Annotated in this window: 31 protein-coding genes and 4 pseudogenes (1 of these 35 cut by a window edge); 15 read left to right on the top strand and 20 right to left on the bottom strand. The window is 65.8% G+C overall.

The genetic code is table 11. The annotated features are described in order from the left end of the window. The 3 genes and pseudogenes from ACTJKY_RS20505 to ACTJKY_RS20495 all read right to left on the bottom strand — a co-directional run. Positions 1-1,266 (bottom strand): annotated as a pseudogene (locus tag ACTJKY_RS20505) (TIM-barrel domain-containing protein); the annotation flags it as partial. A 172-nt stretch (positions 1,267-1,438) separates the two neighbouring features. After that, positions 1,439-3,061 (bottom strand): DUF5597 domain-containing protein, encoded by a 1,623-nt coding sequence (locus ACTJKY_RS20500; RefSeq protein ID WP_440847936.1) that lies wholly within the window; start codon positions 3,059-3,061, stop codon positions 1,439-1,441. Next, complete coding sequence (locus ACTJKY_RS20495) at positions 3,058-5,253, bottom strand: WD40/YVTN/BNR-like repeat-containing protein (RefSeq protein ID WP_440847935.1); 2,196 nt, start codon at positions 5,251-5,253, stop codon at positions 3,058-3,060. The genes ACTJKY_RS20500 and ACTJKY_RS20495 overlap by 4 nt, the downstream gene beginning before the upstream one ends. Positions 5,254-5,777: 524 nt before the next feature. Here ACTJKY_RS20495 and ACTJKY_RS20490 point away from each other — a divergent pair. The 4 genes from ACTJKY_RS20490 (at position 5,778) to ACTJKY_RS20475 (ending at position 13,077) form a co-directional block, all read left to right on the top strand. Then, positions 5,778-8,816, top strand: coding sequence for a TonB-dependent receptor (locus ACTJKY_RS20490; protein ID WP_440847934.1), 3,039 nt, complete (start codon positions 5,778-5,780; stop codon positions 8,814-8,816). 101 nt (positions 8,817-8,917) lie between these two features. After that, complete coding sequence (locus ACTJKY_RS20485) at positions 8,918-10,417, top strand: tryptophan halogenase family protein (protein ID WP_440847933.1); 1,500 nt, start codon at positions 8,918-8,920, stop codon at positions 10,415-10,417. 43 nt (positions 10,418-10,460) lie between these two features. Next, entirely contained in the window at positions 10,461-12,032 is a 1,572-nt protein-coding gene (locus ACTJKY_RS20480; protein ID WP_440847932.1) for a GH39 family glycosyl hydrolase, read from the top strand. 109 nt (positions 12,033-12,141) lie between these two features. Continuing rightward, on the top strand, positions 12,142-13,077 hold the full coding sequence (locus tag ACTJKY_RS20475; protein ID WP_440847931.1) for a 3-keto-disaccharide hydrolase: 936 nt from the start codon (positions 12,142-12,144) through the stop codon (positions 13,075-13,077). Positions 13,078-13,592: 515 nt separating this feature from the next. Here the strand turns inward: ACTJKY_RS20475 and ACTJKY_RS20470 are convergent. Next, positions 13,593-14,338: pseudogene (locus ACTJKY_RS20470) on the bottom strand (IS5 family transposase). Between the two features lie 357 nt (positions 14,339-14,695). Here ACTJKY_RS20470 and ACTJKY_RS20465 point away from each other — a divergent pair. The 4 genes from ACTJKY_RS20465 (at position 14,696) to ACTJKY_RS20450 (ending at position 20,847) form a co-directional block, all read left to right on the top strand. Then, entirely contained in the window at positions 14,696-15,232 is a 537-nt protein-coding gene (locus tag ACTJKY_RS20465; protein ID WP_440847938.1) for an RNA polymerase sigma factor, read from the top strand. Further along, on the top strand, positions 15,216-16,160 hold the full coding sequence (locus ACTJKY_RS20460) for a FecR family protein (RefSeq protein ID WP_440847930.1): 945 nt from the start codon (positions 15,216-15,218) through the stop codon (positions 16,158-16,160). The genes ACTJKY_RS20465 and ACTJKY_RS20460 overlap by 17 nt, the downstream gene beginning before the upstream one ends. 131 nt (positions 16,161-16,291) lie before the next feature. Further along, entirely contained in the window at positions 16,292-19,204 is a 2,913-nt protein-coding gene (locus ACTJKY_RS20455; protein ID WP_440847929.1) for a TonB-dependent receptor, read from the top strand. Positions 19,205-19,215: 11 nt separating this feature from the next. Then, positions 19,216-20,847 carry an FAD-dependent oxidoreductase gene (locus ACTJKY_RS20450; RefSeq protein WP_440847928.1) on the top strand — a complete coding sequence of 544 codons (1,632 nt, stop codon included), beginning with the start codon at positions 19,216-19,218 and terminating at the stop codon, positions 20,845-20,847. Positions 20,848-21,030: 183 nt separating this feature from the next. Here ACTJKY_RS20450 and ACTJKY_RS20445 read toward each other — a convergent pair whose 3' ends face one another. Continuing rightward, positions 21,031-23,919 (bottom strand): TonB-dependent receptor, encoded by a 2,889-nt coding sequence (locus ACTJKY_RS20445; protein ID WP_440847927.1) that lies wholly within the window; start codon positions 23,917-23,919, stop codon positions 21,031-21,033. Between the two features lie 1,548 nt (positions 23,920-25,467). Between ACTJKY_RS20445 and ACTJKY_RS20440 the strand changes: the two genes are divergently transcribed. The 3 genes and pseudogenes from ACTJKY_RS20440 to ACTJKY_RS20430 form a co-directional block, all read left to right on the top strand. After that, a complete protein-coding gene (locus ACTJKY_RS20440; RefSeq protein ID WP_440847926.1) occupies positions 25,468-25,620 on the top strand; it encodes a hypothetical protein in 153 nt (50 codons plus the stop codon). Continuing rightward, a pseudogene (locus tag ACTJKY_RS20435) lies at positions 25,617-26,033 on the top strand (transposase). The gene ACTJKY_RS20440 and the pseudogene ACTJKY_RS20435 overlap by 4 nt, the downstream one beginning before the upstream one ends. Then, positions 26,026-26,352 (top strand): annotated as a pseudogene (locus tag ACTJKY_RS20430) (IS5 family transposase); the annotation flags it as partial. The pseudogenes ACTJKY_RS20435 and ACTJKY_RS20430, both read left to right, overlap by 8 nt. On the opposite strand, the gene ACTJKY_RS20425 reads toward ACTJKY_RS20430, so the two are convergent. The 13 genes from ACTJKY_RS20425 to ACTJKY_RS20365 form a co-directional block, all read right to left on the bottom strand. Then, positions 26,239-27,141: a tyrosine-type recombinase/integrase gene (locus ACTJKY_RS20425; RefSeq protein ID WP_440847925.1), complete on the bottom strand. Its 903-nt coding sequence runs from the start codon at positions 27,139-27,141 to the stop codon at positions 26,239-26,241. The pseudogene ACTJKY_RS20430 and the gene ACTJKY_RS20425 sit on opposite strands and share 114 nt — an antisense overlap. Before the next feature lie 245 nt (positions 27,142-27,386). Beyond that, the gene (gene speD, locus ACTJKY_RS20420; protein WP_440847924.1) at positions 27,387-27,728 is read right to left on the bottom strand and encodes an adenosylmethionine decarboxylase; all 342 of its coding nucleotides are present in this window, start codon (positions 27,726-27,728) and stop codon (positions 27,387-27,389) included. Continuing rightward, positions 27,725-29,335 carry a flavin monoamine oxidase family protein gene (locus tag ACTJKY_RS20415; RefSeq protein WP_440847923.1) on the bottom strand — a complete coding sequence of 537 codons (1,611 nt, stop codon included), beginning with the start codon at positions 29,333-29,335 and terminating at the stop codon, positions 27,725-27,727. Before ACTJKY_RS20415 ends, speD begins: the two co-directional genes overlap by 4 nt. Further along, complete coding sequence (locus ACTJKY_RS20410) at positions 29,325-30,872, bottom strand: polyamine aminopropyltransferase (RefSeq protein ID WP_440847922.1); 1,548 nt, start codon at positions 30,870-30,872, stop codon at positions 29,325-29,327. Before ACTJKY_RS20410 ends, ACTJKY_RS20415 begins: the two co-directional genes overlap by 11 nt. Further along, entirely contained in the window at positions 30,865-31,077 is a 213-nt protein-coding gene (locus ACTJKY_RS20405) for a DUF350 domain-containing protein (protein WP_440847921.1), read from the bottom strand. The genes ACTJKY_RS20410 and ACTJKY_RS20405 overlap by 8 nt, the downstream gene beginning before the upstream one ends. 11 nt (positions 31,078-31,088) lie before the next feature. Beyond that, complete coding sequence (locus tag ACTJKY_RS20400) at positions 31,089-31,268, bottom strand: hypothetical protein (RefSeq protein WP_440847920.1); 180 nt, start codon at positions 31,266-31,268, stop codon at positions 31,089-31,091. Continuing rightward, positions 31,268-32,599, bottom strand: coding sequence for a DUF4178 domain-containing protein (locus tag ACTJKY_RS20395; RefSeq protein WP_440847919.1), 1,332 nt, complete (start codon positions 32,597-32,599; stop codon positions 31,268-31,270). Before ACTJKY_RS20395 ends, ACTJKY_RS20400 begins: the two co-directional genes overlap by 1 nt. After that, entirely contained in the window at positions 32,589-33,263 is a 675-nt protein-coding gene (locus ACTJKY_RS20390; RefSeq protein WP_440847918.1) for a DUF4178 domain-containing protein, read from the bottom strand. Before ACTJKY_RS20390 ends, ACTJKY_RS20395 begins: the two co-directional genes overlap by 11 nt. A 7-nt stretch (positions 33,264-33,270) precedes the next feature. Continuing rightward, positions 33,271-34,080 carry an SPFH domain-containing protein gene (locus ACTJKY_RS20385; protein ID WP_440847917.1) on the bottom strand — a complete coding sequence of 270 codons (810 nt, stop codon included), beginning with the start codon at positions 34,078-34,080 and terminating at the stop codon, positions 33,271-33,273. A 305-nt stretch (positions 34,081-34,385) separates the two neighbouring features. Continuing rightward, positions 34,386-35,684 (bottom strand): MFS transporter, encoded by a 1,299-nt coding sequence (locus tag ACTJKY_RS20380; RefSeq protein ID WP_440847937.1) that lies wholly within the window; start codon positions 35,682-35,684, stop codon positions 34,386-34,388. Between the two features lie 155 nt (positions 35,685-35,839). Next, on the bottom strand, positions 35,840-36,673 hold the full coding sequence (gene aroE, locus ACTJKY_RS20375; protein ID WP_440847916.1) for a shikimate dehydrogenase: 834 nt from the start codon (positions 36,671-36,673) through the stop codon (positions 35,840-35,842). A gap of 51 nt (positions 36,674-36,724) precedes the next feature. Beyond that, on the bottom strand, positions 36,725-39,658 hold the full coding sequence (locus ACTJKY_RS20370; protein ID WP_440847915.1) for a TonB-dependent receptor domain-containing protein: 2,934 nt from the start codon (positions 39,656-39,658) through the stop codon (positions 36,725-36,727). Positions 39,659-39,742: 84 nt separating this feature from the next. After that, entirely contained in the window at positions 39,743-40,435 is a 693-nt protein-coding gene (locus tag ACTJKY_RS20365; RefSeq protein WP_440847914.1) for a TetR/AcrR family transcriptional regulator, read from the bottom strand. A gap of 161 nt (positions 40,436-40,596) precedes the next feature. On the opposite strand from ACTJKY_RS20365, the gene ACTJKY_RS20360 reads away from it, so the two are divergent. Genes ACTJKY_RS20360 through ACTJKY_RS20345 form a run of 4 tightly spaced genes read left to right on the top strand, consistent with a single transcriptional unit; the run spans position 40,597 to position 46,080 of the window. Further along, on the top strand, positions 40,597-41,574 hold the full coding sequence (locus ACTJKY_RS20360) for an alpha/beta fold hydrolase (protein WP_440847913.1): 978 nt from the start codon (positions 40,597-40,599) through the stop codon (positions 41,572-41,574). Beyond that, the gene (locus ACTJKY_RS20355) at positions 41,571-43,154 is read left to right on the top strand and encodes a carboxylesterase/lipase family protein (protein WP_440847912.1); all 1,584 of its coding nucleotides are present in this window, start codon (positions 41,571-41,573) and stop codon (positions 43,152-43,154) included. Before ACTJKY_RS20360 ends, ACTJKY_RS20355 begins: the two co-directional genes overlap by 4 nt. Then, positions 43,151-44,221 (top strand): hypothetical protein, encoded by a 1,071-nt coding sequence (locus ACTJKY_RS20350; protein WP_440847911.1) that lies wholly within the window; start codon positions 43,151-43,153, stop codon positions 44,219-44,221. Before ACTJKY_RS20355 ends, ACTJKY_RS20350 begins: the two co-directional genes overlap by 4 nt. After that, the gene (locus ACTJKY_RS20345) at positions 44,218-46,080 is read left to right on the top strand and encodes a bifunctional sugar phosphate isomerase/epimerase/4-hydroxyphenylpyruvate dioxygenase family protein (RefSeq protein ID WP_440847910.1); all 1,863 of its coding nucleotides are present in this window, start codon (positions 44,218-44,220) and stop codon (positions 46,078-46,080) included. The genes ACTJKY_RS20350 and ACTJKY_RS20345 overlap by 4 nt, the downstream gene beginning before the upstream one ends. A gap of 4 nt (positions 46,081-46,084) precedes the next feature. Here the strand turns inward: ACTJKY_RS20345 and ACTJKY_RS20340 are convergent, their stop codons facing one another. Beyond that, positions 46,085-47,320, bottom strand: a complete 1,236-nt coding sequence (locus ACTJKY_RS20340; protein ID WP_440847909.1) for an MFS transporter — start codon at positions 47,318-47,320, stop codon at positions 46,085-46,087. A 345-nt stretch (positions 47,321-47,665) separates the two neighbouring features. Beyond that, positions 47,666-47,925, bottom strand: the final stretch of a protein-coding gene (locus ACTJKY_RS20335) for a LysR substrate-binding domain-containing protein (protein ID WP_440847908.1). Its footprint extends 637 nt past the window's final position; only the last 260 of its 897 coding nucleotides appear in the window; its start codon lies off the right edge, out of view; it ends in the stop codon at positions 47,666-47,668.

Below are 47,925 nucleotides of genomic sequence, written 5' to 3'. Positions count from 1 at the left end.
TGGCCGTCCGGCACCAGATCCGGTTCGGTTTCGTCGAGCCAGAACCAGTCGAACCCCTGCGAGGCGATATTGTCGCGGATCTTGCCCCAGAACCCGCGCGGGCCTCGGGAGCGGTAGAATCGAGCAGCGCGCCGGCGCGGTCGGCGCGAACGGGCAGGCCGTCGACGACGCTGCCGTGCTTGTCGTGCAGCAACCAGCCCTTGGCAGCGAGGAAGTCGTAATAGCGCGATTCCCGCTCGAACCGCGGCCACACGCTGATGATCGAACGCATGCCCAGGCCGCGCAGCGTGTCGTTCATGCCCTTCGGGTCGGGGAAGTAGGTGCGGTCGATGTCGAGCCGCCCCATCCGGGTCCAGTAGAACCAGTCGAGGACCATCACGTCGAGCGGCAGGTTGCGCTTGCGATAGCCCTCCGCGATGCCGAGCAGCTCGGCCTGGCTTTCGTAGCGGGCCTTGGACTGGATCAGGCCGAACGCCGCCTTGGGGGCAGGGGTGTGCTGCCGGTCAGCTTGGCATAGCCCGCATAGAGCTGGTCAGTCGTGTCGCCGGTGATGATGAAGAACGACACGCGCTCCCCGACCTTGGACTGCCAGTGCGTGCTGTTGTTGAGGCCCGGCGACACGGTTGTGGCGGACGGATTGTCCCACACGATGCCATAGCCCTTGTTCGTCACCATGAAGGGAACGCACACGCTTTCGCCCGCGGGCGCATCATAATTGTGCCGGCAGTCAATGGTGCGGCCCTTCAGGTCGAGCACACCCTCCTGATTCTGGCCCAGCCCATAATAATGCTCGCCTGGCTGCACGGCGAAGCTCGCGCCGACGCGGAAGGTACGTTCACCGTTGACTTGCACCGGCGCCATTTCCCACCCGGTCATTTCGGTGATGACGCGGCCGTCGCGTCCGCGAACGGTAAGGCCGACATGCGGCAGCGACGGCGCGAAATAGCGCTGCATCTGCGTTGGGGCATTGGGCCATGGTTCGGCGTTGACCGTGAGCGAGACCGCGGAGGACGTGAAGACATCCCCGGCGGCGCTGACGACGTGGCTCCAGCCGGAAAGATCGGGCTTCGCGTTTGGACCGTCACCGGGCGGGGCATCGGCGAGCGCCGGATCCATCGCAATGGTCACCCGGACGATATTGGGCGCATAGGGCTCGATCGACACGCGTGCACCATGGCGATCGAGCGAGGCCAGCGGTGCTGCGAAGGCCGGCGCGGCGACAAGCGCGAACAGAGAGGCTCCGGCAGCGAAGCCGGCTCGAATCATTCCGCGGGTCTGCAGCATCATTGTCATTTCTCTCTTCCCAACTAGCTTAACTATGTACCAGTGATCTCGCCCAGCCATGCAAGAAGATCCAACTACATGGCGAGCCCGGATGGCAGTCGCACGCGCTTCTTGTGCGTAATGGATTGCGCACAGCTCCCCCGCGCGCCTCCTTTCAGCGATAGCGGCCCATCGTGACCTTGAGGACCTGCGGCCTGTCGATCAGGTTGAGCCCGTAATCAGTCTGGTCGCCGTTCCACACGCGCGCCGTCTTCCATTTGCCGTCGACGAAACTGCCTTCCTCGGCGCGGAGCATGATCCCGTTGGGTGGGCTGCCTTCCGCGGGCGCGAAGGTCACGCGCACATGGTCGCCCACCACCAGGAACTCGTTCTCGGAGAGCTGCGCGACCGCGACGCCGCCGATCTTCTCCGCGCCCCAGGGCGCCGGATCGGACTTGAGGAAGGTCCATTCCTTCATCCCGAACTGCCATTCGCCCCAGCTGGCGGTGATCTGCCAGCCGCCGAGCGTGGTGCTGCGCGGCTTGTTGTCGTCGGGCTTGGCGACGCCCCAGGTCGGGCGGGTATAGGCGATCCGCGCCCAGTCGCGCGCGATGCCGCCCAGCGTCTGATAGGGCAGCGCGAAGGCATCCAGCGTCGCGGAATCGAGATCGCGCGCGCCGAGCGGGAAGTTGAAATAGCCGGTGCTGTCCATGCCGAACGGCGCGAAGCCGATCGCGCCGTGGCCCAGCGCCTCGTAGAAGAAGCGCGCGAACTCGCGCGCATTGCCGATCTCCGGCACCATCAGCGCATTGTCGGCCCGGGCGTATTTCTGCAGGTAAAGCGAGACATTATCGCTGCTGCGATCATAGAGATCGGGCGCCGCGAAATCGAGCGAGGGCGCAGCCGCCTTCCAGATGTCGAGCACGTCCTGCTGCGGACCGCCGCTCGCCACGCCGTCCGGATCGGGAACGTTCGAGGCGCCGGCAAGGGCGGCGTTGACGTACATCGGCAGCGGCTTCACCGCCTTGCCCGCCGCCGCGATCGCGTTGACGTAGCGCGCGACATACCAGCTGTTGAACGCACGATCGGCCTGCGCGCCGAACGCCTCCGCCCAGGTGCCGCGCTTGCCCGTCTTCTTGGCGAGTTCGGACGGGATGGCCTGTGCGAACAGCCGGTTGCCCTCGCCCGAATAGTCACGGGGGTTGCGATAGCTGCCGGTCTCGTTCTCGGGCTGGACCAGGATCACCGTGTTTTGCGGATCATGGTCGCGGAGATATTCCATCACCTTCACGAAGGCGCGCATGTCGGCCTTCAGCGTCTCGGCGCCGTGCGCGCTGAGCACGCCGTGATCCTTGCCGTCGCGCGTCTTCATCCGCGGGAAGCGCGTCGAATCCAGCTTCACCCAATCGGGCGTGTAGCTGTAGCTCGTGTTCTTCCAGGTGCCGAACCACAGCAGCACGACGCGCTTGTCGTGCGCGCGGGCCTGGTCGAGCAGCGTCTGGAGGAAGCTGAGGTCGAACTGGCCCTCGCGCGGCTCCACCTGCTGCCAGGCGATCGGCACTTCCACCGTGTTGGCGTGCATCCGATCGAGCACCGGCCAGGCGGTGGCCAAGGGCTCGGCATAGTTGCTAGAGTTGTTGACCTGCGCCCCCAGCATCAGGAACGGCGCGCCGTCGACGATCAGCGCGTGGCGGCCGTTCTTCGTCTCGATATGCGGCACCGGTGTCGCGGTCTGCGCTGCCGCCGTACCGGCCGACAGCAGCGCGAGCGCCGCGCTCCCAAGCAAATGCAATTTCATTTTATCTCCCCTGCCGGATCGCCATAGAACAGCCCGCGCCCATCCGTGCCGAGATACACCCGCCCGGCAATGCGCGGATCGCCCGAAACCACGCGGAACCGCAGGCCCCATTGGTGCCCGTCGTCGTTGATCCGCTGCCAATGTTTCCCCAGATCGTCCGAGCGCCACACCGCGCGCAGTCCGTCCAGCGTGCCCACGGCATAGAGACCGGGTTCACGCCCCCTCCCCTTGCCCAGCCCGAACAGCTCCACCTGCAGCGCGCCGCTGGACGGTTGGAACGAGGCACCGCCGTCCGTGCTGCGCCACAGCTGACCGCCCAACTTCAGCCAAAGCTCGCCCGCCGCGACGGGCGAGGCGACCAGGGTCGATTGCTGCTCGCGGTTGCGGATGCGCGCCGCCGAAAGGTCCCTCGGCAGCCCCCGTCCGGCGAGCGGCGCGAAATGCGCCCCGCCGTCGCGCGAGCCCAGCACATGGGTGTCGCTCACCGCGTAGAAGCGCGTGGGGTCGACCTTGTCCGCGGTGGCGCGGGTGCTGCCTGGCAGCCCCTCCACCCGCAGCCAGGTCTTGCCGCCGTCGCGCGTGCGCAGCGGCTCGGGCGTTGCCACCAGCATCGTGCCGCCATCGGCGGAGACGCTGATCGCCGCCTCGCCGTTCAGGTCGGCACGGGCGGGCGGGTTGCCCATCGCCGGCACCCTCACCGGCGCCCAGCTGCGCCCGCCGTCGTCCGAACGCCCGAGCGAAGCGTCGCGCGGGCGGTTGGCATAGAGGCTGCCGCTGCGCACGATCACGCTCGGCTTGCGGCCGGCATAGTCCAGCGTGTTGGTGTTGGAGAGATAGGGATTGGTGAAGCTCGGCTGCGGCGAGACCGCGAAATCGTCGTGCACGAAACCGGCGAGGTCGCCGAAGCCGGAGACGAGATGCGCGCCGCCGGTCGGCGAGGTGAGCGTGATGATCGCGGTCTGCTCGATGCCGCGCACCCAGGGGGCCCAGTCGACCCGCGCCTGCTCCGCCTTGACCGTCGCATAGACCGTCGCCCCGGTGGTGTAGGCGATGTGCCCGGCATCGAAGGGATCGATCGCAAGGCCGGTGATCCAATGTCCGAAATCCGCGCCCTTGCCCTCGTGGAGCAGGAAGGGCGAGGCGGCGATGTCGCGCCGGCTGCGCGGGCCGAGATCGTCCCAGTGCGCGCCGCCGTCGTGCGACAGCCACAGCGTATCGCCCAGCGTGTAGCGGTCGAGCGTGCTGATCCCCACGGTGCCCGGCGCCGACGCAGCCACCGCCACGCCCAAAATGCCCCCTTCTCGGTGATCGGGTGGCGTGATCGCCTGGCCCTTGCCGTCCGGCGCGAAGCGCCACACCGCACCGTCCCGCGCATCGCTCTGGCCGATGCCGGTGGCATAGCCGACATAGAGCGTGCCGTCCGCCGCGATCGCCGCCTTCACCGCCAGCATCTCCGGCCCCGGCCCAGCGACCGACAGCCAGGACGCGCCGCCATCCTCTGAACGATAGAGGTGGACGGCGCCGGGATCGGCGACCCCCGCCCAGATACGCCGCGAGCCGGTGCCGCGCGCGCCGCTGCTCGGATCGAACAGCACGAACGCCACGCCGCCATGCGTCTGGCGCGGTGCGGGCCTGCCCAGCCCCGCCACGGGAAAGGCGGCGAGCTTGCTCCAGTGCGCGCCCGAATCGTCGCTGCGCCACAGGCCGTCATGCCGCGTGCCGAGGAACAAGGTGCTGGTGCGGTTGGGATCCACCGCCAGCCGCTCGCCCAGGCCGCGGCCCGCCTCGTTGCCGCCCATCGCGAACGGCACCGGGATCACTGCCCAGGTCGCTCCGCGATCGGTCGATCGCAGGATCGCCGCAGGGGCGTTCGCGCCCATGCCCGCAGCCATATATACCACCGCCGGATCGTGCGGGTCGGGGGCGATGCTCTCGATGCCCATATAGCTTGAGACAACGTTGCCATCCTGCAGCGGCACCCAGCGCGCCGCGGCAGCGTCCCAGCGATAGGCTCCACCCATATCGGTGCGCAGATAGGCGAGCCCGCGCTCGGCCGGACTGAATGCGATACCCGGCGCATAGCCGCCGGCACCCACCGTCACATTGATCCAGCGATAGGGAATTTGCGCGCGGGCTGCACCGCCCACCGGCACGGCGAGGATGGCAAGCGCCGCAAACATGCCAAGCGACATGGAACGCCGCATTCCTCTCCCCTCCCGCGCATTAGCCGCCGCGTCTCTCACGATCGCGTGCCAACAGGTTAGCGCTACCAGACCACAAAGGAAACCGCTGTTTAGAAATTTACTTTTACAGATGAATGAAATTTGCACCTGACTGGTAGCGGACTTTCCCGTCAAAGCCTCACAAAGGGCGCCGTGTCTTGACCCATCTGCATCAAACTCCTGCCGAGCAGGACGCAGGACTTTGGCTTACGCTGCCTCCACGACACTCGCGTACCTAAGAAGCTGATTCAATGGAAAATTTATGTCGTTAACGTGAACAGGTTTCATTGGCAAACCTTTGTTTCACATTATTGTTGCGATCAATCTGAGCAAATGGTAGCGCGAACACTCGGATGCCGGGACCACACCGGCACCGCGTGCGCGGCATGCGATGCGATGCGATGCGCCGCCACACCATCTGCGACCGGCGCCGGTGGCGCCCAGGGAGGGGACTCATGATCAACCGTTTCTCGTCATCTTTTCATGCTGCTTCGTTGACCGCCGCGCTGCGCGCTGGCGCCTCGCTGGCAACGCTGTCATTGCTCGGGCTGTCGGGCACCGCCCTCGCCCAGACCGCGGCCGCCGCGCCGCAGGGCAGCGAAGCCGCGACCCAGGATGCTACCGCGACGGATCGCCCCGCGGCCGACGGCGCCCAGGAAATCGTTGTTACCGGCATCCGCGCCTCGCTGCAGAGTGCGCGCAACCGCAAGCGCGACGCCGAACAGGTAGTCGATTCGATCACCGCGCAGGATATCGGCGCCCTGCCCGATCGCTCGGTCTCGGAAGCGCTGCAGCGCGTGCCGGGCATCACGCTCCAGCGCACCAACGAAAATCGCGACCCGGCACGCCTGTCGTCCGAAGGCGGCGGCGTGTTCGTCCGCGGCCTGTCCTGGGTCCGCTCGGAGCTCAACGGCCGCGACGTCTTCTCGGCGAACAACGGCCGCGGCCTGTCGTTCGAGGACGTCTCCTCGGACCTGCTGGTCGGCGTCGACGTGTTCAAGAACCCCTCGGCCGACCTGGTCGAAGGCGGCATCGGCGGCATTGTCAACCTGCGCACCCGCAAGCCGTTCGACGCGCCGGGCTATGTCTTCGCGCTCTCGGGCGACGTGAACTATGCCGATCTGCGCAAGAAGGCCTATTGGTCGGGCAACGGGCTGGCCAGCGGCCGCTGGAACACGCCGCTCGGCGAGATGGGCCTGCTGCTCAGCTACTCGATTAACAATATCGGCAACCGCACCGACAGCATCTCCAACGGCCGCTATGACCGCGGAACGCTGACAGCCGCGCAGGGCGGGCTGGCTGCCGGCAGCAACGTCTACATCCCCGCCAACATGGGCCTGCGCCGCATCGACTGGCAGCAGAAGCGCACCGCGTTCGACGGCTCGTTCCAGTGGAAGCCGAGCGACACGCTGGTCTTCACCGCTGAGGCGCTGATCGCCCAGGCGACGCCGCGCGACATCGAATATGCGATCGGCGACAACGGCACCCCGCCGACCGACGACGCCTCGTACAAGTTCGGCCCGAACCACGAGCTCGTCTCCGGCGTCATTGCCAACCGTCAGCTCAGCCTCGATACGCGTTCCGGCTATCAGCGCAAGCGCACCCAGGATTTCTCGGGCAACCTGCGCTGGACGCCCGACACGCACTGGACCGTCACCGGCGACCTGCAATATGTGAAGTCGACGGCGCAGGTGAGCAGCATGACCGCGTTCACCCAGACCAACACGCCGGCCACCTTCGACTTCAACTTCAGCGGCGACGATCCCAAGCTGGTCATCACGCCAACGCCGGCAGGCGGCTCGCTGACCAAGCAGAGCGACTATTGGTGGGCCGCGGCGATGGACCATCTCGAAGACAATGAAGCGCATGAATGGTCGGGCCGTGCCGACGTCGAATACAAGTTCGACGAGGGCTTCCTGCGCTCGCTCAAGGTCGGCGGCCGTTATACCGATCGGAACGCGATCACGCGTCAGACCGGCTACAACTGGGCCGAGCTGTCGGCGCAGTATTGGGATCCCGGCACGCCGGTCTATCTGAACCAGACCGGCTTTGCGGCGACCACGCCGCCGACCGGTTTCGCGGGCGGTGCCCAGAATCCGGGGCTGCCGAACCAGTCGCAGCTGATCAACTACAACAATTTCTTCCGCGGCAAGGTCGCGTCTCCGGGCGCCGGCTTCTGGTTCCCGGCGGCCAGCCTGGTGCAGCGCAGCCCGTCGGCTGCCTATGCCGACTATCTGCAATATGTCAGCAAGGGCTGGAAGCCGTACAACAGCGACGTCAGCGTCTCCGGCCTGTCGGGCGGCGGCGTCAACGACCAGACCGAGCGGACCTATGCCGGCTATCTGGTCGCCCGCTTCGGCATGGACACGAGCCCGATCGGCCATTTCGACGGCAATATCGGCGTCCGCGTGATCCGCACCGAGATCTCGGCGGTCGGCTCCGGCGCGTCGCTGCCCGCCTTCCCGAGCGGCACCTGCGTTCCCGGCACCCCGATCGTCGGCGGCCCGCGCGACGGCCAGCTGACCACCGCTGCCGACTGCACGCAGTTCACCGCGGCACAGGCCTTCGCCCAGGGCTCGCTGGGCTTGGCGACCAGCGCCCGCAACGACTATACCGACGTGCTGCCGACGCTGAACCTTCGCTTCTTCGTGAAGGACAATCTCCAGCTCCGCTTCGCGGCGGGCAAGGCGATCTCGCGTCCGACGTTCGCGCAGCTCAACCCCTATGTGCAGTTGGGCTACAGTTTCGCGAGCACGCCGAACGCGGCGGTCGCAACTGGCGTCGGCATCAACGGTCGCCTGACGCCGTTCACCGGCACTGCGGGCAACCCCAACCTGAAGCCTACCCGCTCCAACCAGTTCGACGCGAGCCTCGAATGGTATTTCGGGCGCGCGAACAGCATTACGGTCGCTGGCTTTTACAAGGACATCAGCAACTATATCTTCGCCGGCACCAGTGAGCGGCAGTTCACCAGCAACGGCCAGACGCTCACGTTTGACGTGACGCAGCTGACCAACGGCTCCAGCGGCAAGATCAAGGGCGTCGAGTTCAGCTATACGCAGTTCTTCGACATGCTGCCCGGTGCTCTGTCGGGTCTGGGCTTCCAGGGCAACTACACCATCGTCGACTCCTCGGGCGGCAAGAACACGGCGATCAACGTGTTCGACTCCAACCAGACCGCCGGCGCCGGCAAGGAACTGCCGCTGGAAGGCCTGTCGAAGTACTCGTACAACGCAGCCCTGATCTACGAGAAGTACGGCATCTCGGCACGCGCCGCGTATAACTGGCGCTCGCACTATCTGCTGACGACCTCGGCCGCGAACATCAACTTCCCGGTCTGGTCGGAGTCCTACGGGCAGCTGGATGCGTCGATCCTCTACTCGATCAACAAGCATGTGAAGATCGGCGTGCAGGGCACCAACCTGCTCAACTCGCGGACCTTCCTCGACGTTGGCGATCCGGATCTCAAGCCGCGCTACAGCTGGACGGATACCGACCGGCGCTTCGCCTTCCTGGTCCGCTCGGTCTTCTAACTTCCTCCACCTCCGCCCCCGGACGCCGCAAGGTTTCCGGGGGCGCATTTCATCTGCCGGCCGGAGTAGCCGGCACAGGGCAGCTCGGGACGGACGCAGGCGTGGCGCAGCACATCATCATCGCAGGCGGCGGGAGCGCGGGCTGGATGGCCGCGGCCCTGTTCGCGCGGCTGCGGCCTGTACCCGATACGCGGATCACCCTGGTCGAATCGCAAGCGATCGGCACCATCGGGGTCGGCGAAGCGACCGTGCCGATCCTCCGCGATTTCAACCGCCTGCTCGGGCTGCATGAGCCCGATTTCGTCGCCGCGACGCAGGGCAGCTTCAAGCTCGGCATCGAGTTCGTCGGCTGGGGCGAGGCCGGCAACCGCCACTTTCACGGCTTTGGTGATTTCGGCGCGCCGATTGAAGGCCTCGCGCCTCATCATCACTGGCTGCGGCTGCGGGCTGCGGGGCGCATCGCCGATCCGATCGACGGCTGGTCGATGCCCGCCCTCGCCGCCGCACAGGACCGGTTCGCGCCCCCTGAGGCGCTACGCGGCGAGGCGGCCGAATATCGCTACGCCTATCATTTCGACGCCGGGCTCTACGCGCAGCTGCTGCGTAGCTATGCCGAGGCGCGCGGCGTCACCCGCATCGAAGGGCGCATCCTCGCCGCCGAGCGCGATCCCAGCACCGGCGATCTGGCCGCGCTGCGGCTCGAAGGCCAGCGGCGGATCGCAGGCGACCTGTTCATCGACTGCACCGGCTTCGCCAGCCGCCTGCTGGGCGAGGCGCTGGGTACCCCCTTTGTCGACTGGTCGCGCTGGCTGCCCGCCGATCGCGCGCTGGCGCAGGGCTGCACGCGCGCCGGCCGGTTCACGCCATTCACCCGCTCCACCGCCCATGCCGTGGGCTGGCAGTGGCGCATCCCGCTCCAGCACCGCACCGGCAACGGGCTGGTCTATAGCAGCGCCTATCTCTCGGACGACGAAGCGGCGGCATGGCTCGCGGCGAACCTCGATGGCGACGCGATCGGCGATCCGCGCCCCTTGCGCTTCACCACCGGTCGGCGCGAGCGCTTCTGGGCGCACAATGTCGTCGCGATCGGGCTCGCCGCGGGGTTCATGGAGCCGCTGGAATCGACCAGCCTCCAGCTCGTCCAGACCGGCCTCGTCCGCCTCGCCGAACTGCTGCCCAGCATCGGTGCCGCCGACCCCGCGGTGATCGCCGAATATAATCGCGAGACGATCGGCGAATATGAGCGGATCCGCGACTTCCTCATCGCCCACTACTGCATCAGCCGCCGCCCCGAACCCTTCTGGCGTGACATGGCGGCAATGGCGCTACCCGACACGCTAGCGCACAAGCTAGCGCTTTGGGACGCGATCGGGCGGGTGCCGCTCTACGATCGGGAATCGCACGCCGAGGCGAGCTGGGTGGCGGTGCTGCTGGGCCAGGGACGGTTCCCGCGCGGCCATGAACCGACCGCCGACCGGCCGCCGCTCGACGCGCTCGACCGGCTGTTCGCGCAGCGCCGTGCCGAGCTGGAGGGCGCGCTGCCGCGGCTGCCGGCGCATGACCATTTGGTCGCGAAGACCTGCCGGGCGGATGACGCGTGACCTCCGCGCCACCGCACCGGCACGCGCTCCAGGAGAAGATGCCTTGACCAAGAACGCCCTGCCGCTTGCACTCGGCGGCCTGCTGCTCGGCCTCGCGCCGCTGCCGGCCCTCGCCCAGCCCCACGCCCGCACCGTCCAGGTCGATATCGCCACCGCTAAGGCGCCGGTCGATCGCTTCTTCGATCTGTCGATCGGCTCCGATTATCCCGGCACGCTGCGCCGCGACGATTCCATGGCCCAGCTGAAGACCGCACATGACGAGCTCGGCTTCCGCTATGTCCGCTTCCACGCGATCTTCCACGACGTGCTGGGCACCGTGAAGCGCGAGAACGGCAGGATCACCTATGACTGGTCGGGTATCGACGCGCTGTACGACAAGCTGCGCGCGCGGGGACTGAGGCCCTTCGTCGAACTCGGCTTCACGCCCGACGCGCTGAAGACCTCCGACAATTCGATCTTCTACTGGAAGGGCAATACGTCGCATCCGGAACTGGGAGCGTGGCGCGACCTGCTCACCGCCTTTGTCCGCCACGCGCAGGAGCGCTATGGCCGGGAGGAGGTGCACAGCTGGTTCTTCGAGGTGTGGAACGAGCCCAATCTCGACGGCTTCTGGGAAAAGGCCGACAAGGCGGCCTATTTCGACATCTATGACGCCAGCGCGCGTGCCATCAAGGCAGTCGATCCGGCGCTGCGCGTAGGTGGCCCCTCCACTGCCGGCGCAGCTTGGGTGCCCGAGTTCTTGGCGGATATGCACAAGCGCGGCACGCCGGTCGATTTCGTAACTACCCACACCTACGGCGTAGAGGGCGGCTTCCTCGACGAGCAGGGAAAGCAGGATACCAAGCTATCGTCCTCACCGGACGCGATCGTCGGCGATGTGCGCAACGTCCGCCAGCAGATCGCTGCCTCGCCCTATCCAAATCTGCCGCTCTACTTCACCGAATGGAGCACCAGCTACACGCCCCGCGACTTCGTCCATGATTCCTATGTGAGCGCAGCCTACATCCTCACCAAGCTCAAGGCGGTGCAGGGTATCGCGCAGAGCATGAGCTACTGGACCTTCAGCGACCTGTTCGAGGAGCCAGGCCCGCCGACGGCCCCCTTTGAGGGCGGCTTCGGGCTGATGAACCCGCAAGGCATCCGCAAGCCAGCCTGGTTCGCCTACAAATATCTCAACGCGCTGCACGGGCGCGAGGTGCCGACCGGCGACCCGCATAGCATCGCCGCGGTCGATGGCGCGAAGCTGGCGGTGGTGCTTTGGGACTGGCATCAGCCCGAGCAGCCGGTGAGCAATCGCTCCTTCTACGGCAAGCTCGTCCCTGCCAAGCCGGCGCCGCCTGCGTCCGTCCAGCTGGCCCATCTGCGCCCCGGCAAGTACAAGCTGCGCTTGTTCCGAACCGGCTATCGTCACAACGACGCGTTCTCGGCCTATATCGACCTCGACAGGCCGAAAGCACTGACCGAGACGCAGGTCGCCGCACTTCAGCGCCTGACCCGCGACCTGCCCGAACGCGACGCGACGGTAATCGTACCCGGCTCCGGTACGCTTAGCGTCCCGATCGCACTGCAGACCAATGACGTGCTGTTGCTTCAACTGGAGCCGCTGGCACGCTGATACCCATCCGCGCTTCGCACTGCGCGGGCGCGCAACGCCTTGCCCGCGCCTTGCGACGCGTTACGCTCGGCACGCCGTCGATTCACCCCGCCCACGAAGGATGCCCAAGATGCTCCGTACGCTCGCCCTTCTGCTTTCGCTGCCATTGGCGGGCGGTGACCAGGACTCCAAGGAACTCGCCCGCGCGCTCGCCGGACCGACCAGCGCGGCACCGCAGCATCTCACGCTCGTCGATCTGCCCAAGCCGACCGGGGGATCGATCGCCCTGTTCGACGGCAAGTCGCTGGACGGCTGGCAGCCCTGGCTCGGCTATGCGGATCCCGCGATCACCTATCGCGGCGATCGGGCTGCGGCTCCGATCGGCACGTCACGGGACACCAGCGGTGACTTCGCCGTGCGCACCATCGATGGCGAGCCCGCGATCTGGGCAAAGGGCGAGACCTGGGGCAGTCTGGTACACCGCGCCGATCTGCGCGATTACCACCTGCGGCTCGAGTTCAAATGGGGCCCCAAACGCTGGGCGCCGCGCGCGACGCTGCCGCCGAACAACGGCCTGCTCTATCACACCCATGGCAGGCCGGGTGAGGTGTTCGGCACGTGGCAACCGTCCGTGGAGTTCGAGATTATGCAGGGTTCGACCGGCATGCTGGTGATGGTGGGCAAGGCGCTCCGCGCGCGAACCAATATCGCCTTCGATGACTCGCTGGTCGCCCCGCACTTGCGGTTCCACACCGACGGACGCGTGGTCGACATGATCAACGGGACCGCGACCTGGAATGTCGAGGCCGCGGTCGATGCCGAGAAGCCCGAAGGCGAATGGAACGTGCTGGATCTCTACGTGCTGGGCGATCGGGCGGTACATGTTGTCAACGGGGTGCCGGTTGCCGAAGCAAAGGACCTCGCGGTAATCGGCTCCGACGGAAAGCGAACGGCGCTGACCCATGGGCGTATCCAACTGCAATCCGAAGGTGCCGAGACCTGGTTCCGACACATCACTGTGGAACCAATCCGCAGCCTGCCGAGGATCGTGGCAACGCCGGGTTGAGGAAAAGAGATCGTGCCGCTCTGTGGCTGGCGAGGGCTAGATATGGTCTAACGCTCTGTCTCCTCGAGAAGGGTCTTAAGGCGAACTCCCGGAAGAGAGTACGTCCCGAGCTGACGCGATACCATCCTCGGTGCTGCATGAGGAATGCGCCGCCCGCATTATGATGATAGCCGGAGACCTCCGTGCTGCGATCGAATCACCGTCAGCTTTGCCCCTCGTCGCCGATGGTCGAGAGCGATACGACCTGCGGCGGTTCATCTTGAAATTGCACGTCCTTCCAAGCTCTCGCGCCTCGAATCTTCGGAAATCGGCGGCCCATACGGCAACGCGCTTCCGAAACGTTCGATCGTACGCCTCCTGAGGCACTCGCTTGTCGAGAAGGGCGTCGTCGATCACCGTTTGCCCGCGCAGCAGGCACTCTTCCGTCGTTCCGGTGATGGAGCTTTGTAAAGCCCTTCCAGCGTATGTGATCGGCCGGGATTGGAAAGAACGTTGCTAGGGTCAGGACTTGTTGATCACAGCCAGAAGATGACGGTGGCAGCGAGGGCAACGGGAGAAGAAAGCCGTTGGGCAGCGGTCGTAGCGGGTCGCGACGCGGCGCCAGTCCTTGAGGCGTCCGAACATAATCTCGATACGGCTTCGACGCCGATAGCGGCGTTTGTCATACCTGATGGGTTTGTTGCGGGATCGCCGGCCCGGGATGCACGGCTGAATTCCCTTGGCCTAGAGCGCGTCCCTGAACCAGTCAGCGTCGTCGCCACGATCGCCAAGCAGCCACTGCGCCTTGGGCATATCATCGAGCAGCGCAGCCGCACCGGTGTAGTCGCTGACCTGGCCTGCTGTCATGAAGACGCTCAAAAGGCGCCCATTCGCATCGGCGACGGCATGGAGCTTGGTGTTCATGCCGCCCTTGGTGCGGCCGATCAGGCGGCCGAGATCCCCTTTTTTACCCACAGGCTCGAGGCCGCGCGGTGCGCCTTCAGGTAGGTTGCATCGATCATGACTGTCTTCGGCTCGGCACCAGTTGCAGCGAGACCTTCCAACATTCGCGTGAATACAACGGCTCGCCCCAACGCTTCCACCGGTTGTACAGCGTCTTGTGCGGCCCGTATTCGCTCGACGCATCTCGCCAGCGCAGCCCATTGCGGTTTACGAACACGATGCCGCTCAGCACCCGCCTGTCATCTACCCTCGGACGGCCATGGCTCTTCGGTCGAAGCCGCTCGATCTGCTCATCCGTTAGCCAAAACAAGTCGCTCATCCCGGTCTCCTTCCAGAGCCTGAATCAGATTGCGACGCTCACATCAATGGGTCCTGACCCTGAGCCATTCCACCGAACAATTGCAATATAGCGGTGATTTATCTTGGCTGCCAAAACGAGAGTTGTCGCCCGACAACTCTCTCGACTTGAGGATGGGCGTGAAAGGACAGAATGAACAACGGCTTGAAGAGAGCGCCACGCGTGGCCGGACATCACGTTGCGCCGCGTTTACTTCCGCGCTGCGGAGCGGTGTTCGCCTCTGAAACTGTTATTTCGCCCTGACGGAAAATGCGATCTCATGTCTCGAAGGAAGCGAAGAGGAGAGCAGCCACGGAACGGACGGCACTGGCGGCATGGGTGGGACGCGAGATTCTGCCCCACGAACGCGACCTTCGCGGTTGGTTGCGGTCGCGCGTCGTGGCGGCTGAGGACGTGGAGGACATCGTGCAGGAATGCTATTGCCGGCTCTCGCAGCTCTCCGACTTATCCCACATCGCCGAGCCGCGCGCCTACTTGTTCAGCATGGCGCGAAACCTGGCCCATCGGCAGCGGCAGCGCGCCCGCGTCGTTCGGATTGAGCCCATCGCCGAAGCCGAGGGCAACGAACTGGCGAGCGACCTGCCACTACCCGATCGAATTGCGGTGGGGCGTCAGGAACTCGACCGGGTGCGTGCCGCGCTGGCCACCCTGTCCGATCGCGCGCGAAGGATCTTCCTGCTCCGCCGCGTCGACGGGCTGAGCCAGAAGGAAATTGCAGCACGGCTCGGCGTGACAGAGATGGTGGTGGAGAATGATGCCAGCCGCAGCCTTCGTGCGATTCTGCGGATGCTGACCGAAGCAGACGAGACCATCCCCGCGTCGGAGAAGGAAAGAACGCATGTCCGATCGCGTTGAGCAGGCCGCCGCCGAGTGGGCGCTGCGCCACCCGCTCGATAGGGCGGGCGAGGCCGAAATCAAGGCATGGTTGGCGGAAGATCCCCGCCATGCAGGAGCATTGCTGCGAGCGATGGCCGGGCTGAGCCTCGTTGACCAGGCGGTCGCAGCGCCCGCGGATCGCGCGGCACTGGCGCATTCTTCACCACCTGCGCGTCGCCGGTTCCTCGCCGGCGCGGGCGCCGCGCTCGCCGCCAGCGTAACCGGGCTGTTTGGATGGCAATATTGGCGTGCGCAGCATGTCGAGACGGCACGCGGCGAAATCCGCCGCCTGCCGCTCGCCGACGGATCGGTCGCGATGATCAACACCGACAGCGCACTCAGCGTCGCATTGGAGCGGAACATCCGCCGTGTCTCGCTCGATCATGGTCAGGCCTGGTTCCAGGTCGCCAAGGATCGCGCCCGTCCCTTCGTGGTCGATGCCGGTATTGCGCTCGTGCGGGCGGTGGGAACCGCCTTTTCCGTGGAGCGGCGCGATCAGGGCGTGGAAATCGCCGTGACCGAGGGCACGGTGGCAGTATGGGCGGCGGACGCCAGCGGCGCGATGACGATCATTGAGGCAGGCCAGTTCGCGCGCTTTCATGCTGGTGCGGCCGCGCCCGTCGTCGGCACCGCACCTGCCGCGATCACGCGCGCCCTGGCCTGGCGCAGCGGCGAGATCGCGCTGGAGAACGAAACAGTCTCCAACGCGGTCGGCCAGTTCAACCGCTATAACCGGCAGCAGCTCGTGATCGAGGATCAGGATCTGGCGCGGGAGCGGCTGATCGGCCTCTTCCAGATCGACAAGCCCGGTGATTTCGCCGCCACGCTTGCCACCTCATTCGGCGCCCAGGTGACCATAACGCCTCAGGAAATCCGCATCGCGCGGAAAAAGCCGGAGCAGCGCTGACGGAATTGCCGGCCCGCCGGCTCGTACGGGGTGAGCGCTTCGGAACAGAAAGCGCCGACACAGGGAGAGGTTCACCCATGGTTTCCGTGCGTTCTCAAATCCTCGGCTCGGCCGCGCTTTTGGTTGCGTCCGTGGCGCCGATCGCGACCGCGACGGCCCAGACGCGCCAGTTCGACGTCTCCGCGCAGCCAGCGCGCACCGGCATCCCCCAATTCGCCCATCAGGCTGGTATCCAGATCCTCGTACCGGGGCCCCTCGCGGACAATCTCCGGGTCAACCCCGTAAAGGGATCGCTCGACGTCGCCGCGGCGCTGCGCCGGTTGCTTGACGGCACGGATCTGGTGCCGGTGCGCGCGGGCGGCGCGATCGTCCTGCGCCGCCGAGCGGCGAACGAACGGGCGTCGCTCACGCCCGCCGTCGCGGAGGCGGAACCGGCGTCGATGCAGGTGACGGCGGAGCCCGAACCGCAGGAGGCACCGGGCGCGGGCGAGGAGATCGTCGTCACCGGCATCCGCGCCTCGCTGCAGCAATCGATCAATGTGAAGCGCGCCGCCGGCAATATCGTCGACGTCATCACCGCGCAGGACATCGGCAAGCTGCCGGACCAGAATGTCGCCGAGTCGATGAGCCGGATCACCGGCGTGCAGATCACCCGCCGCGAAGGCGACGGATCGAACTTCACGGTGCGCGGCATTTCGCAGAACCGGCTCGAGATCAACGGCCGTACCTTTCTGGGCCCCGGTGCCGGGGGCAGCGCCTCGCTGGAGTCGGTGAGCCCGGAGATCATCTCCAGCATCGTCGTATCGAAATCGCCGACCGCCGACATGCCCGAAGGCGCGCTGGGGGCGACCGTCAACCTCAAGACCAAGCGGCCGCTGGAGCTCGCCGATTTCGTTGTCAGTGGCCGGCTGCAGGGGGCCTATACCGACCAGGCGGATCATCTCGGCTATCGCGGATCGGCCTTAGTGTCGAAGACGTTCGCCGAGAATTTCGGGATTCTCGCCAGCGCGGCCTATTCCAACACGCACACCCGCGGCTATTCGTTCGACACCGGCGGCTGGACGCGCACGAATAATATCGACGGCAATGGCGACGGGGTGAACGATCCCGGTCTGTACCGCCCCAATCGCTATATGGCGCGGATCTACGATCGTGCTGAGGAGCGGCTGACGCTCAACAGCTCGGTCCAGTATCGGCCGGGGGAACGCTGGGAGATGATCCTCGACGGCACCTATACGCGGCTCAAGCGCAACCGGCAGAGCGCGAACTACCAGATCCTGTTCAACGACAACGACGTCGGTGCGGTCGCCGACGCCAACGGCACGGTGGTACGCTCCACCTATACCGGGGTGACCGTCCGCCCGCTGGTCTATGACGAGCCGACCGAGTTCAAGTCCACCAACATTGGCTTCTCGACCAAATATGAGGGCGAAATCGTCACGGTGAAGGCCGATGCGTCCTACGCCAAGGGCATCGGCACGGATGGGGGACCCGGCGCGTCCTTCACCTATGTGGTGGTGCCGCGCGCTGGCCGCACCGCCAACGCCACGATCGACTTCTCGCGCGGCGGCACCGTGCCTGACCTGTCGCTCGCGTCCAACTTCAACCCGAACGATCCGGCGCAGTACCAGCTCGCGTCGATCTTCGAGAACGACTTCCGTACCAACAATAAAGGCTATGACGGCCGAGTGGACTTCACCATCCGCACCGATGCCGGCCCGCTCAAGACGGTCGAGGTCGGCAGCCGCTACGAGTCGATCCAATTCTATTCCGAAGCGCCACAGAACATCCCGACGGCGGCCAGCCTGCTGTCGCGCGGGGACAAGAATGGCAACGGGATCCTGACTGTCGATGAGCTTCCCGGGCTGGTCTACAATAACGAACAGGGTAGCTTCTACCCGGGCGTGCCCGGCAATTTCCCGCACGACATCCTCGGCGGCACCACGAGCAAGCAGGCCGCGCGCGACGCCTTCGGCCTGCCCGTGCCGCGCGCCGACACGATCCCGTTCGGGCGCGTCTCGATCAAGGACGTCCGCCAGGATACGCTGGCCTTCTATGCCAAGGGCAATTTCGAAGGCACAATCGGATCGCTGCCGCTCACCGGCAATGCCGGCGTCCGCTACATCACTTTCGAGCGGATCTCCTCGGGCTATCTTTCGGACACCCAGCCGACGGCGTCCAAGTCGCGCTTCGGCTATTGGCTGCCGAGCGCCAACGCCGCCCTCAGCCTCCGCCGCGACCTCACCTTCCGGGTCGCCGCCGCGAAGGTCGTCGCGCGGCCCAGCCTCAGCGACGTGGGCGTGAGCTTCGTGCCGCTCTTCGTGTCGCGGACGGGTTCGCGCGGCAATCCCGGCCTGCGCCCGTTCGAGGCGACCCAGTACGACGCGACACTCGAATGGTATTTCGCGCCCTCCAGCGCGCTGACGGTCGCCGGCTTCTACAAGAACGTCGACTCCTTCACGCTCAACCGTACCCAAAGCGAATTCATCCCTGGCCTGTCGGACCAGGTAGACCCGAGCACCGGCCAGACTTATGGCGCGTTCCAGATCACCCAGCCGGTCAACGGCGCGTCGGGTAGGATCAAGGGCGTGGAGGTCGCCTATCAGCAGTCGCTGCGTTTCCTGCCCGGCCTGCTCGGCAACCTCGGCGTGCAGGCGAACTACACCTATGTCGACAGCGAGACGCCGCTGATCGACGAGGCGACGCGCGCTAGCCTGCCGCTGCCGGGGCTGTCCAAGCACAGCTACAATCTGATCGGCTTCTATGAGGACAAGACGCTCTCCGCCCGCGTCGCCTATATCTATCGTTCCAGCTATCTGCTCGGCCAGGGGAGCGCCGCCGCCGGCGGCAGTTCCTATGCGGCGGGGCGCGGCCAGCTCGACGCATCGGCGCAGCTCAACCTCACCCGCAGCCTGCGGCTGACCGTGGAGGCGATCAACCTCACCCGCTCGATCGATCGGCAATATCTGCAGGACTCGCTGCGGCTGCTGACGAGCGCGCGGGAAGATCGGCGCATCTTCTTCGGCCTGGCAGCGACGTTTTGAGGAGCACGGGCATGCGATCGCTTCTCCTCGCTTCGGCGGCGCTGCTCGCCGCGTCTGCTCCGGCCGTGGCGCGCAAGGCCCCGCTCCCCGCCGACATCGTCATCTATGGCTGCACCGCCGGGGGCGTGATGGCCGCGATTGAGGGCCGACGCCTCGGACGCAGCGTCACGCTGGTCTGCCGGGACGCCTATCTCGGTGGGATGACCACCAATGGTCTCAGCTGGTCCGACACCGGCAACCATCGTGCGATCGGCGGGCTGGCGCTCGAATTCTACCGCCGCGTGAAACGGCATTATGACGACCCGAGCGCCTGGATCCATGCGCCGCGACCGGCACGCGCCGAGAACTTCATCGACGATGGCGCGATGTGGCAATTCGAACCCAAAGTCGCCGAGCGCATCCTGGAGGACTGGGTGCGCAGCGCCGGCGTCCGTGTCGAGCGGCGCCAGCCGCTCGACCGCAGCCGCCAAGGGGTCGAACGACGCGGCGCGACGCTGGTCGCCTTCCGATCCAAGACGGGGCGGCGGTTCGCCGGGCGCATGTTTATCGATGCTAGCTACGAGGGCGACCTGATGGCGGCCGCGGGGGTCTCGTTCACGGTCGGGCGCGAGGCGAATGCCACCTATGGCGAGACGCTGAACGGGGTCCAACTCGGCAAGACGACCAACCATCAGTTCACGCTCGATATCGACCCGTACAGAATACTCGGGGACCCCGGCAGCGGCCTGCTGCCGCGGATCAGTGCCGAGAAGCCTGCACCTGACGGCAGCGCCGATACCAAGATCCAGGCCTATACCTATCGATTGTGCCTGACGGACGTGGCGTCCAACCGTCTGCCGCTGCCCAAGCCGGCGGGATACGACGCCAGCCAATATGCGCTGCTGCAGCGCTACATGGACGCGGGCTATCGCAACTTCTTCCAGAAGTTCGATCGCATTCCGAACGGCAAGGCGGACGTGAACAATTTCGGCGCGTTCTCCACGGACAATATCGGCAGGAATTATCGCTACCCGGAAGGCAGCGACACCGAACGCCAGGCGATAGCGCGCGCGCATGTCCGGTATCAGCAGGGCCTGTTGTGGTTCATGGCGCACGACCGGCATGTGCCGGCCGAGACCCGCGCGGAGATGGGGCGCTGGGGCCTGTGCCGCGACGAATTCACTGCCAGCGCCGGTTGGCCGCGGGAGATGTATGTCCGCGAGGCGCGGCGAATGGTGTCCGATTTCGTGATGGCGGAGCCGCAGGTACGCGGCCTCCAGCCGACGCCGCGGCCGATCGGCATGGGCTCGTACCAAATGGATTCGCACAACACCCAGCGCATCGTCGATGCCAAGGGTCATGTGCGCAACGAGGGCAATATCGAGGTGCCCGTCGGCCACGCCTACCCGATCAGCTACGACGCCATCGTGCCGAAGCGCGCGGAGGCCCAGAACCTTTTGGTTCCGGTCGCCCTGTCGGCGTCGCACATCGCCTATGGCACGATCCGGATGGAACCGGTCTTCATGATCCTCGGCCAATCTGCGGCGGCCGCCGCGGATCTGGCGATCCAGGGCAAGCTGCCCGTGCAGGCGGTTCCCTATCCGCAGCTGCGCGAGCGGTTGATCTCGGAGGGACAAATCTTGGCGCTTGACGAAGGATCATAGGGCTATCGCCGAAAAACACCGACAGATTTGGAGTTGGCAAGTAACGGCCAGCAGACATAGACCACCGCGTCCGCAGCGGGTACGGGTGCCCTGAACCCCGATAGGCTGGGCTCACCCAGATCCCGAACGAACAGTGCAGCGGCGGTTATGAGCGGCGGCGCGGAGGGCGCCGCCGCCGCAGTCTCAAAGCTTTATGCGAACGCCGAAATTGTAGCGCGCGCCAGTTTCCTGCCGGAGCAGGTATCGCTCCTCGATGGCCGACCACTCGTCGATCTTTGTATTCGTCACGTTGACGCCCTGGAGATAAAGCTGGAAGTTGGGCGTGAGGTCATACGACAGGTTGAAATCGAGCTGTCCGTAGGCCGAGCGATTGCGCGGTCGCGATTGGCTGTCGCGGCAGTTGCGCAGATAGTCCGAACGCCAGTTGTAGGATACGCGCGCCGAGATCCCGTATTTCTCGTAGAACACGCTGCCGTTCGCCGAGTGGGGCGACAAGCCGTTATAGCCGCAGGAGAAATCGCTCAGCGTCTGGTCGCGCTTCGCGCTGCTGGCGACATAGGTGTAGTTGCCGGTCACTCCGAACCCGCCGACGAAGCCGCCCAGCGCATCAAGTGAATATTGCGCGCCGACCTCGATTCCCTTGATTGTCCCGGTCTGACCGTTGCGGGTGCGTGTGTCCTGGTAGATGCGGCCGAAGCGGTCGACCGGCAGCGTCTGCAGCTCGAGGAAGTCGGACAGGTCCTTATAGAAGCCGCCCACGCTGATATAGCTGACGCGCGACAGGTACCATTCGACCGATAGATCGTAATTGGTCGAGCGAAACGGCAGCAAGCTGGGATTGCCGCCAGAGGACAGCGGCACGGCGATGCGGCCGCCATAGTCGTTGTTGACGCCAAGATCGGTCAGCGTCGGGCGCGTGATCGTCTGGGAAAAGGCGGCGCGGGCGATCAGCTTGTCCGTCAGGCTGTATTTGATGTTGGCTGAGGGAAGCGCGTTGAGGTAGCTGCTGCGCACTGCGATCGCCGTGGCGGGGCCATAGGTATATTGGAGCGTGTCGTCGCCGGGCGTGTTGTTGATGCTCGTCACCGGCGTGTCGAAGCCAGAGGACAGCACCTCGGTGCGGATCACGCGGACCCCGGCATTGCCGGTCCAGCGATCGTTGCCGAACTGCATGCTGATATAGCCCGCGGTGAGCCGCTCGCGCACGTTGACGGTGCCGCGCAGCTGCTCGCGGACGCCGAAGGGGCCGCCGTCCAGCGCCTGCACCTGTGCCGCGAACGCCGCCTGCTGCTGCGGGGTGCGCCCGTTGGAGGGAATAGCGAGGGTTGCGGGATTGTTCAGATAGGCGAGGAAGGCCTGCGGATCGACCTCGAATACCGAGGGCGGGATGTTCTGGCCGCCGCCGAGCAGGTCGCCCCATTGATAGGGCTTCAGCAGCCCCTGCGCGATCGGCACCTGATAGCCGCAATAGGTGCAGCTGGTGTCGCTGTTGTTGAACGAGCGGTTGACCTTTCTCCGCTCGGTATAGGACAGGCCGACCATGACGTTGCGCAGGATCGAGCGGTCGACGTCGAACTTGGTGTCGAAATGATATTCCGAGCCGCGATCGCGCGAGCGGTTGGCGTCGATCCCCATATAGTGAAGACGCATCAGATCGGGATTGTTGATGATGTTGTTGTCGAAAGAGATCGACGGGATGCCGTTGCCGCCGTCAAGCTTGAACTGGTAATTGTACGGCAGCAGCGCACCATAGACGAGATAGGCGTTGGGCGAGCTGCGATTGGCGCCGGTGGTGGAGGCGTCGAAGCGCAGCTCTATGTTTTCCGCCGGATTCCATTTTAGATTGGCGCCGATTTGATAGCTGTCGGACTTGCGGTTGGTCGTGTTGTAGACGTGATCGACCTTAGCGTTGACGCCGTTGTTCGTCAGATCGGGGTTGGCGGCCAGGAATTGCGGGTTCTGGGCAATGAAGTCGCGCCCGAGCATGGTGAGGCCGGTCGCCGTGTTGGTGCCGTCGAACGTCGGCTGAAAATAAGGTGCAGCCATGAAGTTGTCGAGGCGACGGGTCACGCCGGAGATGTTGAAGCGCGAGTAGATGCCGTCGACGGTGATCTCGAGATTGTCGCTCGGTTTGAGCTGAACCGCGCCGGAGACGTTGATCCGCTCGCGTTCCTCCTGTGCGCGCTGGTAGTAGAGGCTCTGCGGCAGGTTGGCGTTGCCGGTGACCGGATAGCGTGGATCGGTGCCGGTGATCATCGTCGGCACGCCGCCGATCAACTGCACGATGTTCGGGCGGCCATTGATCCAGCCGTCGATCGCGATCGTGTCGGTCTGGCTTTGGCGCTTAGTGTAGGAGCCGGCCAGCAACACCCCGAAGGTCTTGTCCGGATTGGCATAGGAGACGGTGGCCGAGAGATCGGGCGACACCTTCTTGCGCGAGCGATCATAGATGCCGCCGATCTGCGCCGCCGCCTGCAAGCCGCCGGGGCCCTTGAGCGGGCGCGCGGTCACGATGTTGACCGTTGCGCCGATGCCGCCTTCCTGCAGCTCGGGCACGCTCGATTTGAAGACGTCGGTGCGCTGGATCATGTTCGACGAGAGGACGTCGAAAGAAAATTCGCGGCCGGCATTGTCGGTCGCCATGACGCGGCCATTGACCAGCACCGTGTTGAACTCGGGGCCGAGGCCGCGAACCGTGATGAACTGGCCTTCGCCGCCCGAACGGTCGATCGCGACGCCGGTGATGCGCTGGAGCGATTCGGCGATATTCGCGTCGGGGAACTTGCCGACATCTACCGCACTGATGGAGTCGACGATCTGGTTGGCCTCGCGCTTCACCTGCGCCGAGGAGCTGAGGCTGGCGCGGATGCCGGTGACGACGATCTCATCGCGAGCAGCGGTCGTGTCGTCCGGCGCGGGAGCCGAGCTATCCTGCCCCATGGCGGCCGCCGTCGGCGTCTGGTCCTGTGGGCTGGGCGCGGCGAGATCGGGGGAAGATCCGGTTTGCGCAAACGCGGGTGCACCCGACAGCACGCTGCCGAGCAGCAAGCATAGTTTTAGCGACGTTGACATGACGCGTTCCTCTCCCATTTGAAACATAATTACCGCTCGTTGGCGGAAAATATCTTGTTTTTTCAATCTATGAGAAAAACAAGTTGAGATATCAAGGCGAGAATGTAACCGGTTAACCTGTGATCGCTAACATCCGGAGAGGCGGACGATCGCTCCAGTTCTGGAAGAAGCCTGGCAGCGATGACACCGCGCGCCTTGGTACAGTTGCCCGCTTGTGCGGATCCCTTCTGGGATCGCACGCCATCCACCACGCTGCATCGTATCTTCGGGAGCGCGGGCACACGCTCGCTCCCGAACTTGCAAGCGGGCGGCGCTTCCTGCTTGCACTGCGGAGGTGTCGCCATGCCGATGCAATTTGTTCCGGGGGAAGTGTGGCGGCGCTACTGTCGTTTCTTCGCCCGACCATTTCCGCCGCCGGCCGGTAGGGCCGCCGACCAAAGCGGCCGTGCCATGGTCGCGAACGCCTCCGGCGGCGCGTTCGCGACGGCGCGATCATAGGTCAGCAACCCGTTGATCTGGCCCTCCACGTTGGCCGTCTGGGGTGTAGACCGAGGCGCTGAGACCATGGACCCGGGCCTGGCAGACGATCTCCTCGAACTTGCGCCGGTATCGGTCGAGATAGTCCGTGGAGTCGTTGTAGACCTGATAGCTCCCAGAGCTTGTCGTTCCGCCACAGATGCCCCTCGATCGGCTGGCCGACCCCGCCACATTCGCCGATCACGATCGCACGGTCGCTCTGTCGGGTGGGGACATGGGGCACGTCCTCATAGGTTTGGATGTCGAACACGTCGGAAGCTCCAGGCCCGACATTAAGCCAACTGCTGTCGGGCATTGACCGGCCGGCTCGGGTCAATGGTCTTCACGAAGCGGGCAAGGGTGGCTGAGTCATACTGGCCCAGCCTTCATTGTTTACCAGCCACAGCATGATCGAGGGAAGGTGCGAAGACGGTGCAACTCCGATGTCGCGAAGCTCGTAACGATCCGAGCCGAGGCTCAGGCGCTGATGGATACACATCCGCCCGAACCGCCAAGCAAGTGGAGGCAAGTCCCCAAGGCCCGATGGCCCCGGACCCTCGCCTGCCTCAGCCCCGAAAATGTTACGGTTCACACTTGGGGCGTCGATATCACCACCAAATCATATCTCGATGAGGGCTACGGGTACGAGGTGCCGCGCCGCAAAGCGGGACCTCCCGATGCTCGCAGCTTGCTATTGGGAGCCAAGCCAAGGTGTGTACTGGCACGCCCCATGCTGAACGGCAACTTCCCACCATTTTTCGCCATGGCGGCTCGCGGCCCACTTGCGGGCAATCCGCCGAGCGGTAAGCGTATGGTGATGCCGCGGGATAACTCGAGACTAGGCGGCGTGGACAAATTCGGGGCAGGCTGGATGCCTATCTGGGTTGATCGCCCGTTACGAATTGCACGACAAAGAACAGCACTGCGCATCCGCACCAGAAGATCGCCCATGCCGTGAAGGCCCGACGGAACGCCGTCGGGTATTCTGGTTTCTTAATGAACCAGACGAAAATATACGGGCACCAGAGGGTCATGAGCCCCATCAGCGCCAGTTTCAGTGTCGATGCCTTCGGCGCGGCGTCGTTTATTGGCACGGCTGTCATGGATGAACTTATTTCCCAAAGGGCGGCTTTCGCAATCGAGCTGCTGAAGGAAACGCGCGGCGAGATTGACGTGAAGCGATGAGGTTGATTCAAGGCTGCCTTTTGGAGGTAGGCTTGAGCCGCGGTGATCTGACTGAAACGGAATGGCGCGTTATGAAAGGCTTGCTGCCGATCGAGCCTCAGAACCGTGGTCGAGGCCGTCCGCCCGAGCAAAACCGTTCGATCATCAACGGCATACTCTGGCGGCTCCGTTGCGGCGCTCCGTGACGCGATGTCCCGCCCAAATACGGCAGTTGGAACACCATTTATCGCCGGTTCCGACGTTGGAGCGAAGCGGGAGTCTGGGAGACCATCGCCGTGACATTGGCCGAGTGGCGGATAGCGACCATTACAGCATCGACAGCACCACCGTTCGCGCCCACGTCTCGGCAGCGGGCGGAAAAGGGGAACTCATCGACGCGCTCTTGGCCTCTCGCCGGGCGGGTTCACCAGTAAGCTTCACTGTCTGGCAGATACCCTCGGGCGACCACTCGCCTTCCATCTGACGATCGGCGAGGCGGCAGATTGCAAAGCCTATGACGCCCTGATCGGCCTGTCCGAGCGTCCACCTAAGGCTTTGCTCGCCGACAAGGGCTACGACGCTGACGCGATCCGTGCCGACCTTGCCGAACGGAATATCGAAGCCGTCATCCCCGGCAGATCAAACCGCCGCGTGAAAATCGAGCATGATCGGGCGCTCTACAAGCAGCGCAATCGCATTGAGCGCATGTTCGGGCAGCTCAAAATCAACCGCGCCATCGCCACCCGCTACGATCAACTGGCCAACAGCTTCCTCGGAATGGTCCATATCGCCACCGCCAGATACTGGCTCAAATTTGTCCACACCGCCTAGATCGATCTGGTCCCAGCGCATCTCCGCCACTTCGGTTTGGCGTTGTGCAGTAAGTAGGAGCATTTTCATGAAACCACCGGCAGGGTAACCGAGCAAGTCGGCACCTACGTAAATGCGCCGCACCTCGTCCATCTCGAGGACACGGTCGCGCGCATTCTCAATCTTTGGCTTACCAATTGCCCCCGCTGGTGAAGACTCTATCCAGTCTCGCGAGACAGCATATCGAAGAAGCGTGCGCACCAAAGTCAGGTTACGGTTCGGCGATACCTCGCCTTCGATCGAGTCGATAAGTTCGCGCACGTCAACACGGCGGATAGTATCAAGTTTCCGGTCACCCCATTTCGGCACAACGTGGATCTCCAACCGTCGCTTTTGCAACCGCCAGGAGCGGTTGTTCGGCTTGGCTACCTTGTCCAACCAATCCTCTGCCAGCTGACCGAACGTCCGGTTCACTCGCGGCGTGCCAGTGGTCGCCAAATCCTCAAGAAACTTGCGGGCCTCTTCGCGCGCCTTGCCCACGCCGAGCGTTGAGTAGCTGCCGAGCGTCTTATTAAGCACCTTAGTGCCCGCTCGCGTTCGCACGATCCATGACTTCCGGCCACCCGCTCCGATGCGGAGCCGCAATCCGGTGACGAGATCGTCAAGATACTCTGCTTGTCCGACCGAAGGCGGCCTCAACGCGGCTACGCGAGTATCGGTCAACCTGGCCATGTTACCTATCTTTCTGTCAGGTAACATTTTAGGTCACGGGGAATGGGACACCCCGCAATAATCTAGGACCCCCTGCTCCCTATTTCTCCTCCAAAAGAGACAGTCATAGACGCCCTCGGAAGCCTCTTGCCACGCCTTCTAAGCTTCAGGCCGCTGGTTCGAATCCAGCCGGGCGCGCCATTGCTGGCCGACAAAAATCCTTGCTGCGTTGTGCGATGCCTCCCAAGGCCATACGCCGACCTGCCTTATCGCAGAAACCTCCGCTCTATCACCGTGCACCGCGCAATCCTGGCGTCCAGCCGTAGCACAATCGCATCAAGTCCCGCCTGAAGGTCATGGGTCGCCGCGCACAGGAAGATGTCCACGCAGGCGGTGCCATATTCGGGCCAGGTGTGGATAGAGATGTGCGATTCGGCGAGCAGCGCCACGCCGGTGACGCCCTGCCCCACCCCGAAACTGTGCAGCCGCACTTCTAGCAGCGTCGCCCCCGCCGCCGATGCCGCCGCGATCAGGCAGGCTTCGATATGCGCCGCATCGGTTAGCTGCCTGCCCTCCGCGAGATCGGCGATGAGATGATGACCGATCACAGCAGGCTCGCGTAGGGATGGCCGAACAGCGCCATCGCGCCCTCGGCTGCGACCACGCCCTGATAATTTGCTTCCTCGAACAGCGACAGGCCGCTCACGTCCGAATGGGCGAGGAACAGCGGCGGCTTCGGCCGAACGGCCTCGCCGCGTGCCAGGAAACCGGGAGTCGGGCGGATCATCGCGTGTCCCCAGCGCCAGAGGTCGATGCGCCGGATCGCGTCCGCGAGATCGGGGTGCATGGCAAGCAGATCGTCGCGCACCATCTGCTTCCACGCATCCGCCGGCCGTTCCAGCAGCAGGCGCCGCGCGACCGGCGGCGGCATGTCCGAGAGCGGCAGATACCAGGTAAGCACCGTCGCGGTCGGATGCGCGTCCGGGGCTTGGTGCGTGGCGACCACATAGCCGAGGGCCTCGCTCGTGCTCGACACATTGTCCCACGCGAGCGGCACCCCGCGGCCACCCGGCAGGCGATCGACGGTGACGTTTGCGATCAACCACGGCGCGTAGGTAAATGCCTTGTCGCTCGCCACCGCGGGGCAGATCCGGGCAGCGACGAAGTGTGGCATGGCGAGGATCACGGCGCGGGCCCGCGTCCGCACTGTCACACCGACGGCGGTGTCGAAGCTGTCCACCAGCACCGTTTCCCCTTCTTGGGCGACATGGTGGACGATATGGCCGCGGGCGATGCGATCGGGAAAGAAGCCCGCCAGCCCGCGTGCCAGCCGGGCGTTTCCCTCGGGCCAGGTCAGTTCGTTGTCGCCGGCGCCGTCCACCGTCCAGCCGCGCCGACCGGCGAAATAGTGCACGCCTGCCCAGGCCGAGGCTTCGTGCGGCTCGGTCCCGTGATCGTCGCGCATCGCGTAGCGGACATGGGCGCGCAGTACCGGCGAGTGCCAGCCTTGCTGGTCCAGCCAACTGGCGAAATCGAGACCGTCCAGCGCAACTAGATCGGAATCGCCGGAGCTATAGGCTCTCGGCACGGCGAAGGCTGGTTTGCCGTCGCTGCCGATCCGCGCGGAATACCCGGCCATGGTTTTTTCGAACGCGGCCAGGTCGGCGCGATCCTGGGGCGTCAGGCCCGTACGGGGAACCAGCCCCTCCTGCCAACGCCCCTGCCAAAACAGCCGCTCCTGCAGATCGGCGCAAAGCTGCTCGGGATCATAGACCGGCACGCCGTCGCGCTCGCCGACAAGGATGCCCAGCTGGCGGAGCAGATGCCGCACCGCCTTCGCCTCGCGATTGGGTACCGGCAGGTAATGCGCCCCTAGCGGATAGGCGGAAACCGCATTGCGGCCGCCCCGGGCATTGCCGCCAACCGCATCCTCCAGCTCGAGCAGACGGAAGCGGGTGAAACCGGCGTCGTGGAGCCGCCAGCCGGCGGACAGGCCCGCGATGCCGCCGCCGGCGATCACCACGTCGACCTCCTCGAAGCGGCTGGGCGCCGGAAAGCCGCCGTCGCGCAGACGATGCCCGCGGGCGAGATCGGCACCGCCCAGCGCACCCGGCGGCAGCGGGGCACCAGGTTCCAGCGCCATCGCTAGGCCGCCGCCGGCAAGCGCGACCGCACCTGCCCCCAGCCCCAGCACCGTCCGCCGGTCAGCCTTCATAGCGGCTCCACGCGTCGGCGAACTCGCGGACGAGTACCTGGTTGTCGAGCCGGTTCACCGGCGTCGGGCGACGCGCCATGTCCGGCGGGAAGTCGAACAGTGCAGCATCACCAGCCGGGGTGAGAAACCGCCCGCCTGCTGGAATGCGCGCCTCCACGGGGAGGGATCGCGCGGCAGCGAGCACGAAGCCCCATTCGCCGAAGCTGGGCACATAGACATGGTAGCCACGCGTCTGCAGGCCCGCCGCCTCCAGCGTGGTCGCAACCGTCCAATAGGCCATCGGCGCGACCAGCGGCGAGGTACTCTGCACCACCATTGCGCCCGCCGGCGCCATCAGCCGCCGCACGGCGCGGTAGAAGGTCTCGGTATAGAGCTTGCCCACCGAATAATCGACGGGGTCGGGGAAATCGACGATGATCGCGTCGAACGATCCCGCCCGCGTCGCCGCCGCCTCGCGCGCCCAGCGAAAGCCGTCGGCGTTGATCACCGTCATGCGGCGGTCGGTCAGTGCGCCCTTGTTGAGCGCGGTTAGCATCGCCGTCTTGGAGAACAGACCGGTCATCTCGTCGTCGAGATCGACCAGCGTCAGGTGCCGGACCTCGGGATGCCGCAGCACCTCGCGCGCGGCGAGCCCGTCGCCGCCGCCCAGGATCAGGACGTTGCGCGGGTTCGCCACGCGCCCCAGCACCGGCTGCACCAGCGCCTCATGATAGCGATACTCGTCGCGCGAAGAGAATTGCAGGTTGCCGTTGAGATAAAGCCGCAGATCGTCTTCGCGGCGCGTGAGCACGATGCGCTGATACTTGGTGCTCACCGCATAGATCACCGGCTCGCCATAGCTGGCCACCTCCGCCCAGCGCTGAAGCCGGTCCGATGCGGCGAAGCCGGCGGCAAGCGCCAGCAGCACGATCACGGCCGAGACGGTCTCGCTGCGGTACCGGCTTGCCCGGGGCAGCGTCAGCAGCACCGCCAGCGCCACGCCGGCATTGAGGATGCCGAACAGGAAGCCGGTGCGGATCATGCCGAGATGCGGCATCAGCAGCAGCGGGAACAACAGGCTGGCCGCCAGCGCACCGACATAGTCGAAGGTCAGCACGTTCGAGACCGTCTCGCGGAAATCGAAGCCGCGTAGGATGCGGATCAGCAGCGGGATCTCGAGCCCGACGAGGAAGCCGATGCCGACGACCAGCCCGTACAGCGCGACCCGGAAATGCTCGACCAGCGGAAACAGCACGAACAGCGCCGCCGCCGAGGCGCCGCCCAGCACGGCGATCAGCAGCTCGACGCGGATGAACAGGCGCAGCTCGTCGCGGGTGACGTAACGCGAGCACCAGCTGCCCAGCCCCATCGCGAACAGATAGGTGCCGATCACGGTCGAGAATTGCGTGACGCTGTCGCCGAGCAGATAGCTGGCGAGCGTGCTGGCCAGCAGCTCGTAGATCAGCCCACAGGTGGAAACGACGAAGGCAGAGGCAAGCAGCGCGGCGGCAGGTGCCGACGCGCGGGATTTCGGATGCGCGGGATCGCCTTTAGCCATGAATGGCGGCAGCGACGATGATGGCGAGCCCAATCGCGACCGCGCCGGAGAAGATCGCGACCGCGACGTTCTGCTTGTCGCGGATCTCCTCCCACAGCTTCCCCGGGGTCAGCAGGTCGAGCACGAAGAAGCCGACCACGAAGACGAGGATGCCGACCACGGCATAGAGCAGCGTCGCGAGCAGCGCCGGAAGGGTAGTGACCATGGTGCGTCCTCCTATTTGTGGTGCGGACCGTAGAACACGGCATGGCCCCCGCCATGGCCGCCGCTGTTATAGGCGGCGCTATCGGTACGGCCGCCATCGGCGAAGGGCGACCAGCCATAGCTCGTCGCGGCGAGAAACAGCCCGACGATGGCGAGCGACCAGAGTGCGTAGAGAAAGCTGCGCCTGTCCATCAGTCGTCGCTCCCCTCGCTCGCTTTCGGCTGGAATTCGCTTTCGCCCTTGCGCGCCTTCTCGAACCGGAGGTGGAGCAGCAGACCCATGATCCAGGGCAGGGCGATCATGAACAACGCCAGGAAAACATTCGAGCCGTAGAGCGTCCCGGTGCCGACCTCGACGACGATCTGGGGCGCGTTGATCGGCTCCATCCAGCCGCCATCGGGATAGAAGGTGCCGCTCTGGCTCCAGCGATTGCCCTTGTACTCGACAACGAGGTCATAGTCGCCCGCCGGTACCGCTGCGATCGAGACATCGGAGTCGCGCGATCCCTCGGTCCAGGGACCATCCGAATCCGTGCCTTCATAGCGCTCGGCGGCCCCTGATGCCGCGAAGACCTGCTGCGTTCGCCGATCGACCAGGCTGTAGTCGAGATCTACCCAGCCATTCTCCAGCCGCGGCACGGTACTGCGCACCTGCACCCGCTGATACCTGCCGCGCAAGTGAATGGGCCCGATCGTCGCGTTCTGCTCGCGTCCATCCACCGCCACAGGCAAGGATTGCGAGGCGATCCAGGTCGTTCCGCCGAGCAGGATCGACAGGACCAGCAGGAACGACAGCGCAATCCCGCCGATCACCGCGCCCTTGCCCAGCCACGCGCCCCAGGGCGACGGCTGGTGCGGCAGCGGCGGCCAGACGCGCCGTGCGGGCGCAACCCCGAAGGCCCGGACCATCACCCTGTCGGGCAGCCATTGGTTGAGCGTCCAGCTCTCCTCGCTGTCGCTCGTCTCGCGCGAGAGCATGAAGCCGGGGCGGACCCAGTCGCCGGTCTTCACCGTCTCCCCCACCGCCACGCGCCAATAGAATTCGCCGACGACCCGATCGACCTGCGCGGAGCCGGCGAAGAAGCGGGTGTAGGCGGCACCGTCCAGCGTGTAGCTGCTGAAGGTCTGCCAGGTCGGCACCCGCGTGAGCATGGTGCCGAAGCTCCAGCCCCCGCGCGCGTTCACCAGCCAGCGATAGCCGTGATACGGATTGAACAGCAGATATTCGTCCCAGCGATCATAGCCGTTCTGCGAGCGCCGGAGATAGCCGATTGCTTCCCACTCCACCCCGAACAGCGTGCCGCGCGTGCCGAGAGGGATGTCCGGCGTCACCTGCGCGGCATGCGCCTGGGTGACCAGCTTCACCAGCCCATCGGTGGTGTCGAGGATCGAGCCGCAATATTGGCAGCCGACATGCACGGTATAGCCGGCCGCGCGCAGTTCCACCGTCCCGCCGCAATTCGGGCAGGACAGCGCGCGCACCGCCGGTGTGGGCGGCGGGGAGAGAGTGGGATCAGCCGGCATAATCGGGCAATGCCCAGCCTTCGATCGCGCGAAGCCCGCGCGGCGCGAGTTCCGCGAGGGCCACGTAGCGGCCTTGGTAGAAGCTCGTCGACTTGCCGTCCCGCTGGAGGCTCGCGCACGTGCCATCCGGCCCACGCAGGTCGACATTGTAGACCTGCCAGCCGCTCGGCGCGACGAAGGGCAGCTCGCCCTCGGCCGTTATGCACAACGCCTGGCGTGCATCCGCGATGACCAGCTTGCGGCCGGCCATCTCCACCTTCTGGCCGATCTGCGCCTCGCCGCCCTTCGCGATCGCCCGCAGCGTCTGCGAGCGCACCTCGCCAAACGGGCGTTCGCGCAGCAGCATGAACTGGCCCATCGCCTCGCCGAGCCAGGCGGTACTGCCGTCCTCGAACAGCAGCAGCCATTCGTTCCAGGCGCCATCGGTCCAGCTCCAGCGCACCCGGCCGATCACTTCGAACGCCTGCCCCTCGTCGATGCCGCGCATGCCGATCTGCACCGGGCTCACGTCGAACGGCAGCGCGGCGGCAATGCCGAACTGGGCAAGTCCGGCGTCGCTGCGCACCAGCATGGTGCGGCAAGTGTCGCACACGCGGGCGGGCAGTGCCGGCGAGCGGAACACCACGTCCGCACCACAATTCGGGCAAGGCAGATGCAGGCTCATCGATGGGTCAGCGGATGCGGCCGAGCAGTTCGGCCTTCTTGGCGTCGAACTCTTCCTGGGTGATCGCCCCGATCGTCAGGAGTCGATGGAGCTTCTCGATCTGTGCGCTCGCGTCGGCCGGGGCGCTGGCCTGATCGACCGCCGCCTGCACCGCCTCGGGCAGCGACAGGCTCTCGATGTAGAAGCTGGTGCAGGCCAGGCCCCATTGGGCGAAGGCAGGGTCCACCGCCGCCTTGAGCCGCTCGGACAAGGCCGCCTGATTGCCCGCGAGATCGACAAAGGCAAATTCCCCCGAACCGATCGCGGACGCAATCGCGGTGGCGATCGCGGCACGCAGTTGCGGCTCGATATCGGCGACGGTCACGCGCTGGAGCGATCCCATCAACTTGACGGCGAAGGCGGGCACCTGCTCGATGCGGAAGCTGTAGCTGCCAAAGGCCCGCACGCGGACCGGGCCGAACTCCGGATCGCGTACCGTGATCGGCTGCGCCGTGCCCCATTTGAGCCCCGTCTGCTCCTTCTGGCTGAAGAACACCACGTCCGCCTTGAACGGCGACGCGAAGCCCTTGTCCCAGTTGAGCAGCGCGCTGAGCACCGGCAGATTGCCGGTCTCCAGCGTGTGCAGGCCCGGGTGGAAGGCATCGGCGAGCTGCCCCTCACGGTAGAAGAGCGCGATTTGCCCGTCGCGCACCGTCAGTTGCGCGCCCGTCTGGATCTCCCGCCCCTGCATCGGGTGACGCGCAGCAAGCGTTCCGGGTTCGTCGACCCAGTCGATCACGTCGACAAACTGCTTCGACAGAAAACCGAAAAGCCCCATCACACCCCTCCCCTTCGCAAGGCTATAGGGGAAGGGTTCGCAACGACACAAGAAAGTGCCGGAGCGTCGTGCCCTAATTGCACGGCGTCAGCGCGTGCTGCCTCGGCTGGACCGTAGTGGCGCTGCCGCCGGCCTTCTCAATGATCGGAGTGGCTAACGCGTTGACATCGGGCACGCCATCGCTCGGCGGCGTGGATTGTTCACCGCAGAAGGCGTCCGATATGCGCCCGATGCGAGGCGCAGACGCGAGCCGCCAAATTGCACATCAGGTCTTTAGCCCGAGCACCCGCGTAGAAGATGCGACCTCACGCCCGTTTCAAGCCAAGCAGCGCCACCGAGGCAATCAGCGATCCCACGGCCATTACCGCCGCCACCGCCGGCAGCTGAAGGTCCAACGAAAACAGGAGGCCCGCAAGAATCGGTCCCATTGCTGCGCCGCCGCGCCCTACGCCGATCACGAAGCCGGTGCCCGAGCCGCGGGCGTGGGTTGGAAAGCTCTGGGCGATCAGCGCATACATGCCGACGACGCCCGCGTTGGTGCAGAAGCCCGCGATCCCGGCGATCCAGGCGAGGCCCGCCAAATCATGCGCGCCTTGACCGAACAGCGTGACCATTGCCGTTGCAGCAAGCAAGGCGACGACCAGCAGATTTCGCAGCGGCACACGCCAGCTCAGCACGCTGAGCAGCACCGCGCCGGAGAGACCGCCGACATTCGCCCAAACCAGCACGCCGGCCGCCTGCGACGGGGGATAGCCCATATCCACGACGATCTTCGGCACCCATTTCAGAATGAAGTAAAAGGTCATGATGTGGCAGAAATAGGCGATGGTCAGCAGGATCGTCGTCCGCGCGAGCGGCGGGGCCAACAGCTGCGCGAGCGGAAGCTTTTTGCCGCTCTCCCCGAGCGGCGGCAGCGCATCGAGCGGGGGATGGCCCATACGGGCCAAGAGCCCGTTGGCGCGGCGCAGCGCGCCCTTCGGCTGGCGCTGAACCAGATAGCGGATCGATTCGGGCATCAGCCACCACGCAAGCGGCAGGAACAGCGCCGTCATCCCCGCACCGAACAGGAACACATGCCGCCACGCACCTCCGGCCAACAACGTCGCCGCGATCGAGCCGCCAACGATGGCCCCCACCGGATACCCCGAGGCCATCAGCCCCACCGCGAGGCTCCGCGTCCGGGTGTTGGCAAGCTCCGCCACCATGGCGTTGGTGCAGGCAAGCATCCCGCCGATGCCCAGACCGGTAAACAGCCGGAAGGCGGAGAGCATCTCGACATTTACGGCGAAGCTGGCCGCGAACATGCCGGCCGCCATGACAACCAGGCACAGCAGGATGGCGGGGCGACGTCCGGCACGGTCGGCATAGGCGCCGAGCACGACCGATCCCGCCGCCATGCCGATCAGTTCCATCGAAAGCACCAGCCCGAGCGCCGCGCGATCGATCCGCCATTCGGCCGCGATACCCGGCGAGGCGAAACTGATCGCCAGAACATCGAAGCCGTCCAGGGCGTTGAGCAGGAGGCACAGCAAAATGCCCAGCAGCTGGGTGCGGCTTAGCGGTGCATCGTCGAGCACGTGGAGCCGTTGTGGCGCTTGCGTCATGCAACCTCTCCGCCGGGCTCGTACAGCCCCGTTCAATTTACTGACGGCGCACCGTATCGTCGGCTCGCCATTGTTATAGATCATAGCGGTCTGCCCGCGGCGAGCAAGGCAATCGAGGACCTGGGACGCCCGCGGCTACTCTCGTCCCGGGTCGCTCAGCTCTGGTCGAACGCGGCAGTCATGCGGGTGACGTCGGCGTGGTGGCCGGTGATGATCTCGAACGCCTCTGCCGCCTGGCGGATCACCATGCCGGTCCCGTCCAGCACCGCGCAGCCGACCGCGCGCGCCTCGCGCAACAATTGCGTTTCGCGCGGGAAATACACGATATCGGCAACCCATTGCTCGCCTCGCAGCCCGGCGGTGTCGATCGACGTTCCCGGCTTGGACGTCATGCCGATCGGCGTCGCGTTGACGACGCCGTCGACAGCCTCGGGACCAGACCGGTCCGACGCAACGACCTCGACCACGGCATCGGGGAAATGGTGCCGCAGGCGATCGGCCAATTCTCCCGCGCGATGCACGTCGACATCCGCAATCCGAAGGTGCCGCACGCCCAGGGAGAGCAGCGCATTCGCCACCGCCGCGCCGGCACCCCCGGCGCCGACCTGCAGGACATGGTCCAGCCGGGCGTGCGGCAATCCTGCGCGCAGGCTCTCCCGGAATCCGATCATATCTGTATTATGGCCGGTGAGCCGCCCGTCGCGGACCGCCACCGTGTTCACCGCCCCCACGACCCGCGCGCTTTCCGCCAGGTCGTCGAGCAGCGGCATCACCGCCTGCTTGAACGGGTAGGTGACGTTGAAGCCATGATAGCCCTCGTCACGCAGTCGGGCGAGCTGATCGCCCAGCGCAGAATCGGGTAGCGCCAGGGCGTCGAAGTCGAAGAGCGTGTAGCGCAGCGCGAGCCCCTGGGCGCGCGCTTCCTCCTCATGGATCCAGGGCGATCGGGACGCCTGGATCGAACGGCCGATCAGCCCGGATTTCATCATCGCTTTCACTCTCGAACCTGGGTCGGGGGCGGCATGTACCGCCCCCTCCCCTCAGAACCCAAACCGAACGCCTGCATAGAAGGAGCGGCCGATCGCATCGTAGAGCGCAACATCGGTGCCGTTCTGCGAACTGGCCACGAAGGGCAGGCTCTTGTCGAACAGGTTGTTCACGCCCAGCCGGAACTCGAACCCCTTGGCCGCCTTGATCGTCGCAAACGCGTCCCATGTCGCGTAGGCGCCCACGCCCACCTGCGCGGTGGCCGGCGTCAGCACCGAGCTGATGTCGGCCAGCTTGTCCTGATAGCGCCAGCGCAGGCCGAAGCTGCCGCGATCCGAGCGATAGCCGAACGAGGTGAGCGAGCGCCATTCCGGCGTGGCACGCGGGGGCACGCTGCTCGGCAGCGCGCCGCCGTTGCTGATGCCGGTATAGTTGAGGAACGCCGCGCCGGGCAGCAGCTGGACCTTGTAGTTGCGCGTCCAGTCGACTCCGACATTGGCGAAGAGCCGCGCCGACGTACCCAGGAACGCGGCAGGCACACTCCAGTTGACCTGGAATTCCACACCGTCGGTGCGCAGGCCGCCGATGTTCAGATAGGGCGTGTTGACCGTGACGATCTGGCCGGTCGCATCGCGCTGGATCAGTCCGCAATAGGCATTTCCGGCGTCGTAATTGGGGTTGGTCCCGTCGAGGTTGAAGCATTTCGACAGCACGGTCAGGCCCGGGACGGTCGAGATCACGTTCGACACCTTGATGTTATAATAATCGACGGAAACCGTCAGGTCGCCGAAGCGGCTCGATCCCGGCGTGTTGAACACAAAACCGAGATTGTAGGTGTCCGCCTTTTCCGGCGTGAGGGCCTTGTTGCCCGCGATGGTCTGGCCGGTCGCCGTGGTCGGGAAGGTATAGGAGCCGATCGCCGCGCCCGGCACACCCTGGGCGACGCACAGCGCCGCGACATGCGCGCCATTGGTGCCGGTCCGCGCCCTCGAGCGTACGTCGCACGGATCGCCCAGCGAGCCCGGCGGGGTGCCGATCACGAGCTGAGTGCCGGAGGCGGGCGTGAACAGCTCGCCGATATTGGGCGCGCGCACGGCCCGCTGGTAGCTGCCGCGGATCAGCAGCGGCTTGACCGGGCGCCAGCGCAGATCGCCCTCATAGCTGGTCACGCTTCCGGTGACCGAATAATCCGAGAAACGCACCGCCCCGCCGATCCCGAGCTCGTGGAAGAAGGGCCGGTTGGCAAGCAGCGGCACATCGACCTGCGCGGCGAACTCCTTGACCGAAACCCGGCCGATGGCGGACGCCGAGGCGATGACCGATTCGATGTTCTGCGCGGCGAGATCGCTGTCCGGCGTGAAGTCGTAGGTGTTGCGGCGATAGCTGCCGACGAACGCCACCTGCGCCGGGCCCGCGCCGAGGTCGAACAGCTTGCCGTTCACCTGCAGCTGCGCCTGGGTCTGCGACAGGTCCTCGTTCGAGAAGGCCGTCTTGGTGATATAGGCGCGGCACGCCGCCGACAGCCCGCGCGCGTTCGCATCGCCGAAGATGTTCAGCCCGCCCGCGCAGGTCGAGGCGCCGCCATCGGGCGCGTTGAGCAGCGTCTGCACGCGGCTCTTCAGCACGGCGTTGTTGATCTTCTGGTCGTGGTTGGATTCGTCATAGGAGACGAAGGCATCGAAGCTCCAACCCGGCGCAATGTCTCCGCGCAAGCCCGCAAGATATTGCTGGATCGTATATTCTTCGTCGAAGCTCTTGTAGGGCACGCCGACATAGCGGCCGTTCCAGGTGAACGGTGCCGTCGCATTCGGGCGCGAGGCAAGGATCGTCCGCAGCGCCGCCGGGATAAAAGGATTGGAAACAGGGACGCTGGTCAGCGCGCCGAACTGGGTGAGGCTGCCGCCACTGGCGGTGTGGACCTTCAGATCGACATACATGAACTGGCCGTACGCCGTCAGGCCCGGCCGCACTTCGTAATCGCCCTTCAGGAACGCGGTCTTGCGATCCATCGCATTCTGGAAGTCGATCTGCTGACCCACCGGCATGCGGACATTGTTGCCCACGATCAGATAGCCTTGGCTATTGGTCGATCCGCGATAATTCACCGCGCCGGTCTGCACGAAGAGCGTGCCGTCATTGTTGAAGCCAAGGTTCAGCAGCGGGTTGATCGTGCTGGTGTTGCCATAGCCGGCGAACACGCCGTTCACCGCGGCGACGCTGGGCGCGTTGGTCGCGCTCGGCACGAAGGTGCCGGTGCCGATGAAGGACGACGGCGTCTTGTCGTTGAAGAAGCTGCGGCTGCTGCCGTTGACCGGATCGGTCTTGGCATAGCTGAACGCGGCGACGACATGACCGCGATTGTCGGCAAAGTTGCTGCCGAACGCCACCGAGCCGTTGAAGCGATAGGAATCGCCCCGCTCCGAGATGCCGTTCTGCAGGTCGACGCGCACGCCCTCCAGGCTACGCACCGTCTTGAAGTTCACCACGCCGGAAATCGCGTCCGAACCATAGACCGCCGACGCGCCGCCGGTGATCACGTCCACCCCTTCGAGGATCGCGTCAGGCAGGATGTTGATGTCGACATTGCCGTTCACGTCGGAAACCGGCAGGCGCCGCCCGTCGAGCAGCACGAGGTTCCGGTTCGAGCCCAGACCGTGCAGGTTGACGGTCGAGCGGCCGCCTTGGCCCTGCCCGCCGGTGCTGCCGTTGCCGGAGACGGTGAAGCTCGGGATCTGGTTGAGCGCGTCGACGACGTTGACCGTGCCGGTCTGCTTCAGCGCCTCGGTGCTGACCGAGGTGATCGGGCTGGCCGAACTGTCGTTGGGGCGACGGATAAGCGATCCGGTGACGATGATCTCTTCGGCCTGGTGGTCGCTCACCGCCGGCGGCGCGCCTGCCATATCCTGTGCGGCGGCGGGAAGCGCCGCCGTGCCCATTGCCAGCATGGATGCAGTCAGCGCGAACCGCGCGCGCGCATTGCCCTTCATAGCCTCTCTCCCGATGCGCTGGACTTGTCGCCGGCGTCGGGAGTGACTTAGTGTTACGAACTCGTTCCTGTCAAATAAATTGCATCACCCGTCTGCAGGTCCGGGGGAAACTACCCAGGCGAGCAGGATGTCGCCCACCTGCTGCGCCCGTCGCTCGATCGCTTCGGGGCTGTGCATGTCCACGCCGAAATTATGCGCGAACGTGAACTGGTTGGAGACGTTGTAAAAGGCGAGTGCGGTCATGTTCATGTGCAGGTCGACCGGGTCGATGCCGGGGCGGAACAGGCCCTCCGCTTCGCCGCGCGCAAGAATGCGAGCGAGCAGATCGATCACCCGGCGATTGTTTGCGGGAAGGCCCTCGATCTGTTTCAGATGCTCGGCCCGATGGATATTCTCGTTCATCACCAGTCGAACGAGTTCGGGGTGCTGTGAATGGTAGCGGACATCATGCTCGACCAGCCGGCGCAGGGCGTCGGCCGCGCTGCCGCTATCGATGTCGACCTCGCGCTCGCTGGCGCGAACGCGGCGATAGGCGCGCTCCAGCACCGCACGGTACAGTTCGTCCTTGCTGCCGAAATAATAGTAGATCTTGCGCTTGGTGGCGCGCCCCGCGATCTCGTCGATCCGGGCGCCGGCCAGCCCCTTTTCCACGAACTCCTCGGTCGCAATGTCGAGAATGGCGTTGATCGCCTCTTCGCGCGCCTGGGCGCGCGTGCGGGGCGTGCGGACACCTTCGGCTTCGGGCGCGGCGTCGGCTGCGGTTTCTGCGTCGGACATTGGTGTTTCCTATCCGCCACAACTCGCTGCGCAAAGACATTCCACGAGGCGTCGTCAAGTTAGTGGTACGAACTTGTTCCTCTTTTTTGTTGCGACTGCCGTGCAAGCTGATAAGCCTTTGCCAAAGCGCGGCCGAAGCCGCTGAATAAGGGAGAGGCTGGATGACGAAAACTCTTGCGCGGATCGCGCTCCTGCTACCGGCGTTCGCCGTCACCGGAACGGCGCAGGCCCAGACCCGGAGCTTCCCCGTGGCGCCCGCACCGGTGCTGGAAGACAAGTTCCCGGTCGTCCCCGTTGCCTTCCCCGGCGGGGTGAAAGCCTATCGCGACGTCGTCTACCAGACCCTGCCCGGCTATCGGCCGCAGATCGTCGATATCTACGTCCCCGCGACACCGGGTCCGCATCCGCTGGTGCTCTACATCCATGGCGGTGGCTGGATGGCCGGCCATACCCGCCATTCCGGAGCGCTGGCCGATTTCCCGGCGGTCCTCGCCGCCTTCGCGGCCGAAGGCTTCACCGTCGCCAGCCTCGAATATCGCCTGTCCGGCGAAGCCAGGTTCCCGGCGCAGCTGCAGGATGCCAACGCGGCGATCCGCTTCCTGCGCACCCATGCCGCGGAGTACCGCATCGATCCCGCGCGGGTCGGCGTGTGGGGCGGATCGGCCGGCGGCCATATCGCCGCGATGACCGCCCTCACCTGTCGCGACACGACCCTCGATCCGTCGGCGGGCAAGGATGGCTGCGTGCAGGCGGCCGTCACCTGGTACGGCGCGTTCGACTTCACCAGCCTGGCCAGCAACAACGACGGCAATGCCGCCGGCCGCCGGCTGCTCGGCTGCGAGGGCGCGTGCCCCGAGGACCGGCTCCGCGCCGCTAGCCCGGTGACCTATATCGACGCTAAGGATCCGCCCTTTCTGCTGATCCATGGCGAGCAGGACAAGACCGTGCCGATCGCCCAGTCGCGCCTCGCCGAAGCCGCCCTGCGCCGCGCCGGCGTGCCGGTGGCGACGATCTATATCCCGGGCGTCGACCACAGTTTCATCGGCGCAACGCCCGAAGCAACGCGAGACGCGACGCTGAAGGCGACCAACGCGACGTTCGACTTCTTCCACAAGGTGCTGGGAGTACCCCGCAAGTGACGCGCCGCCGCATCGCTGCCGCGGCGGCGGCCCTGGTGCTGCTCAGCGGCCAGCATGCGGCGCCCTCGGCACCATCGGCCCAAGTGGAACAAGGCCGCCTCGAAGGCGTGGCCCTGCCCGCCGGCGTCGATGCCTTTCTCGGCGTGCCCTTCGCCGCACCGCCGGTGCGCGACCTGCGCTGGAAACCGCCGCAGCCCCGTGCGGCGTGGACGGGCGTTTTCCATGCCGATCGCTTAGCCCCCGAATGCCTGCAGCCGCTGCGCGGTTCGCTGCAGAACCATTATTTCGGCGAGGAGGCGACCAGCGAGGACTGCCTCTATCTCAACATCTGGAAGCCCCGCACCGCACGCAAGGCACCGGTGCTGGTGTGGATCTATGGCGGCGGATTCAACATCGGTTCGGCCAGCATGGCGAACTATTCGGGCGAGCCGCTCGCGCAGGACGGCGTGGTTCGCGTCAACATCGCCTATCGGGTGGGGCCGCTCGGCTTCTTCGCCCATCCAGAGCTCAGCCGGGAATCGGACTATGGCGGCTCGGGCAATTACGGGCTGATGGACCAGATCGCGGCATTGCAATGGATCCACCGCAACATCGCCCGCTTCGGCGGCGATCCCGACAAGGTGACGATCATCGGCCAGTCGGCGGGCTCCATGTCGGTGTCGCTGCTCCAGCGGAGCCCGCTCGCGCGCGGCCTGTTCCAGCGCGCCGTAGGAATGAGCGGCAGCAGCTTCGGCGGAATGCTGGGGCCGGCGCCGCTCGCGATCGCCGAACAGCAGGGCACGGCAATGGCGAAGGAACTGGGCGCCGCCACCCTCGCCGAGCTACGCTCGCTGCCAGGCGATAAGATCGCCGCCGCGCAAAGCCCGCGCGCCGCGATCGTCCTCGACGGGCATGTCGTCACCGGCACCGCGGAAGCCGTGTTTGGCGCGCACCGCCAGAGCGATGTGCCCATACTGATCGGCTATACCCGGGACGAAAGCTTCCGCCCCTTCGGCCCGCTCGCCGACCGGGCGGCGCTGGCGAGCGCGCTGCGCAGCCGCTTCGGCGACAAGGCCGGGGCGATCCTCGCCGCTTATCCCGGCGAAGACGTCGCTCGCATCGCCGCCGATATCGCGCGCGATTCGACCGTCGGCGCGCAGATGGCGGACTGGGCGCGCTACCAGCTGCGCTACGGCACCCAGCCGGTCTATGCCTATCTCTTCACCCGCCGCCATCCCTATGCGCCGGGCATCACCTTCAGCGATCATGATCCGGCGAAGGTCGGCGCCTATCACACCGGCGACGTGCCCTATTGGCTCCGCACCCGCGACGCGCTCAACCTGTTCCGAGTCACCCGAAACTGGGAGCCCGGCGACGCCTCGCTCGAACGGGACATGGCGGAAGCGCTGCTCGCCTTCGCGCGGACCGGCACGCCCAGCAGCCCCTCGATCGGCCGCTGGCCGGCGGCAAGCCTCGACGCTCCCCGCCTCGTGCGGCTGGCGCCGACCAGCACGGTGGTTGCCTGGCCCCACTTCGCCGACATGCCGCTGTTCGAAAGCCCCACCGCACCGACCGAGCCCCGCACGAGGCCGCGCGATTGAGCCTGCTGCTCGCCTTGGCCGGCATGCTGGCCGCTGGCCAGAGCGCCGCGGCCGCCTGCCCCCCCGATCCGCCGCTCGCTTATGTGTGCGGCGCGGAGAAGCCCGAGGACGTCCTGGTGCTGCCGGACACGCCGTGGCTGGTCGCGAGCGGCTTTTCGCCCGGCGCGGGGCTGAAGCTCGTCGATCGTCGCGACCGACAGCTGACCCGCTGGTTCACCGGCGCCCCCGATCAGATCCAGCCCGATCCGGCCCTCACCCGCTCCTGTCCCGGCCCTTTGGACCCCGCGCTGTTCAATGCGCGCGGTCTCTCGCTGCGGAAGCTGGATGCCGGACATTGGCGGCTCCTCGTCGTCAATCATGGCGGCCGCGAGTCGATCGAGCAGTTCGACATAACGCTCGGCGCCGGCCCGCCGAGGCTCACCTGGCGCGGATGCCAGCCCATGCCGCCGGGACAGGTGGCGAACGCCGTCGCCAGCTTCGCCGACGGCACCATCCTCGCGACGGTGCTCACCCGGCCGGGCACCAGCATCGCCGATTTCGTCGAGGGCCGGGTGACCGGCGGCGTCTGGCGCCTCGCCCCCGGTGCCCCCAGCTTCACCCTGCTGCCCGGCACCGAACTGCCCGGCAATAACGGCCTCGAAGTCGACCCCGACCAGCGCCGCTTCTACGTGATCGCGTTCGGCTGGCACGCGGTGGTCGTCTATGACCGCACTGACACGCGGGTGCCGCTCGCGCGCGTCGACGCGCCGGACTTCATGCCCGACAACCTCCACTGGACCGGCGGCCGCCTGCTGCTCGCCGGGATGCGCCTCGACGAACCCGCCTGTGGCGGGCTGCGCCGCGTGATCGATGGCGTCGCCGATCCGATGCGCTGTCATCGCGGTTGGGTGGTCGGCGAACTCGACCTCGCCCATCACCGTGTCGCGACCGTCGCCTATGGCCTACCCGCCCCCGGCTTCAACGGGCTCTCGGCGGCGGCGCTGGCGGACGGCGATTTGTGGCTCGGCTCGTTCCAATCCGATCGGCTGGCGGTCCTCCCCCTGCCCCATGCGAAGGAAGCACCATGACTGCGCTGAACGCCATCGCCACCGTCTCGCTGAGCGGCACGCTGGAGGACAAGCTGCGCGCCGCCGCGACGGCGGGATTCCGCGCGGTGGAGATCTTCGACACCGATTTCGTTGCTTCGGCGCTCTCGGCGGAGGCGGTCCGCGGGATGCTCGACGAGCTTGGCCTTGCCTGCGTGCTCTACCAGCCGCTGCGGGACGTGGAGGGAATGCCGGAGCCGCATCGTGCCCGCGCGCTTGCCCGCGCCCGGCAGAAGTTCGAGGTGATGCGCACGCTCGGCTGTGACCGGCTGCTGCTCTGCTCGAACACCTCGCCGCTGGCGTCAGGAGATCGCGCGCAGATCATCGCCGACCTGCGCGCCGTTGCCGACATCGCCGCCGAATATGGCATCCTGATCGGCTATGAGGCGCTCGCCTGGGGCCGGCATGTTCAGGATCACCGACAGGTCTGGGAGATCGTGCAAGCGGCCGATCACCCGAACCTGGGCATACTGCTCGACAGCTTCCACTCGCTCGCCCGCAACATCCCGAGCGAGTCGATCCGTGCCATCGATCCAGCCAAGCTCGTCTTCGTCCAGCTTGCCGACGCCCCACGGATGGACATGGACTATCTCTATTGGAGCCGCCACTTCCGCAACCTGCCCGGCCAAGGCGGGCTGGACCTGACCGGCTATGTCGCCGAGATCCTCCGGATCGGCTATCAGGGGCCGCTGAGCCTCGAGATCTTCAACGATCGCTTCCGCGCCAGCTCCGCCGAGATGGTGGCACGCGACGGGCTGCGGTCGCTCGACGCGCTGCGCGACGCCGCCGCCCGCAAGCTCGGGCGCGAGACCGGCATGCCCGCACGCGCGATCATCGACCGCGTCGAGTTCGTGGAATTCGCCGTGGCGGAAAAGGACCGTGCGGAACTGGGCACGATCCTCTACGGCGCCGGCTTCGACCGAATCGGCCGCCATCGCAACAAGGCGGTGGAGCTGTGGCGGGCCGGGGCGGCCAGCTTCGTCCTGAACTTCGAGGAACAGGGCTTTGCGGCCGCCTATCGCACGATGCACGGCACCGCGATCTGCGCGATCGGGCTGGTGGTGAAGGACGGCCCGGCGGCGATGGCCCGCGCCCGCGCGCTGGGCGTGCCCCAGCATGGCAGCGACCTGCCCGCGATGCCGGCGCTCCGCGGGGTGGCCGGTAGCTTGGTCTATGTCGTCGATGCCGAGGCGATGGACACGATCTGGGCCGACGAATTCGTGTTGGACGACAGGCCCACCTCGCCCCGGGTGGATGTCCAGGCGATCGACCATCTCGCCGCGACAGTCTCCAACGACGAATTCCTGTCGTGGCAGCTCTATTGGCGATCGCTGTTCGACGTCGAGGTGCAGATGCCGCAGGACGTGATCGATCCCAACGGGCTGGTACAGAGCCAGGCAATCCAGAACCGCAGCGGGAGCTTTCGCATCACGCTGAACAGCACAGACGCGCGCGAGGCGCTGTCGGCCAGGTTCCTGCACCAGTCCTTCGGCGCGGGCTTCCAGCACATCGCATTGCGGGTAGGCGACATGGCCGCGGCAGCACCGCTGCTTGCCGAGCGCGGGCTGGAACCGCTGCCGATCCCCGCGAATTATCACGACGACGTCGCCGCGCGCTTCGGCCTGAGCGAGGCCGAGGACGCCGACGCCCGGCGCTACGGCATCCTGGTCGATGAAGAGGCACCCGGTCGGCGCTACCGCCAGATCTACAGCCGCGCCTTCGACCGTACCTTCTTCTTCGAGTTCGTCGAACGGCGCGATTACGCCGGCTATGGCGCCCCCAATGCCACCATCCGGCTGACCGCGCAGAACCGCTTCCGGCCCGCGCAGCTACTCGACTGACGGGTCAGTCGAGCACGATGCGGCGGACGTCGCCCAGGATGAAGATATAAGAAAAGGCACCGAGCAGCGCGACCCCGCCGATAAAGGCGAGCGCGTAGAAGAAGCTGCCGGTCACCGCCACGATGCCGCCCACCACCAGCGGTGTCACGATCCCGGCCAGATTGGCGGCAAGGTTGAACACGCCCCCGCTCACCCCCAGCATCCCCTCGGGCGCAAGATCGGATACCAGCGTCCAGCCGAGCGCCGCCATACCTTGCGCGAAGAAGGCGAGGCTGAGGATCGCGATGACCAGCGTGTCGCTCCGAACGAAATTGGCCGCGACGATGCTGGAGGCGAGCAGCAGCCCCAGGATGATCGGCAGCTTGCGCGCGACATTGGGCGACCGGCCGCGCGCCAGCATCCGGTCCGACCACCAACCGCCGAACAGCACCCCCACTGAGGCCGCGATGAACGGCGCGACCGCGAAGAAGCCGATCTTCAGCCAATCCATATGCCGCTCATTGGCAAGATAGGTCGGGAACCAGGTGAGGAAGAAGACCAAGGTCGAATTGCCGGCGAACTGGCCGAGGCAGATGCCCCACATCTGGCGAGTCTTGAGCAGGCGCCCGGCGGCGTTCCAGTCGAAGCGCTGGCGCGGCGGCTGGTCGAGCAATGCGCCACCTGCGACGATCGCATCGAGTTCGGCCTGGTTGGCGCGGCTCTCGCGTGGCTCCCGATAGTGTTTCCACCAGAGCAGCGCGAAGCCCAGCCCGATAGCGCCCGCCCCCACGAACAGTGATCGCCAGCCGAAATGCGCCATCGCCGCGAACAGCAGCGGGCTGAGAAACGCGAGCCCGATATACTCGCCCACCGTGTAGACACCGGTGGCGAAGGCGCGCTCGTTGCGCGGGAACCAAGTAGCCACCACGCGGCTGTTGGCCGGAAAGCAGGGGCTCTCCGCGACGCCCAGCGCCAATCGCAATCCGATCAGCCCGGTAATCCCGGTGACGAATGCCTGGCACAGCGTGAAGAGCGACCAGAAAGCGACGGAGAGGGTGTAGGTCAGCCGCGTCCCGAACCGATCGAGAAACGCGCCCCCGGGCACCTGCGCAGCGGCATAGGACCAACTGAAGGCGGAGAAGATCAAGCCCATCAGGGCGGGGTTGATACCCAATTCGCGGGTGAGCAGTGGCGCCGCAACGCCAAGGATCGTGCGATCGAGATAATTGATGAGGGTGCCGGTAGCGATAAGCCCCAGCATCACGTACCGCACGCGCGTCGCCCGGACGCCGCTCCCCCGATGGGACGAGACCATGACCGCTAATTCCCTCTCCCGGCGCGCTCCTGGCTGAAGCGTCGAAATCGTTATAGGAACTAGTTCGTATCAAAATCAACAGGCTTGGGGTCCGGATTTCGCGGCCCTGCGACGCGACATGGCTTTGCGGCTGTGCCAGCAGTCCGCCTCGCCATCGCTGAGCGCATTCGCCGCTCCAGTGGACCCGAGGCCAATACCCCCATTGAAACCTGTTCGCGGCGATCAAGACTGAGACCATCATCCTGCAGCGCTGCTAACTGGTATTCCCAATGATCTGAGTGCCCGCCGCTCTCAGACGACCGATGCCTCGCGCGTTACGATACCGAGGAAATTTCGGCAGGGCAGGCTCGCGTCCACGCTGAGATGGATCAGCCAGATCGAGGTGATCGATTCCGGATCGGCGAGCGGGCGATACGCCAGCCTGGCCGACTGCAGCGCGCAGAGCGATTCCGCGACGACGGCGACGCCGACGCCCGCCGCAACCATGCCCAGCAGCGTCGAGACCTCGCGAACCCGGTGCTCGATCCGAGGCTCGACGCCCACGCCGCGCA

The organism is Sphingomonas sp. 22176 (assembly GCF_052045505.1).
GTDB lineage: Bacteria > Pseudomonadota > Alphaproteobacteria > Sphingomonadales > Sphingomonadaceae > Sphingomonas.
Note: the sequence above shows the minus strand (reverse complement) of the source record. Positions and strands in the feature narration are given on the sequence as shown.

Excerpts from the sequence above, each read along its gene's own strand:
- ACTJKY_RS20385 (WP_440847917.1), bottom strand. The coding sequence starts at position 34,080 with ATGGGGCTTTTCGGTTTTCTGTCGAAGCAGTTTGTCGACGTGATCGAC.
- aroE (WP_440847916.1), bottom strand. The coding sequence starts at position 36,673 with ATGATGAAATCCGGGCTGATCGGCCGTTCGATCCAGGCGTCCCGATCG.
- ACTJKY_RS20390 (WP_440847918.1), bottom strand. The coding sequence starts at position 33,263 with ATGAGCCTGCATCTGCCTTGCCCGAATTGTGGTGCGGACGTGGTGTTC.
- ACTJKY_RS20340 (WP_440847909.1), bottom strand. The coding sequence starts at position 47,320 with ATGCTGGGGCTTATCGCTACCGGCACCCTCATCAATTATCTCGATCGC.
- ACTJKY_RS20445 (WP_440847927.1), bottom strand. The coding sequence starts at position 23,919 with ATGTCAACGTCGCTAAAACTATGCTTGCTGCTCGGCAGCGTGCTGTCG.
- ACTJKY_RS20425 (WP_440847925.1), bottom strand. The coding sequence starts at position 27,141 with ATGGCCAGGTTGACCGATACTCGCGTAGCCGCGTTGAGGCCGCCTTCG.
- ACTJKY_RS20380 (WP_440847937.1), bottom strand. The coding sequence starts at position 35,684 with ATGACGCAAGCGCCACAACGGCTCCACGTGCTCGACGATGCACCGCTA.
- ACTJKY_RS20395 (WP_440847919.1), bottom strand. The coding sequence starts at position 32,599 with ATGCCGGCTGATCCCACTCTCTCCCCGCCGCCCACACCGGCGGTGCGC.
- ACTJKY_RS20475 (WP_440847931.1), top strand. The coding sequence starts at position 12,142 with ATGCTCCGTACGCTCGCCCTTCTGCTTTCGCTGCCATTGGCGGGCGGT.
- ACTJKY_RS20415 (WP_440847923.1), bottom strand. The coding sequence starts at position 29,335 with ATGAAGGCTGACCGGCGGACGGTGCTGGGGCTGGGGGCAGGTGCGGTC.
- ACTJKY_RS20500 (WP_440847936.1), bottom strand. The coding sequence starts at position 3,061 with ATGAAATTGCATTTGCTTGGGAGCGCGGCGCTCGCGCTGCTGTCGGCC.
- ACTJKY_RS20450 (WP_440847928.1), top strand. The coding sequence starts at position 19,216 with ATGCGATCGCTTCTCCTCGCTTCGGCGGCGCTGCTCGCCGCGTCTGCT.
- ACTJKY_RS20365 (WP_440847914.1), bottom strand. The coding sequence starts at position 40,435 with ATGTCCGACGCAGAAACCGCAGCCGACGCCGCGCCCGAAGCCGAAGGT.
- ACTJKY_RS20495 (WP_440847935.1), bottom strand. The coding sequence starts at position 5,253 with ATGTCGCTTGGCATGTTTGCGGCGCTTGCCATCCTCGCCGTGCCGGTG.
- ACTJKY_RS20400 (WP_440847920.1), bottom strand. The coding sequence starts at position 31,268 with ATGGACAGGCGCAGCTTTCTCTACGCACTCTGGTCGCTCGCCATCGTC.
- ACTJKY_RS20370 (WP_440847915.1), bottom strand. The coding sequence starts at position 39,658 with ATGAAGGGCAATGCGCGCGCGCGGTTCGCGCTGACTGCATCCATGCTG.
- ACTJKY_RS20405 (WP_440847921.1), bottom strand. The coding sequence starts at position 31,077 with ATGGTCACTACCCTTCCGGCGCTGCTCGCGACGCTGCTCTATGCCGTG.
- ACTJKY_RS20410 (WP_440847922.1), bottom strand. The coding sequence starts at position 30,872 with ATGGCTAAAGGCGATCCCGCGCATCCGAAATCCCGCGCGTCGGCACCT.
- ACTJKY_RS20440 (WP_440847926.1), top strand. The coding sequence starts at position 25,468 with ATGAGCCCCATCAGCGCCAGTTTCAGTGTCGATGCCTTCGGCGCGGCG.
- ACTJKY_RS20345 (WP_440847910.1), top strand. The coding sequence starts at position 44,218 with ATGACTGCGCTGAACGCCATCGCCACCGTCTCGCTGAGCGGCACGCTG.
- ACTJKY_RS20460 (WP_440847930.1), top strand. The coding sequence starts at position 15,216 with ATGTCCGATCGCGTTGAGCAGGCCGCCGCCGAGTGGGCGCTGCGCCAC.
- ACTJKY_RS20360 (WP_440847913.1), top strand. The coding sequence starts at position 40,597 with ATGACGAAAACTCTTGCGCGGATCGCGCTCCTGCTACCGGCGTTCGCC.